The 45464-nt window shown below is 42.3% G+C and carries 40 protein-coding genes and 1 pseudogene; 22 read left to right on the top strand and 19 right to left on the bottom strand.

Features of this window, described 5'->3' with window-relative positions; all coding sequences use genetic code 11:
* Positions 1 to 110: 110 nt before the first annotated feature.
* Positions 111 to 863 carry a Nif3-like dinuclear metal center hexameric protein gene (locus L2748_RS16665; RefSeq protein WP_220781448.1) on the bottom strand — a complete coding sequence of 251 codons (753 nt, stop codon included), beginning with the start codon at positions 861 to 863 and terminating at the stop codon, positions 111 to 113.
* Positions 864 to 1111: 248 nt separating this feature from the next.
* On the opposite strand from L2748_RS16665, the gene L2748_RS16660 reads away from it, so the two are divergent.
* Positions 1112 to 1465, top strand: a complete 354-nt coding sequence (locus L2748_RS16660; protein WP_220781449.1) for a hypothetical protein — start codon at positions 1112 to 1114, stop codon at positions 1463 to 1465.
* 97 nt (positions 1466 to 1562) lie between these two features.
* On the opposite strand, the gene L2748_RS16655 is transcribed toward L2748_RS16660, so the two are convergent.
* Positions 1563 to 3440, bottom strand: a complete 1878-nt coding sequence (locus tag L2748_RS16655) for a choice-of-anchor I family protein (protein WP_248957718.1) — start codon at positions 3438 to 3440, stop codon at positions 1563 to 1565.
* Between the two features lie 491 nt (positions 3441 to 3931).
* Between L2748_RS16655 and L2748_RS16650 the strand changes: the two genes are divergently transcribed.
* The 3 genes from L2748_RS16650 to ilvN all read left to right on the top strand — a co-directional run bounded on the left by L2748_RS16650 (position 3932) and on the right by ilvN (position 7829).
* Complete coding sequence (locus L2748_RS16650) at positions 3932 to 5158, top strand: multidrug effflux MFS transporter (RefSeq protein WP_220781451.1); 1227 nt, start codon at positions 3932 to 3934, stop codon at positions 5156 to 5158.
* Between the two features lie 455 nt (positions 5159 to 5613).
* Positions 5614 to 7335 carry an acetolactate synthase 3 large subunit gene (locus L2748_RS16645; RefSeq protein WP_220781452.1) on the top strand — a complete coding sequence of 574 codons (1722 nt, stop codon included), beginning with the start codon at positions 5614 to 5616 and terminating at the stop codon, positions 7333 to 7335.
* The gene (gene ilvN / locus L2748_RS16640; protein ID WP_220781453.1) at positions 7335 to 7829 is read left to right on the top strand and encodes an acetolactate synthase small subunit; all 495 of its coding nucleotides are present in this window, start codon (positions 7335 to 7337) and stop codon (positions 7827 to 7829) included. Before L2748_RS16645 ends, ilvN begins: the two co-directional genes overlap by 1 nt.
* 133 nt (positions 7830 to 7962) lie before the next feature.
* Here ilvN and L2748_RS16635 read toward each other — a convergent pair whose 3' ends face one another.
* The 3 genes from L2748_RS16635 to L2748_RS16625 all read right to left on the bottom strand — a co-directional run bounded on the left by L2748_RS16635 (position 7963) and on the right by L2748_RS16625 (position 11634).
* Complete coding sequence (locus L2748_RS16635; protein WP_220781454.1) at positions 7963 to 8403, bottom strand: Hsp20 family protein; 441 nt, start codon at positions 8401 to 8403, stop codon at positions 7963 to 7965.
* Between the two features lie 398 nt (positions 8404 to 8801).
* The gene (ushA, locus tag L2748_RS16630; protein WP_220781455.1) at positions 8802 to 10574 is read right to left on the bottom strand and encodes a bifunctional UDP-sugar hydrolase/5'-nucleotidase UshA; all 1773 of its coding nucleotides are present in this window, start codon (positions 10572 to 10574) and stop codon (positions 8802 to 8804) included.
* A 379-nt stretch (positions 10575 to 10953) separates the two neighbouring features.
* Positions 10954 to 11634, bottom strand: coding sequence for an alpha/beta hydrolase (locus L2748_RS16625; protein WP_220781456.1), 681 nt, complete (start codon positions 11632 to 11634; stop codon positions 10954 to 10956).
* A gap of 239 nt (positions 11635 to 11873) precedes the next feature.
* Between L2748_RS16625 and L2748_RS16620 the strand changes: the two are divergent.
* Positions 11874 to 12363, top strand: a pseudogene (locus L2748_RS16620) (glutathione S-transferase family protein).
* Positions 12364 to 12367: 4 nt separating this feature from the next.
* Here L2748_RS16620 and L2748_RS16615 read toward each other — a convergent pair.
* The 4 genes from L2748_RS16615 to L2748_RS16600 form a co-directional block, all read right to left on the bottom strand.
* Positions 12368 to 12586 carry a DUF3389 family protein gene (locus L2748_RS16615; protein WP_220781457.1) on the bottom strand — a complete coding sequence of 73 codons (219 nt, stop codon included), beginning with the start codon at positions 12584 to 12586 and terminating at the stop codon, positions 12368 to 12370.
* An 87-nt stretch (positions 12587 to 12673) separates the two neighbouring features.
* Positions 12674 to 13156 (bottom strand): FKBP-type peptidyl-prolyl cis-trans isomerase, encoded by a 483-nt coding sequence (locus tag L2748_RS16610; protein ID WP_220781458.1) that lies wholly within the window; start codon positions 13154 to 13156, stop codon positions 12674 to 12676.
* Between the two features lie 154 nt (positions 13157 to 13310).
* Complete coding sequence (locus L2748_RS16605; RefSeq protein ID WP_220781459.1) at positions 13311 to 14174, bottom strand: WYL domain-containing protein; 864 nt, start codon at positions 14172 to 14174, stop codon at positions 13311 to 13313.
* Positions 14175 to 14314: 140 nt separating this feature from the next.
* Positions 14315 to 15502, bottom strand: a complete 1188-nt coding sequence (locus tag L2748_RS16600) for a lytic murein transglycosylase (RefSeq protein WP_220781460.1) — start codon at positions 15500 to 15502, stop codon at positions 14315 to 14317.
* Between the two features lie 375 nt (positions 15503 to 15877).
* Between L2748_RS16600 and L2748_RS16595 the strand changes: the two genes are divergently transcribed.
* Both L2748_RS16595 and L2748_RS16590 read left to right on the top strand, forming a co-directional pair.
* Entirely contained in the window at positions 15878 to 16237 is a 360-nt protein-coding gene (locus L2748_RS16595) for a DUF2750 domain-containing protein (RefSeq protein ID WP_220781461.1), read from the top strand.
* Between the two features lie 138 nt (positions 16238 to 16375).
* Positions 16376 to 17020 (top strand): hypothetical protein, encoded by a 645-nt coding sequence (locus tag L2748_RS16590; protein WP_220781462.1) that lies wholly within the window; start codon positions 16376 to 16378, stop codon positions 17018 to 17020.
* Between the two features lie 18 nt (positions 17021 to 17038).
* Here L2748_RS16590 and L2748_RS16585 read toward each other — a convergent pair whose 3' ends face one another.
* Positions 17039 to 17983 carry a chemotaxis protein CheV gene (locus L2748_RS16585; protein ID WP_220781463.1) on the bottom strand — a complete coding sequence of 315 codons (945 nt, stop codon included), beginning with the start codon at positions 17981 to 17983 and terminating at the stop codon, positions 17039 to 17041.
* A 220-nt stretch (positions 17984 to 18203) separates the two neighbouring features.
* Between L2748_RS16585 and L2748_RS16580 the strand changes: the two genes are divergently transcribed.
* The 3 genes from L2748_RS16580 (at position 18204) to L2748_RS16570 (ending at position 20320) form a co-directional block, all read left to right on the top strand.
* Positions 18204 to 18755, top strand: a complete 552-nt coding sequence (locus L2748_RS16580; RefSeq protein ID WP_220781464.1) for an LON peptidase substrate-binding domain-containing protein — start codon at positions 18204 to 18206, stop codon at positions 18753 to 18755.
* Positions 18756 to 19089: 334 nt separating this feature from the next.
* The gene (locus tag L2748_RS16575; protein ID WP_373317218.1) at positions 19090 to 19662 is read left to right on the top strand and encodes a sigma-70 family RNA polymerase sigma factor; all 573 of its coding nucleotides are present in this window, start codon (positions 19090 to 19092) and stop codon (positions 19660 to 19662) included.
* On the top strand, positions 19655 to 20320 hold the full coding sequence (locus L2748_RS16570) for a ChrR family anti-sigma-E factor (RefSeq protein WP_220781466.1): 666 nt from the start codon (positions 19655 to 19657) through the stop codon (positions 20318 to 20320). The genes L2748_RS16575 and L2748_RS16570 overlap by 8 nt, the downstream gene beginning before the upstream one ends.
* Positions 20321 to 20434: 114 nt before the next feature.
* Here the strand turns inward: L2748_RS16570 and L2748_RS16565 are convergent, their stop codons facing one another.
* Entirely contained in the window at positions 20435 to 22042 is a 1608-nt protein-coding gene (locus L2748_RS16565; protein WP_220781467.1) for a mechanosensitive ion channel family protein, read from the bottom strand.
* Positions 22043 to 22570: 528 nt separating this feature from the next.
* Between L2748_RS16565 and L2748_RS16560 the strand changes: the two genes are divergently transcribed.
* Positions 22571 to 22744, top strand: coding sequence for a hypothetical protein (locus L2748_RS16560; RefSeq protein WP_220781468.1), 174 nt, complete (start codon positions 22571 to 22573; stop codon positions 22742 to 22744).
* A gap of 291 nt (positions 22745 to 23035) precedes the next feature.
* On the opposite strand, the gene L2748_RS16555 is transcribed toward L2748_RS16560, so the two are convergent.
* The gene (locus tag L2748_RS16555) at positions 23036 to 23953 is read right to left on the bottom strand and encodes a pyridoxal-phosphate dependent enzyme (RefSeq protein WP_220781469.1); all 918 of its coding nucleotides are present in this window, start codon (positions 23951 to 23953) and stop codon (positions 23036 to 23038) included.
* 302 nt (positions 23954 to 24255) lie between these two features.
* Here L2748_RS16555 and L2748_RS16550 point away from each other — a divergent pair, with 302 nt between their 5' ends.
* Complete coding sequence (locus L2748_RS16550) at positions 24256 to 24663, top strand: YccF domain-containing protein (protein WP_220781470.1); 408 nt, start codon at positions 24256 to 24258, stop codon at positions 24661 to 24663.
* Between the two features lie 82 nt (positions 24664 to 24745).
* Here L2748_RS16550 and L2748_RS16545 read toward each other — a convergent pair whose 3' ends face one another.
* From L2748_RS16545 to L2748_RS16535, 3 genes are all read right to left on the bottom strand, one after another.
* Entirely contained in the window at positions 24746 to 25684 is a 939-nt protein-coding gene (locus L2748_RS16545; protein WP_220781471.1) for an alpha/beta fold hydrolase, read from the bottom strand.
* Positions 25685 to 25715: 31 nt separating this feature from the next.
* Positions 25716 to 26720 carry a DUF2817 domain-containing protein gene (locus L2748_RS16540; protein ID WP_220781472.1) on the bottom strand — a complete coding sequence of 335 codons (1005 nt, stop codon included), beginning with the start codon at positions 26718 to 26720 and terminating at the stop codon, positions 25716 to 25718.
* A 109-nt stretch (positions 26721 to 26829) separates the two neighbouring features.
* On the bottom strand, positions 26830 to 27621 hold the full coding sequence (locus L2748_RS16535; RefSeq protein WP_220781473.1) for a substrate-binding periplasmic protein: 792 nt from the start codon (positions 27619 to 27621) through the stop codon (positions 26830 to 26832).
* 415 nt (positions 27622 to 28036) lie between these two features.
* On the opposite strand from L2748_RS16535, the gene L2748_RS16530 reads away from it, so the two are divergent.
* Complete coding sequence (locus tag L2748_RS16530) at positions 28037 to 28258, top strand: PGPGW domain-containing protein (protein ID WP_220781474.1); 222 nt, start codon at positions 28037 to 28039, stop codon at positions 28256 to 28258.
* Positions 28259 to 28522: 264 nt separating this feature from the next.
* Positions 28523 to 29515, top strand: a complete 993-nt coding sequence (locus tag L2748_RS16525) for a cytochrome-c peroxidase (RefSeq protein ID WP_220781475.1) — start codon at positions 28523 to 28525, stop codon at positions 29513 to 29515.
* Between the two features lie 158 nt (positions 29516 to 29673).
* On the opposite strand, the gene L2748_RS16520 is transcribed toward L2748_RS16525, so the two are convergent.
* Together L2748_RS16520 and L2748_RS16515 are read right to left on the bottom strand one after the other, a co-directional pair.
* On the bottom strand, positions 29674 to 30033 hold the full coding sequence (locus L2748_RS16520; protein WP_220781476.1) for a DUF6508 domain-containing protein: 360 nt from the start codon (positions 30031 to 30033) through the stop codon (positions 29674 to 29676).
* Between the two features lie 616 nt (positions 30034 to 30649).
* Complete coding sequence (locus L2748_RS16515) at positions 30650 to 31558, bottom strand: LysR family transcriptional regulator (protein WP_220781477.1); 909 nt, start codon at positions 31556 to 31558, stop codon at positions 30650 to 30652.
* A 177-nt stretch (positions 31559 to 31735) separates the two neighbouring features.
* On the opposite strand from L2748_RS16515, the gene L2748_RS16510 reads away from it, so the two are divergent.
* The 4 genes from L2748_RS16510 (at position 31736) to L2748_RS16495 (ending at position 35230) form a co-directional block, all read left to right on the top strand.
* The gene (locus L2748_RS16510) at positions 31736 to 32896 is read left to right on the top strand and encodes a homogentisate 1,2-dioxygenase (RefSeq protein ID WP_220781478.1); all 1161 of its coding nucleotides are present in this window, start codon (positions 31736 to 31738) and stop codon (positions 32894 to 32896) included.
* A gap of 82 nt (positions 32897 to 32978) precedes the next feature.
* Positions 32979 to 34019: a 4-hydroxyphenylpyruvate dioxygenase gene (gene hppD, locus L2748_RS16505; protein ID WP_220781479.1), complete on the top strand. Its 1041-nt coding sequence runs from the start codon at positions 32979 to 32981 to the stop codon at positions 34017 to 34019.
* Between the two features lie 162 nt (positions 34020 to 34181).
* The gene (locus tag L2748_RS16500) at positions 34182 to 34802 is read left to right on the top strand and encodes a LysE family translocator (RefSeq protein ID WP_220781480.1); all 621 of its coding nucleotides are present in this window, start codon (positions 34182 to 34184) and stop codon (positions 34800 to 34802) included.
* Between the two features lie 41 nt (positions 34803 to 34843).
* Positions 34844 to 35230, top strand: a complete 387-nt coding sequence (locus L2748_RS16495) for a hypothetical protein (RefSeq protein ID WP_220781481.1) — start codon at positions 34844 to 34846, stop codon at positions 35228 to 35230.
* 26 nt (positions 35231 to 35256) lie between these two features.
* Here the strand turns inward: L2748_RS16495 and L2748_RS16490 are convergent, their stop codons facing one another.
* A complete protein-coding gene (locus L2748_RS16490) occupies positions 35257 to 36579 on the bottom strand; it encodes a GNAT family N-acetyltransferase (RefSeq protein ID WP_246616167.1) in 1323 nt (440 codons plus the stop codon).
* 186 nt (positions 36580 to 36765) lie between these two features.
* Here L2748_RS16490 and ggt point away from each other — a divergent pair, with 186 nt between their 5' ends.
* From ggt to L2748_RS16475, 3 genes are all read left to right on the top strand, one after another.
* Positions 36766 to 38511 carry a gamma-glutamyltransferase gene (ggt, locus tag L2748_RS16485; protein ID WP_220781482.1) on the top strand — a complete coding sequence of 582 codons (1746 nt, stop codon included), beginning with the start codon at positions 36766 to 36768 and terminating at the stop codon, positions 38509 to 38511.
* A gap of 195 nt (positions 38512 to 38706) precedes the next feature.
* Positions 38707 to 39666: a pyrimidine-specific ribonucleoside hydrolase RihA gene (gene rihA, locus L2748_RS16480; protein WP_220781483.1), complete on the top strand. Its 960-nt coding sequence runs from the start codon at positions 38707 to 38709 to the stop codon at positions 39664 to 39666.
* A gap of 380 nt (positions 39667 to 40046) precedes the next feature.
* Positions 40047 to 41051, top strand: a complete 1005-nt coding sequence (locus tag L2748_RS16475) for a catalase family peroxidase (RefSeq protein ID WP_220781484.1) — start codon at positions 40047 to 40049, stop codon at positions 41049 to 41051.
* Between the two features lie 70 nt (positions 41052 to 41121).
* Here L2748_RS16475 and L2748_RS16470 read toward each other — a convergent pair whose 3' ends face one another.
* Positions 41122 to 42696 (bottom strand): methyl-accepting chemotaxis protein, encoded by a 1575-nt coding sequence (locus L2748_RS16470; protein WP_220781485.1) that lies wholly within the window; start codon positions 42694 to 42696, stop codon positions 41122 to 41124.
* A gap of 490 nt (positions 42697 to 43186) precedes the next feature.
* On the opposite strand from L2748_RS16470, the gene L2748_RS16465 reads away from it, so the two are divergent.
* A complete protein-coding gene (locus tag L2748_RS16465; RefSeq protein ID WP_220781486.1) occupies positions 43187 to 45364 on the top strand; it encodes a M3 family metallopeptidase in 2178 nt (725 codons plus the stop codon).
* Positions 45365 to 45464 lie beyond the last annotated feature (100 nt).

Raw genomic sequence — 45464 nt, 5'->3', positions numbered from 1 at the left:
AATGAAAACCCCAAACGAGGTGCATGAAAAAGCCAGTTGGGAGTACCAACTGGCTTAATAAAAACCGTCAACCTATTTTAGGACTAGACACGATTTAGCTTAATAAGCTGTTATACCGGGTTCACTATATCAACAAAGTGATGCTCAATTCCGAACTCCTGAGCTAAATGAGCGCCTAGTGCTTGAATGCCATAAAGCTCCGTCGCGTGATGACCAGCGGCGTAATATTGAATCCCCTGCTCTACGGCTAAATGATAAGTGCGCTCAGACACTTCACCGCTAATAAAGGCGTCAATCCCCATGCTCGCTGCAATATCAATATAATCTTGCGCCCCACCAGTGCACCAAGCAACTGTCGACACCATAGCGTTGTCATCACCTAAATGCTGACAACGGCGGTTGAGCTTTTGCGAAATATGCTCATTAAACGCTTTTGCCGTTAATGGCTGAGCTAATTTCCCTTGCCAAATCAAGCCTTGCGCCACACCTTCAATCACTTCAGGCTCAACGATCTCAAGCACTTTAGCAAGCTGGGCATTGTTGCCAACTACAGGGTGCGCATCTAACGGTAAATGGTAACCCAGCAAATTAATGTCATTCATCAATAATGCTTTAATACGTTTTTGCTTCATTCCCACAATAATCTGCGGTTCGCTTTTCCAAAAAAAACCATGATGCACCAAAATCGCATCTGCATTTAATGCAATCGCTTTATCTATCAATGCCTGACAAGCTGTCACTCCGGTCACAATGGTTTTAATCTCTGACTTACCTTCAACCTGCAAGCCGTTGGGCGCATAATCCTTAAAATTGGATATTTGTAAAAAGTCCGCCAGATATTGGCTCAGTTCAGTTCGCGTCATAAATCCGCCAAAAATAGCAAAAAATCCATTTTAACCTATTGTTAGTATAAATAGACAGTTAAGCATCAAGTCACTCGCGGCTTGTACAGATTAACCAATTGAACATTTTTAGTGCGATATTTAACAAAAAATGCCTAAAACATCATAGAAATACAGTCAAATACGGCTAAAATTGGACTTTACAGTACATTAAACGATAAAATCAGTACAAACCTTCAAGTACACACAAAAATAAACAGGTTATTATTATGTCAAAACTGACCAAAGAAGAAGTTATCAGCACACTTGAGGCTGCGCTAACTCAGCGTGATGGCCAAGCTGTTAAAATTGAACAGAAAGGTAGCTGGTACAAAATCGATGGCGGTAAGTCTTTACGCTTTAGTGATTTAGAAGCGATGTTAGCGGAAGTTGGTGGTGAAACAGCGCCTGTTGAAGCTAAAACTGAGAAAAAAGCGGTTGCGGCTAAACCTACAGCAAAAAAGGCGCCAGCTAAGAAAGCTGCTCCGGTTGCTAAAAGTAGTGGTAATCAAGCAGGTAAAACGCCAAAAGAACTTTGGCGTGAAAAGCTTGCCGGTAAAGGGCAATTACCTCGCGGCTTTTAATCTTTATTGATTTAAACCAATCGTATTGAGTGTCCTTAAAGCTCACTCAATAAAAAACTCCGCTACAGCCGTAACGGAGTTTTTTATTTTTAACGGATTAATTTAAAAAACTTAAACCATAGATACTGGTAGTGCCACTCACTTCGTTACCAATGATTAATAAGGGTTCAGCGGTTGGGCTGTCCTTAGCAGCTATAAATTTCATCCCCTCAGGGCCTAAATCACCCGCTAGAGAAGCATCTCCACTCACTTCACCATTATCAGTGTTGATTTCAAAATCTGCTGCATAATTACGATTAACAATATAATCGACAAAACTGACATCAAAAGGGTTACTGATGTCGTAAATCATAAAGCCGCCATTACGCTCTAGGCCAATAAATGCATAACGCTTTCCGGCAATTTCACCGAGTGCGAGAGCTTCAGGCTCGCTCGCTTTGTCATCACTACGACTATCGCCTTTGTTTTCATCATTATTGTTATTAAAATTATCACCTAAAACTGCGGCAGTAATCCTTGAAAAGTCCGAACCAGAATCATAAACCTGATTGCCCTGTTGATCCCAAATCGAAAAAGAGCGGGCGCCATAGCTAATAATCTGGTCGTAATCACCATCCTTATCTAAATCGCCCAAGCTAGTAGTGACTTTTAGGCGACCTAACTGAGTTTTATCTTGTGCGGCTGCTAACTGCGGGTGAGATGCATCTAACAGCAAGTCGTCAGCTCGCGCCTCTTCAGAAAATCCAGTGTAATCTCTGGCATCGCCTTCATTAGCGGTAACAATAAAATTCGCGCCATTCCATTCGAAGCTTTGGATTGTGTCTGGTTGGTACATTCCATAAACATCTTGATAAGCCATTAAATTAACAAGGCCATCTTTATCACTGGCATCTATTTTGTTTTGTGTAAGACCATAATCTTTCAAGCCTAAAGGCAAAATAGACTCAATACTTTTATCGACAAGGTTTATCACCGCAAGTGCATTATTTTCTTGTAAAGACACATAGGCCATGGTGTTATCTTCACTCACCGCAATATATTCTGGCTCCAAATCTTCAGCTACACTCGCTTGAGGGCCATTAATTTTTACCATAGAGCTGAGTTCCGCCGCTCGAGGTCCACCAAGGTTAAAATCCTTAAAGCTCAGTTCTATCGCTTTATCACTTGGTATGCCATCAGTTATCTCTATTAACGAAATACTCCCCTCAGGATCGACATTGTAATCGCCATTAGGCTCACCTTCGTTTGCCACTAACAGCATGCTACCATCTCGATTAAACGTCACATTGTCGGGTAAAAAGCCGACCTCGACTTTGGCGAATAAAACCCCCTCACCGCTTTCATCTAAACGATAAAAGCCAATATAGCCACGACCTTGCTTTGCATTACCTTGACCATCAGCACGCTCTATCGCGACGGCAAGCATATCGTCAAATACGCTTAGGCTATTGACGCCGCCAAGTCCTTCAAGACCTAAATCGACTTGCACATCAATTTCGCTAACTTTGCTTACATTATTTAACGCTAATGCCCCAGCATCAGACACCGCACTATCGACACTTAACTCACTGCCATCTAATACGTCCACTTTTCCACTCTTAGCATTCACTACATATATACGCTTAGATTGACGATGAAAATCGACAATCTCTGCAGCACTTAATCCATAAATACCGCTCTGATAGCGGCCAATTAAGCTCGCTGTTAACTGTCCAGTGGTTTCATTACATAAGTATTTTGTTTGTAGCGCATCAACCTCATCTTCATCGAGTAGATTATTGCCGTTTACATCAAGTCCAGTTTTAATAACTTGACCACCTAGTGGGCAACTCGCAGCACCTATTGCAAGCTGCTCCACATTAATAAGCGCGTTCACGCCATCTGTACCCGCAGCTCCATTGTCACCATCGTCTGAGCATGCTGTCAGTAAACTAGCACTGACCAATATCGAGATAAGCTTAATTTGGTTATTCATTCTGAGTCCCTTTATGCAACACAACAAAGATAACTTGAGTGTTGATTGCATTTTATTATTCAACGTTGCTTTTAAAGGCACCCAAGCTATGACGGCCACAAGACATAAAGATGACAGAAGTGAGACAGTTAGATGACTGGTTTATAACTAGATTTAAGAGCAAATGCTTTTAGTTACAATTTGAACAGATATAGAAGAGTAATAAGCCTGTTTTAACATTGATTAATATGTTTAAAGCGTTAATATATTTGCATCTGACACCATAATCCTTCAACAAGATAATGGCGTTTCTTTCATTCACTAAATAGGGCTCCCTGTTTAGTCCGTAATGCAAGCCACCAGATCAAGTACTAACATCGTTAAGCGCCTATTTGAATCTATCCGCCATCGCATTTTGATGTGATAGCCTTAAGATCAAATGTTGTGCTTTAACACATAAATGACGTCATCCTTGCTACTCAAAGTCGTAGTCTTTAATCATTGAGGTACCGTTGAATAACTCAACCAATAACCAACATTCTCAACAATTTCCTTTTGGTGCCAGCTTAGCGCTACTTATTCCTATGTTGTCAGCCATAGTAGCGATTACGCCCCTAGCCATTGATATGTATTTACCCGCAATGGCAACGCTGGCCACGAGTTTTAATACCGACATCACTCTAGTGCAGCAATCATTAAGTTTATATCTCGGAGGCTATTCTCTAGGGATGCTGTGTTTTGGGCCACTTGCCGATAGATTTGGCCGAAAAAGGCTGGTGATTATTGGTCTAGTAGGCTTCATGCTAGCAAGCTTAGGGTTAGCGTTTGTCACCACAATTGAAAGCTTTTTGGCTTTGCGCTTTATTCAAGCCTTTATTGGTGCAGCTGCCACTGTTGTAGTGCCTGGCTATATAAAAGAACTTTATGGTAAAAATACCGCTAAAGGTATGTCCTATGTCAGCCTGATTATGATGTTAGCGCCGCTTATTGCTCCAAGCATTGGCAGCTTGATTTTAGAACTCGGTGATTGGCATTTAATCTTTTTTATTCTCGCTTTTTATGCGCTCATTTTGTTGATTTTAGTCAGTTTCAAACTCAATATGCCTAGTGACAAAGATAGTACTAGTCGCAGCCAGCAAACCTTTTTCGGTGCGTATGCAACGGTGTTTACCAAAAAAGGTGTAAAGTTTAATATCGCCAGTGGCGTGCTGACCTCATTTGCATTTTTCTGCTATTTAACCGCATCACCGTTTGTTTATATGGAAGTGTTTGGTTTAGACAAATCAGTATTTGCAATTTTATTTAGCATTAATGTGGGTGCATTAATGCTAGCCAATGTCGTCAATAGCCGCATAGTGGGTCGATATGGTTCAAAACGTATGTTAAAAGTGGCTACCTTTTTTGGCGCCATAGCAGGTATTGCTTTACTAACGGTTAACTTATTAGGTCTTAGCTACCTGTTTACTGTGATTATGCTATTGCCGTTAATGGCTTGTTTGGGGGTCATGTCGGTAAATGCTGATGCCATTGTATTGATGAAGTTTCAAAAAGAAACCGGTACCGCAACAGCTGTTATTGGCACGCTTCGTTTTGGGTTTGGCGCGTTAGCAGGACCATTACTTGCTCTATTTTATACGGGCACAGCGGTGCCCTTTTCTGCATTGATGCTGTCAGCGGTTATTCTTGTTGGTCTATGTCAGTTCTTAAGCCGCCATGAGCCGAGTATTACTGCAGATTAACCGGCATGAAATAGGACTTGTCAAAAACGCTTGTTAAAGATGCCGCTTTAAAGCCTAAATAGGCCTTAAAGCGGCGATAATCCACCTAGAAAGACGACTTACATCCTGCATAAGCAAATCACTAACTCAATAGCTTGCTTCCTCTAGGCATATACGTCAGTTTCATTACCGGGTTTTATCTCTCATTCGCTATTATTCTGTTAGCGATAATGAAAATTCTTCAAGCAGAACAACTTTTCAATTAAAGCACTTGTAATAAGCCAAGGTTTTTATATGATGAAAATACATTCAGTTTGAATGCTTGCCGAGCAATTTCATTGCATTGATTAATCTTTACCTAAGATTGTCACGGCACTTGGAGAGCAAAGATTACCGTCTTAGCTTAATTATTAGAGCGATTACCGTCGCTGTATCGAGATACTGCATACCGTCGCGGTAACTTAAGAGGAAGTGCTATGGAGAAGTTATCAGGCGCCAGCATGGTCGTCCGTTCTCTTATTGATGAAGGTGTTAAACATATATTCGGCTATCCAGGCGGTTCCGTTCTGGACATCTACGATGCCTTACATGAAAAATCCACCATTGAACATATTCTAGTGCGCCATGAACAAGCCGCTGTGCATATGGCTGATGGTTATGCCCGTGCCACTGGCGAAGTCGGCGTCGTGCTGGTGACTTCAGGTCCTGGTGCAACCAATACCATTACCGGCATTGCTACCGCTTATATGGATTCTATTCCATTAGTGGTCATTTCAGGCCAGGTTCCAAGCAACCTTATTGGTAATGATGCATTCCAAGAATGTGACATGATAGGTATTTCTCGCCCAGTAGTTAAGCATAGCTTTTTGGTCACAGATCCAAAAGATATCCCCGCTATCCTCAAAAAAGCATTTTATATCGCATCGAGTGGCCGCCCAGGTCCCGTCGTTATCGATATTCCTAAAGATTGCATGAATCCTGCTATTTTACATGATTATCAATATCCTGAAGATATCAGCATGCGCTCGTACAACCCGACGACTTCTGGCCACAAAGGTCAAATCCGCCGCGGTTTACAAGCCCTGCTCAATGCAAAAAAACCGGTACTGTATGTTGGTGGCGGCGCGGTGATTTCCGGTTGTGATGCGCAAATATTGGCGCTTTCAGAAAAGCTAGGGATCCCTGTTGTTAGCACACTCATGGGCTTAGGTGCCTTTCCTGGCACCCATAAAAATAGCGTGGGAATGCTAGGCATGCATGGCTGCTATGAAGCCAATATGGCGATGCATAATAGTGATTTGATTTTTGGTATCGGCGTTCGATTTGATGATCGCACCACCAACAATGTCGAAAAGTACTGCCCTAACGCTAAAATCTTACATATTGATATCGACCCGTCATCGATTTCAAAAACAATTCGGGTAGATATCCCTATTGTTGGTTCTGCAGAGAAGATATTAGACGATATGCTGATGCAGATTGAAGCTAACGACTATGGTATTACCGACGCTGCTGCAAACGATCAGTGGTGGAGTGATATTGCCAAGTGGCGCGCAGTTGATAGTTTAAAATACTCAACTAACGATAAGAAGATTAAGCCACAACAAGTGATTGAGGCCTTACATAAGCTTACCAACGGTGATGCTTATGTCGCCTCTGATGTAGGCCAACATCAAATGTTTGCCGCCCTGTATTATCCCTTTAATAAGCCTCGTCGCTGGATCAACTCAGGTGGACTAGGCACCATGGGGTTTGGTTTGCCCGCTGCATTAGGTGTGAAATTAGCCATGCCCGAAGAAACCGTCATTTGTGTAACTGGCGACGGTTCAATTCAAATGAATATTCAAGAGCTATCAACGGCGCTGCAATATGATATCCCGGTGATTATCGTTAATCTTAACAACCACTTCCTAGGTATGGTTAAACAGTGGCAAGACATGATTTATGCCGGACGTCACTCGCAATCCTATATGGATTCTGTGCCTGATTTTGCAAAAATATCTGAAGCGTATGGCCATGTTGGCATGACAATCAGCAACCCAGCTGAATTAGAAGCCGGTTTAGCAAAAGCACTCAGCATGAAAGACAAGCTAGTGTTTATGGATATTCATGTTGATGAAACCGAACACGTGCACCCAATGCAGATCCGCGGTGGAGCAATGAATGAAATGTGGCTGAGCAAAACGGAGAAAAGCTAATGCGTCGTATTATATGTGTATTACTTGAAAACCAGCCCGGCGCCCTTTCTCGAGTAGTCGGCCTCTTTTCACAGCGTGGTTATAATATTGAGACGTTAACCGTAGCGCCAACCGAGGATATGACGTTATCGCGTTTAACTGTCACCGTGAATGCTGACGAATATGTTTTAGAGCAAATTGAGAAGCAATTACATAAGTTAATTGATGTACTTAAAGTCTCTAACATCACTGAATCTGCCCATGTAGAAAGAGAGCTAGCGTTAATTAAAGTCAAAGCACATGGTGAAAACCGTGAAGAAGTGAAACGATTAGCCGATATTTTCCGTGGTCAAATCGTCGATGTCACTCAAAGTCTCTATACGGTGCAGCTTATCGGCACCACTGAAAAGCTCGATGCTTGTATTGCAGCGCTTGCGGATGTAACCAAAGTTGTGGAGATCTCACGCTCGGGTGTCGTAGGCTTAGCTCGCGGCGAAAAAGCCATGAAAGCCTAACCACTGAAAAGCACTTAACGCCCAATAAGTTAAGTGCCTACGTTATTTAGGATGGGGCAAAGATAGCAAAAGGGAGCCAATTGGCTCCCTTTTTAATTTTGAGTATTAGCTTGCTAAATTAGCGATAAATACATTATTCAGCGTCAAGTAGTCTTGAGGTCGCAATTTCAATCTTTCTTGGTTTCATCGCTTCTGGGATCTCACGTTTAAGATCAATATTCAATAAACCGTTTTCAAGATTGGCGCCAATAACTGTGACGTAGTCTGCAAGCTGGAAGGTACGCTCAAATCCGCGCTCAGCAATACCCTGGTAAAGATATTTACGCGCTTCTTTCTCTTCCGCCTTGGTGCCCTTCACTAATAGCTTGTCACCTTCGCTGGTGATATCGAGTTCATCCATGGTAAAACCGGCAACAGCCATAGTAATACGATAACGATGTTCGTTTATCAATTCGATATTGTAAGGTGGGTAACCTGAGTTACCTTTATTAGATGCCGCATGCTCTGCAAGTTGTGCCAAACGGTCAAATCCAATTGCGCTGCGGTATAGTGGGGTTAAGTCGTAATTTCTCATGGGTATATCCTTGTCTTAAGCAATATATAAAAGTAAGTTGGCCGACGTTTTTCGCACCGATAGTGAAGCGCTATTAACACTTCTTATCTAAATACTGCCCCGAAGGCGCAGAGTTTAGATATCTCGTTAGGTCCTCATTGAGCGACCTTATTAACTATATATGGATGGGCTTTAAGGTTTTCAAGGGAAAAATTAAATTATTTGTATATTCCGATAGAATTCTCCTGACTTATACATTCGAGAATAGGCTTGGTAAAAATAAAAAATCCAGCACAGACAAAGTCAGTACTGGATTTTATAGATCATGGTTTTAGTGGTTAAATTGCTTGATTAATACCAAACGATTTAAGCGTACTCACTATGATTACAGAGCTAAATTACAGAGCTAAATTATTGAACTATTTAGCACAACTGTTAACTTCTGAACCACCACGGAAGAACTTAGGGTGACCGCCATTTGCAGGTGCGTATTCAGCCACTTTAATGCTTGGGTTTTTCTCAAAGTATTCACGTAATACTGATGCATCGCTACGCTGTGTATCGATGTAGTTTGCGTGAGCTGTTACCACAGGGTAATCATCGCCGCCTTTAGCGCTGAAGTTAATCAATGAGAAAGTGTAGTTATCATCTAACTTAAATTCACGACCACCAAGTGATGTAATCTCAACAATGTCTGCTGAAGTTGCATCTGGATTAATTTCTACCGCGTCACAGCTAACGTTCATTTCTAGTGGGTATAGCTGCGCCATACCACCACCAGTTTTAAGAGCGACATTTGCTAGGTAGTCTTGTACTTCTGTACCTGACATAGTGACAAAAGCAACGTCATTAGCAAATGGCTGTACTGTTAGTACATCACGGTAAGAAATAGTGCCTTCAGCGATTGAATCACGGATACCACCAGAGTTCATCACACCAAAATCTACTGTCGCTGCAAAGTTAGCAGAAACCCAATCAGCGTAAGCACGAGTTAATAGCTGGCCTAAGTTTGTTTGCTCCGTACGAACAACATTACGGTCACCTTCAAGCTTACCGTCTGTGCTTGAGATATCAACATCTAACAGCTCTTGACCAAGATCTTGATAGTGCTGCAGCGCATCGATTACTAGTTGGTCTTGTTCAATCTCTTCAGTGATGAAAACAAGCTCTTCTTGCTCATTCTCTTCTTTTAGGTTAATTGGAATTAGCTTATAGCTAGCTAGAGTCAATTCACCATTAATGTATTCAAAGTCTGCACGACCAACATATTTGCCCCACTCATGGGCTTGCATGATGTATGTACCGTTCTTTTGGTCTGGCTTACATTCATCACCTGGTTTGAAGTCAGCATAACCATCGCCTTCCATACAAACTGGATTTTGTGAATGACCACCGATAATCGCTTGCAGTTTACCCTTCGCTACTGACTCAGCAAGTTTAACATCGCCAGGTGCTTCAGTACCGTGCTCACCATTTGCATAGTGACCCATATGAGTCAATGCAAATACCATATCAACAGTTTCGTTAGTTTCAATTTCTGTTAATACTTTTTCGATCTCAACTTGCGGATCAGTAAAGTGCAAGCTTGCTACGTTGTCAGGGCTCACAACCTTTGGTGTATCAACAGTCGTAAAGCCAATGATAGCCACTTTTAAACCATTGATTTCAAAAATGCGGTAAGGTTCAAAATAACGCTCGTCAGTAGGCTGACCTTCACTGTCTTTCTTGTAAATGTTAGCCGCTAACATAGGGAATTTTGCGATGTTAGCCTGCATGTCTAATACAGATAAAGGATTATCAAATTCGTGGTTACCGACAGCCATAGCGTCATAGCCAAGTAAACCCATACCGATAAAGTCAGGTACCGCATCTTGCATGTCAGATTCTGGAACACCTGTGTTGATGTCACCGCCCGAAAGCAAAATCGACTCACCACCTTCACGCTCAACTTCGTCGCGAATATTGTCGATAGCTGTTTTACGCGCAGCCATACCGTATTCGCCATCTTTGTTCTGCCAAAAACGACCATGGTTATCGTTAGTATGAATAACAGTGAAAATAGTACAGGCATCGCCCGCATCAGCACACGCAGCAGAAATGTATGAGTTATCCTTGTCATTGTCGCTACCACATGCTGTTAATGCACTAACAACTGCCGTAGCAACTAACCCTTTAAGTAAAGTCTTTTTCATTACAATCAACCCCTTGATTATTTTTTATAATTCGTTTTATTAATTGTTTAGCAAAAAGCATCATTTCCTTTTGCTGGTCGCCATCTTAGCAAAGCTTAGGCAAAATATGTGTCACATTTATTACACATCGTGTTCTAAACGACTCTTTTATAAACGATTTAACAGATTAACTGTTCATGATTAAGAACATGCTTACAAATGTGCAATAAACATCGTAACCATAAAAATTGAACCGTAGATAAAGACTATTAAAAACCATACAAAATCAGAATATTAAATGTAAATTTAGACTTACTTACGACAAGGCGGGATTGTTTTGATATGAAAACAGGGCGAACTTGGTTTTTCGCCCTTGGAAGAGGAATAATTAGCAATAAATTCACTTTACGTGTGAAAGGACGGCCTGTAACCAGTTGGAGATATCACGAATTTGCTCAGGTACCACGCTATGGCCCATGTTATAAGTTGTCCAACTTGTAGCGAAGCCAGACTTTTTAAGTAGCTCATGTGCAAGAGAGCCTGCGCTTAATGGCACAACCTCATCATCAACACCATGGTGCTGTAAAATAGCGGTTGTTTTATTGGTATCGGCAAGCGCTTCAGGCAAAGCATCGCCACTGGGTAAATAACAAGACAAAGCCATAATACCTGCCAGCTTTTTATCTAATCTCAATGCCGTAAATAAGCTCATTACGCCACCTTGGCTAAAACCTGCCAAAACGATATTTTCACTTGGTATTCCACTCGCAATTTGCTCTGCTATCAGCGTTAGGATCTGTTGCTCACTTTGTAAAACGCCGCTCAAGTCAGCCCTATCATGCAGATCCATACTTTTAATATCGTACCAAGCTCGCATCACGTAACCGCCGTTAATCGTCACGGCTTGCTCTGGAGCATGAGGGAATACAAAGCGGATAGCATGATCTTCGCCTAAACCTAATGCTGGCACGATTGGCGCGAAACCTGCGCCTGAATCTCCTAGTCCGTGTAGCCAGATCACGCACGCTTTGGCGCTAACCTTAGGTTCAATCGTAATACGCTCAAGTGTAGTGTTAGACATTTTTTCTCTTATTATGTAAACAATTTAGATAATAGAATCATACCAGTCGATAACGCTCTAGCCCATACTCTCTAAAAAGTTAACCATAGAATCAGGTTAACTCGTTAGCCCTCCCCCTTTTGCTAACTAACGTGCAAGCCTAAGACTGTCAGCGATAAAAAATACCTGTTCATTCTTCTTTGAACATTTCTCAATTACGCTTAACCTTTGTCCTATCACTTAAAAAAGGAAGCTAGATAATGGGACTTCTTCAGAATGGAAAATGGGTAGAACAGTGGTATTCAACTAAAGAAAGTAATGGTGAATTTCAACGACAGGAATCAAGCTTTAGGCACTGGGTCACGGCAGATGGTAAACCTAAGCGAGCCGGTACTTTGGGTTATAAGGCTGAATCAAACCGTTACCATTTGTATGTCTCCCTCGCCTGTCCTTGGGCTCATAGAACACTTATCATGCGCAGTCTTAAACAATTGGAACAGGTTATTAGTGTGTCAGTGGTTGAGCCGCACATGCTCAGCAATGGTTGGGAGTTCGCAGGAAAAAATCAATAAAAAACGCATCATCGATTACCCTAATCTACAACGATACGTTAAGGCGATTTATCAAACGCCTAGTATTGCGGCTAGCGTTAATTTTGAGCATATTAAACTGCATTACTATTTTAGCCACGACACAATCAGTCCGACTCGTATTGTGCCTGAAGGCCCTAGTCTCGACTTTAACAGCTAGTTAATTAGCCTATACCTAGCTCACCTTTTACCTCTTGTAGCTGTTCGTTTGAATCCAGCTTAATGTTCCAACGAACAGCGCCAGCATCAGCGACTAGCATTAAGGCATCATCATGAAACTTGATGTCATCAACCATTGCGTATAACAGGCAACCATTATCAAGCCGCGCCTGTATTTCAAAGGGTGAAACAATTAACTTACCTGCAGAAAACGCAATAACCATGATTTACCGACTCTGTGTAATACTAATACGTCAATAAAAAGCCCGACATCAGTCGGGCTTAATCAACAACTTGTAAGCGAATTAAGCTTAGTGGTGGTGACCACCTTTACCATGGGCGTGACCATGAGCGATCTCTTCGCTCGTTGCGTCGCGTACATCCATCACTTCTAAGTCAAAAGTCAGTTCACGGCCAGCGAGCGGATGGTTAACATCCACAGTTGCCATAAATTTACCCACTTTTAAGATAGTCACTTGGCGTTGACCTTGATCAGTGCTGATCAGTGCGCGCATGCCCGGCTTCCAAACACTCGCGCCTTGAAGATGTTTAACAGAAACACGCTGCTCAGCATCTTCATTACGTTCACCATAGGTTTCAGTTGCAGGTAAAGTCACTGAAAATTTAGCACCGACTTCTTTGCCAGCCAATGCATCTTCAACGCCAGGCATCATATTGTCATGACCATGAAGATAAGCAATTGGATCTAACCCTTCGTTAGTTTCTAATACTTCGCCCTGCTCATCACGTAATGTGTAGTTAAACTGCACAACTGAATCATCTTTAATATTCATGGTATTCCTTAACTCTAATTTAATGGCTGCAGCTTACCAAAACTCACTGCAAGGCTCTACTTTATATTGTATTTGCTGACGGTTTCGCCCACAAGAGCGATGCTAACTAAGGTTAAACCAGCCTATTTAGGCTTCATGCTTAAGCTTCATGCTGCTAATACTTGGCGCCAGGCACAATCGATAGATGTTCAATTTGCTCAAGTACTGCGTGATTCGCTAAAGCTAATTGGCACACTCCTGAGTTAATCTGATGCTTAGCAGAGCAATCAACGCTCCACTGGCGCAGCAGGTAACCAGCTAATGCCGCTCGGCAGGTTAATTTAAGCTGTTTATCTTGCATCTGATAATCAAGTTCTATTGCCTCTGGATGCGATAACGACGGATGAGCAATCAAGGTTAATTCAACTTCTTGATGCCAATAACTATCCTTATCACTGGCTTCTAGCTCGCCCACCTCCGTCATACTTTCGCTGATTGTTTTAATTCGCGTCGCAACAAAATCAGTGAATATTGAATGACTGCGGTCAAATGCACGAACGTGCCAACGTTGACCATTATTCACCAAAGCATGGGGTACAATTTGTCGACGCTTTTCACCGGAAGACACTGACACATAAGTAATATCAAGTGCTTTATTATCTTGTATCGCGCGCATCAAGGCCGCAATAACAACAGTGTCGGGATGAATCAACTGTAATGCATCAATACACACTTCACTTGGCTGTACAGGATGTGATAATCCATCTCCAAAGCCTTTAGCTAGACCATGTAATATCGATTCGGGTTGATGAGAGAACAAAGGCACAAAAGACGCTAAACGATGATAACTTTTAGTTTGATGGACCAAACGCATGTTGTCCGGTGCCAGTGTTTTATATAACTGAAAGTCTCGCGTCGCAGCGGCAAGTCCAGTGGCAAATTTAGTAATCATATCTTGACGAGAAACCTTGCCAAAGTATTGCAAACTAAAATCGATAAACGCTAGACGCTGTCGCTGTGCATGTGATAAATCGTCCATGTAACTCCTATCAAAATAACCAACAAACGTTAGCTAATTTAAGCGAGCAATAAAAAAGATGCAATCTTTATGATTGCATCTTTTTATCTGTAAACGCGGTGGCTTACCCTATGCCTAATTTGACATCAATGAAGTAAAAGCTAATTGACTTTCAAGGCTTTAAAAGTCGCTTCATCTGGGTAGCCATCGGCCACTAAGCCCTGCGACTTTTGATAAGCTTGTAAGCCTTTCACTGATTTTGAGCCTAAAATACCGTCCGGCTTACCGACATCATAGCCTTGAGCATTAAGCTGTTGTTGTAGCTCTTTGACTCGGGCGCGGCTCAGGTTTGGCATCTTAGGAGGCGCCACATTTAACGCCACGCCACCGTTAATTCTATCGGCAAGGTGACCGACGGCAATCGCATAGAATGTTGAACGATTCCAACGCATGATCACATCGAAATTATCGTAAGCAAGAAATGCTGGACCGGTATGCCCAGACGGCAAATAAAGCGCAGCCTTCATATCAGGCGTACTCAACGGCTGACCATTTGTTTGGGTTATCCCCAACTCAGCCCAACGCGTTAATGGTTGCGCCTGCGCCTTACCTAGGTGCGCATAGGAAAAGTCTGCAGGTAAACTCACTTCTCGCCCCCAGCGTTCATTGCGCTTCCAACCTAAATTTTGTAAAAAGTGCGCCGCTGAAGTTAATGCATCTGTGGTGCTATTCCATAAATCCGCTTTACCATCACCATCGCCGTCTACCGCATACTTAGCATAAGCAGAAGGCATAAACTGGGTATGCCCCATCGCGCCAGCCCACGAACCAACCATGTCACTTTCGGCAAAGTTATAACGCTCTTTAAGCTTTAACGCTTGCATCAACTCTTGGGTAAAGTAAGTGCTACGTCTTGGGTCACACGCTAATGTTGCCAGCGAATCAAGCACTGACATTTTTCCTTTGTAAGAGCCAAAATTTGTTTCAAGCCCCCAAAATGCCAATAAGTACTGCGGCGGAACACCATATTCCTTGGCAAGTTTATGTAAGAGTTGCTTATGCTCTTGATATAATTTTCGGCCTTGGGCCACACGCCATTCTGTTACCCGCTTGGTAAAATAGTTTTCAAAAGACTGACTGAACTCAGGCTGCTTGTTATCAAGCTCAATAACTCTGGGTACATATTTAACTTGTGCCAATGTGGTATCAATGGTGTTTTGCGATAAGCCTTCGGCTTTTGCGGTTTGTTGCAGATCGGCGACACAAGTTGCCCAATTTGGCTGCTCTGTAGCCATTGCAGCAGAACTGCTTAAAAGAAGCGCCGTAGCCAGGGGGATTGATTTAAACAATAGAAGACTCCCAAAAATGATGACTGTAACGTATAAAGTGACTTGAAAGAATTAACCCTACCTTAAACTTACTTAATTTAAAGGTGACCGCCTCTTCAATTAAACATAGGTTCAAGTAAAACTTGATGCTTTCAATATCAATAACCATACTATGATAACTGCATAATATAGCCTAAATTCACTTAAATATTGCGCCTAGATAACCTTTTCGTTGCAACCGCCTAAATTACACTCAAAAGACAGACCATTATCGAATATGCGCCTTTTTGACTTGAGATAAAAACACTAAATGACTTGCTAAAATGCCAAGCCAACTGCAGACTACTAGTCATTGAGTACAGGCTCATTTATATCTAACCAAACAAGAGATTAATCATGACTGAAATGACTCCTGCATTAGAAAACTTCATCAATAACGTAAAGCAATCCCAAGTTGTTTGGGGCCTTCAAGATGAAAGCGGTGAAGGCTGGGTTGTTTGTGACTCTTCTGAATATGAAGCCACTGACGTGATGCCTTTATGGTCTGAAGAAGCTCAAGCAAAAAGCCACTGCACAGAAGAATGGGAAGGCTATTCAGCTGTAGCGATTACCTTAGAAGAATTTCTTGAGTATTGGGTAAGCGACCTAAATGACGACGGCGTGCTTATTGGTGTTGACTGGGTTGCAGAACAAGAATGCCAAGAAGTCGATCCTATCGTGCTTGCCACATCACTAGTCGGCGTTGAAAAAGAATAATCAATAGTAACCTTCATTGGTTACATTACGATTGACTCCAGAGCGTACAATTTAACCCATTGTACGCTCTGTTTTTATATAGCCTTATTGTCTATCCATATTCACACAGTAGTAGCCTTTACTTTAAGGAGTAATGTTTTGCTCGATATAGCGCCATTAATTGATATCCCATTTGACCGCAGACATTGCTGCTGGTTTTGTGGTGAGCCAAGTAATCAAGAGTGGAGTTATATAAAAGAAGCTCATACCCCGCACCCATCCCTCACGGTGCCATGTTGTAAAGAATGCCTTCGTCTCGCTAAGCAACATAAGCTAACTTCTATTTGGGACTGCAATATGGCGGTAAAGGATGAGTTGATGCGCATCTACGAAAAGCATTTAGTCATAGGTATCAACTGGACTAAGCAAGAATTAGAAGAATCTGAGTTTGAAGATAAAGTCTTTGGCGGCTTTAAAAAAAGTGCTTGGATGATGTATGAAATCGCTAGAGACAGAGTCAATTATAGTGGCTGGACACTCAGTTTAAACGGCATCGTCTTAGATGATTATGGTTACAATGCCTCGTTTAGCTTTGATGGGGTTAATTACCGCTCGGTTAGCCAAGCGATTCAATTTTACGCAAAGCAATTCACCCTTGATAAACGCTTTTTGGAAGATGTCATAGCAATCGTTGGTAAGAATAGATTCGGTTATGCAGTGCGCATTGCCCAAATTAATATTGCCGCTGTACCTGAGTTGAAAAAGCAAGTGCTTAGCGATCTGCGCGAAGAGCACGCTAGCTAAACTAGCATGCTCATTACCTTAATTTGATAAGGCTTCTCTCAGCCTATCTTGAACGACCTCAACCAGAAGATCCGGTTGAAATTTAGAAATAAAACGATTACAACCAACCTTCTCAACCATAGCGTTATTAAAGCTGCCACTTAACGAAGTATTTAACGTAATAAATAGATCCGCCATACGTTTATCACTTCTAATTTCGTGTGTCAGTTTATAACCGTCCATTTCCGGCATTTCCGCATCTGTAATCAGCATTAATATGTGATCGGTTATCAATTTTCCTTCATCACACCAGCTTTTAAGCAGATTCAGCGCCATCAAACCGTCGGTTGCTTCAATCACTTCCAAACCTAGCTGTTCAAGTGTTTCACGAACTTGCCTTCTCGCGGTCGCCGAGTCATCAGCGATTAGGACTTTTCTGCCATACATAGCAGGCAATAGCTGTTCATCTAACACCCCTTCCGATAAGCAAATATCATAATGAATGATCTCAGCCAGTACCTTTTCAACATCAATAATTGAAACCAGTTCCTGCTTGTCTTGATACTCAATCCGTGTAATTGCTGTCAGGTAATTATCGCGTCCAACCGTTTTAGGTGGCGGTAATATATCTCCCCAAGTCAGATTGACAATATGCTCCACTTTATCAACCAAAAAACCCTGAACCGAACGGTTATACTCGGTAACAATCAAATTACTTTCAGGGTGAATAACTGACGGTCTAAAACCAATTGCTCTGCGCAAATCAATAACCGGGATTGATAAGCCACGAAGGTTAGCGACGCCAATAATGCTGCCATGGCTTCCTGGCATGGTGCTTAATGGAGGAACTTTAACCACTTCTTTAACTTTAAAAACGTTAATGGCAAATAGTTGAGTGGCACTAATTCGAAACAGTAATAACTCAAGTCGATTTTCACCAACCAGTTTTGTGCGTTGGTCGACACTTGCTAGCATTTGAGTCATCAGGGATCCTTGTTTTTCTCATTCTGGCCTTAGGTTATATTTTTTTAACACATAAATCATGTACCTACCCCACAAATTAGTGCCAAGAACAAGATTAATTTAAAATCAATTGCTGAATTTAGCCTCCAGCTCGCACGAGCAAAACATTCATCATAGATAAACTGATCGAGATGCTTGCGGTTAACGTATCAAGTGATAGTCATTTCTCATAAGAAGTATTATGAAATTACCGCTTTTTCCATTACAGATATGCATCTTGCCCGATGGCTTTACTAAGTTAAGGATTTTCGAGCCGAGATACCAAAGACTCGTAAAAGAGTCATTGAAAAACGATCTTGGCTTTGGTGCTTGTATGCTCGCAGAAGACAGCAAAACACTTCTCCCCGTAGGTACACGCTGCAAAATCATAGACTTTGAAACATTGGAGGACGGCTTACTTGGCGTAACAGTAGTCGGTATCGAAAAGTTTGAATTAGGTACTTATACTATTGAAGATGACGGCCTAAAAAGAGGCAATGTTACTCCAGTCCCTAGCTGGGAAGCTCAGCCCATTACCGAACAACAAGTAAAATACACGTCTATTTTAAAAGACTTGCTTGCAGAGTATCCAGAACACCTAAGCCAATATAAACTTTCGGACTTCACTAACTTGAGCTGGGTTTGTCAACGTTGGATAGAGATCTTGCCACTGACCCCCACTGAAAAACAGCATTGTATTGCTGCCAAAGATCATCAGTTAGCATTAACCATGCTAAATAACGTCTTAAAATAATTTTCAAATAAAATCATCATATTAGAAATATTTTTAAATACCCAATTAAACAATAAGCAAATAAAAATAATGACTTACGCCGTTTGAAAATACATGTTCCTGACATACTGTGCCAAATAGTATAAAAATCAATGGCTCGTCAGGAACCACTTAAAAAAGTTTGTCACTTATCAAAATAACCTGATCCATTTTTTGCTGCTCGGCGTATATAACGATGAATTTGGTGAAAATCACTGCTCACCCCCTTAAAAGAGTGGCAAAAATGGAAAATATTCAATCGCATCGTCGCCGAAGCAGTTATGATAAAGCTTACGTTAGGCAAAATAAGCAATCTATGGATGACAAGAAACAAGACGCACAGTTAGTCGAACTAACCGCGCACCTAGTCAATGTTGCTAATAACCGTGACAAAGCTGCTTACGCGCAATTGTTTAGTTATTTTGCGCCAAAAATATTAAACTTTGCTAACCAAAAGCTGGCAAATCAAGGCTGTGCGATGGATCTTGTGCAGGAAACCATGACCACGGTTTGGACCAAAGCTCATCTGTTTGATGCTGATAAAGGCGCTGTGACAACTTGGGTTTTTACCATCATGCGAAATCGTTGCTTTGACATGTTGCGCAAAGTGCAACACAACAAAGAAGACACCTATGGCGATGATATTTGGCCAGTATTTGAAACACCCGAATCAAACGAGCATGAAGACCACATTCTCACCGCTAAACTTTTAAAGCACGTGGACGCTCTGCCCCCATTACAAAGACAAGTTGTAAAAGGCATTTACTTACAAGAGCTAAGCCAGCAAGAGCTTTCGAGCAAGTTAAGCGTCCCCTTGGGTACAGTCAAATCACGACTTAGATTGGGTCTTGTTAAACTGAGAAGCATTTTGGAGAAACATTATGATTAAATTCCATCCAAAAGACGAAATGCTAGCGCAGCACGTTAACGGACAACTACACCTAGCTCTAGCGACTGCGGTGTCTGCACACTGTGAACTTTGCGCAATATGTCGCGAAAAGGTTGCCAAAATAACCGAACAACAGGCTCAGTCGAGTTTTAATACAGATTTGCATGTAGCTGATAATGACTACGCAAGTATCGACTTTAGTGCCATGTTAAACCAAATTACTAGCTTGGATGCGGTGCAAACCGAAGCCACAGTCAATAGCCGAGCCCTAGTGCAAATTAAAGGCAAGCAATATACATTGCCGCGTGCATTTGCCAAGCAGGCTAATCAGTCATGGAGCGGATTTGGTAAAATAAGTCGCATGCGTCTAGACGCTGATGAAGGTCATGCTAGAGCCAGTTTGTTGCATATAGACGCTAACGGCGAGATCCCTGAGCATACCCATACAGGACGAGAAATAACCTTATTACTTGAAGGTCACTTTGAAGATGAATTTAGCCGTTATGTACCTGGTGACTTTATCGAGCTCGATGCAGACCATCAGCATTCACCAAAAACCTTAGACGGTTGTTTATGTTATACGGTTGTGGATGCGGCACTGCATTTCACCAAAGGGATAAGTAAAATACTCAACCCTATCGGTGAACTGATTTATTAATTTAGCCCGTACACCGATGTTGATACACAACAAACCTGAACCATAGATAAAAATAAAAGGTCGCGATTGCGACCTCTTATTTTGGTATAACCATAGATTTACGTAATCGATAATCTAGGGCTGGGCAGCAGCCACAGGGACGACAGGGACAATACGTGAACCATGTTTGCTAACCACATTCATAATCCCGAAGTGTAGCTCTTCTGATACACGCTGAAACTCAGCAAAGTCCGTAGTACCGATATAAGCAAATACATTTAGCTGTAGCCCATATAAGCCAAAGCCCTTAAATGTAACCCTTAACGGACTTTCCTCTACTTTTTCATGTTGCTCTAGCAAAGCACGAATATCATCAATAATCAGATGAATTTGTTCAGCGCTGGTTTGATAATCCAAGCGAATATCGGTTTTTAAACGGATTTTTTCACGCTCTGAAATGTTTTCAATATCCATTTCAGATAAACGGGCATTGGGCACATTGATTACGCTGCGATCTATGGTTCTTATTCGCGTACACCTTAGACCAATCTCTTCAACTGTGCCGGTTATCGTACCAAAACGGCCGACATTACCCACTTTTATAGGCGCTGAAGAATATAGGGTAATTGTGCCGATAAAGTTTTCAATAGACTGCTTTGAGGCCAGCGCCACTGCAATACCACCAATACCAAGGCCAGCCAAAATTGTCGAGGCGTCAAAACCTAGGTGCTCTAACCAAATAAGCACGGCAAGCGCGACCAAAATCACCCGAGTAAAGTTAGCCAACGGTCGTAACAACGAAGCGCTTTGGCTGTTGCCTTGGCTTATCCAACGTAAACGTAAGCTATTTTGAATCACATCAGTCAGAGACCAAATAAACCATACCACTGCAATTAGCAGTAAGAAGCCAGTATTGACTACCGCAATCACATTAGCAGATAGTGTTGTATGAGCCATCCAAGCGCGAACCAGCAGTAATGCCACTAAAAGCCTTGACGGACCAACAACTAAATGAGCAACGTCCGCTTTATACTGGTAGTCCGTTCGTAATATTAGTTTTTTCACGATCCACGTAATGGGGATCACCACCAGCAAAGCCAATAAGAAGTAGCAAACAAGCAAAGCCCATTCCCACAAGTTCAACTTAAACAGGTGCCCTGGTGGAACGTGCTTAACAAACCACTCAACCACAGGTCCATAACCAAGCTCGCTATACAAGAGCGGTACTTTAGCAACTGTGGCATTAGACACCTTCCAAATTGAACCTAACTGCTTATTAGGTACCTTTTGCAGCAATAACGTTATTTCACTTCCCTTCACTTCTACCCGACCAAAAGCGTCACGATAAGTGGGCAGTTGATCGCCACTGGTACCATCAGGAGTGTCGTTTATCTCTTGTAAATTAACCCAAATATTGCGTTCGATAATTGCAATAAGCTGTTTAGCATATTCGGGGCCGCGCTCAGCATCCATATCATCGGGTAAATAGCGTAAATCAAGATATTTAGCCGCTTTGTCGAAGTCCTGCTCAAATGACGCCTCAAATAATCCAGCTAACGCCCCTCTCGGGGTATCCCTAAAAAGGCTATCTTGATAGTTGTAACTTGGTTCTTTAACTTGCGCGATTGGCGCCTCAGTGGCAGAGGCGGTTTTTTCTGCTGCGGTTAAGAGCCCCGTACCATGCGCAGTCTGCGACAATAAGGTCAAAGTGAATAAGCAGAGTAACGAGAAGGTTTTTAACATATGCACTCCATTAACAGGACTTTAGCTTGTCTGCTAAACTTGCACTCCTGCAAGTCTGTTCATTCTAGCAAGGTTTAACTCTATGTTAACATTTGATTGGAATAAAATTTTCACGATAGTTGCAAATAACCTCTTGACAATATTTATCGGGCGCATATAATCCGCTCAGTTTTTAGATAGACCCTTTTAGATAGAACTCACCGCCTTTTTGTAAAATCCACGATTCGTCGTTTGATCCCCACATAAGCGTTATCTCACAGGTTAAATCATCTTTATTGGCAGTCACACCACTGTCATAAGCTTATGCTCTACTATTGAGCAGTTTGTAATAGGTATTTGTATTGTTTTTGCGATCTAGCAAACATATTTATATACATTATTACATTCAAGCCACTTGTATAAGTAGCCAAAGATGAGTAGTCTCAAATAGAACTTAAAATTCATCTTTCGCAAAAATGCTAAGGATATCTTATTGTTATAAAGCACTGCCTTATATTGGGCAGCTTAAAATAGAAGGAGTGTGACCATATGTCATACCTAGTAAATGGACACGAAATTACCGTCAACTTTCCAGTAGATTCAATTTCAGTCAACAAAACATCAATCGCCTTTACCGACAGCCAAGGTAAAAATAAGCAAACTTTTTCAAAACGAATTGAAGCGCTTAATTTTATGAAGTGGCTACTTTCTAGCAATAAATAAGCTAGTAAAAATAGACTTAACAAGTCTGCTAGCAAAAGTAAGCTAGCACAATGGCAACACAATACTGACTCTTCGATACACCTCCTCTCACTCGTATCGAATGTTTGTCTTCATAGGCAAACGAATAGGACTGAAACATCTACTCAGCTATTTAGTCACATTCATTTGGTTAAGGCCGTACCGAAACTCGGTATCACGCCTTACCAAATGGAATCACCCTCTTGCAACAAATTACCCAAACTAGACAACAACCTCTGTTTGTCGCCTATTCTCTTGCACGCTTTTAATCGACTAACACTCAGAGTATTTGCGCTGATATCTAGGCAACATAGTCGCGTTACCTAATAACCCACCCTGATGGATATACAATAATGGCTGAGTAAATTCTTGCTCAAATAAGCTTTCAACACACATCCAACCTAATGGGTCATAGAGTAGTTCAAACTCAATGCCTGTTGCCAAAAGTTTGCAATACATGTCGTAAAAGGGGCGGTAAAGCTTACCAAAATGATACTTCCTGCCTAACTCGATTATGGTTGGATGCATCGACTCGTCGGCAACCAGCTGATTAAACTGTTGCGTTAAATACTGCGCATCACCAACACACGCACATGTGAAAACCTTAATGTGCGGTGCATTTAATACCAAGTATTCATTTAAAAACACAGCCGTTGTACCTGTACCAGAGGGTAGAAATACCGCTAACTGTTCAAGCTTTTGCATTTCAGCCCAGGCAATCACCTCTTTCGCTAGAGTTTGTACACCATGTTTTGCATATTCACAGCGTCCACCTTCTGGTACAAATAAGCTGTCGTCGCGATTCGGTAGCACTTTTTGTTCAATATACTCAATTACACTTAAATTTTGTCTATCATCAACTTTAGATAAGTCAATAACATTAGCACCATTCGCAATCGACTCTGCATAGTTACCAACGCTTGAATTCATTACTTGCTCTGCAATATGATCGACATAAAAATCGAGCTGCACACCTTTTAGCTTTGCTAACGCTGACATTGAATACAGTGAGTTAGCCACTGGCGAGCCATGCCCAATGAGGACCGACTTACCCGGAAACTCATTTTCAAGAAAATAAGCAAATTTACGCGCTTTATTACCTGAAAACGTTTCACTTAATAAATCATCACGTTTCACGAAAACTGTACGACCATTAAATTCAATACTATCAACCGGCGACTCTACAAACATGGGGGGCTCACTCAGTATGGGACCATTAAGTCGGTTAACTCACTCACTTGCCTTTATTGTAAACCCATCGACAAAATAGCGACATCCTAAAGGTGTGAGCGAATCGGCATTTACAGGTTGTATTGCTATTTTTAACCACCATAGTTAACAAAAGCACTAATACATAGTCAATTACACTAATCAGTTTTGTCTCCACTCGAAAAATCTGCGTAATAGCGACTGTTAGCGAGTTGGCATGAAAATCGCTTTATCAATATTTAGAGACTGTCGAAAGGACAGAAATAAAACATAAGGAGCCTTAAATGGCAGTGCTACGTTTAGTATTTAATATTGCTTGGTTTATTCTAGGTGGTTTTGTCATGGGACTGGCTTGGTGGCTAGCTGGCCTACTTTGCTTTATTAGCATTATAGGCATTCCTTTTGGTCGTGCTTGTTTTGTTATTGGCGAAATGGCGTTCTGGCCCTTTGGTCAAGATTCAATGAATCGACGCGCATTAACCGGTAACGAGGACCTTGGCACAGGCGCATTTGGCATGGTGGGTAATATCATTTGGTTCTTGCTGTTTGGTATTTGGTTAGCCATAGGTCACATTGTCCATGCATTTGCTTGCGCAATTACCATTATCGGCATTCCGTTTGCGCTGCAGCATTTAAAGTTGGCGATTCTGAGTCTAACCCCCATTGGGCAAACTGTTGTCGCGAAAGCTTAAAACGCAAAAGATTGCTGTAACGTTACCCTTGCTAGGCTGGCATTTTTAACGCCTAGCAATTCACAGGTTATCGTAAAACCGTCTATTGCATCGACAGTTTGCATGCCCTAATAATTGCATCACACAGTTGATTAGGGCTATCTAAGCTCAAATCATGCCCCGCATCGTCAAATACTAACAACTCCGCGTTATAAGCTTGCGCCAGCTGCATACTGCAACTCGGGCTAACTAAATTATCATTTTTGCCGCAGATCAAGGTGAGTGGAACCTCATCCAGTAAAGGTTTAGCAGGTAACGCTTTTGATGACGGCTCTATTATTGAGGCCGCTTTGGTGTCTCCATTACCAGCTAGATCTCCGTCTTTGACTAACACCTTATATCGGCTACAAGCCAACAACTGGCGAACAATAGACAAAAAACCTGTACGGCAGTCTCTACGATATCGACTCCATAGTGCCATTAAGGCCAAGTCGTTACCAAAGCGCCGGGTAGTTAACTTAATCACGCAGATTTCAATTAAACTTAGCTTGCCAGTGTTTGCCCGATGTTTGAACAACATTGCTACAGCATCCAGCATAGCCTTAATAACAGGTAAAACTTGAAATCGTTGATACCAGGACGATAGGTTTGCTGCGCTGCTATTGATGACAACAGCGCCTTTTATTCTGAGATTCAAACCGTTTTTGACTGCAAGACCATGACTATTTAATTCAAGTTTGGCTTGGCTAACGCAGGCGTTGTTGAGCAGCTCTAGGGTTATCATTCCGCCCATGGACAAACCAACCAAATAAATATCGTCCTCATCTAAAGCCAATAATCGTTGGTTTATATTGGCAGCATAATGTCGAATATCAGTCGGACTCAACTCAGAGGATAATGCACCATTACCTAAGGTGTCGAGCGCAAGCACTTTGTGATCCGTCTCACTAACCAGTGCAATTTTTTTTTGCAACAAACTCAAAAACTCGCCCCAGTGGCGACTATCTCGCATTAATCCCCTTAGTAATACCAGCGTAGCCATTTGCTCACTCCTAGGTTTGTTCGCGATTACGCTATTGTTCATACCATAACTGACGCGCTAAGCGGTCAAACTGCGTCATCTGCTGAGGATTTAGTCGCTCAATACTGCGGCTAGCGGCAAGATCCATAAGAAAATGCATAAATACGGTATGCTTACGCAGTGTTCGGTGATAACGATGAGGCTTTTGTGGGTTAAATAAGCCAGCAAAATTAAATAGCTGCCTAGGGTTTTTCTTAACCCATGCCCATGAGCCCATCTCTAAGGTTAGCGGTATAAAAGGCACATCCCCCTTTGCAGTGTCTGTAACTAAATAGTCCCATATATCCCCATGTGTCCGATAAATAAGGCTCTGCGGTGAAAAGCGGTAGTGATTATGATGGGGAAAACTGGACTCGAACAATTGCTTTAGATGGTAGACTCGACCCAGATCGGCCATTGGCGTTTGCTGATGAGCAAACGGAAACCAAACATGATCCGATAAACCAAAGCCCGAATGCGCATCTAATGCGATGACACTTGAGCTATTATTAATTGCATCGCGCATATAACTAACAAGTGCAGCGGTTTCGCGCTCCATGCCCGCTTTACCGCGGTACCATGGTAACTTGGCACTTATTGTTTGCCCGCCTACCAAAAACGTTACGCCGTCAACCGCCTTAATTGGCGCGTTACGCATAAGATCAACGCCATTGCCATTGCAACGGGTGCCCTTTGCTAAGCCAACAGGATTCAAAATAGGAATAAAACAGACTCTCACCCGATTAAGTAAGGCTTGCAACTGGCTATCCCAAGCTAACCTTGTCAACAAACTGCTCAACAAAGCAAGTTGTACCTGTGTGCCTATCCTTTCAACACCATGTACACCACCAATAAACACAATACAGGGAATGTTTGCCTGCTCACTACCTAGCTCAGCACAAATAACAGGATAGAGTTTGCCGTCCGACTCGACTTCAGTCAGTGTTTTAGCCCGCAATTGCGGGTGAGAAGCAATTAAATGTATTAAAGTATCAAGCTCAAATGGAGATGGGCTCATTAGACGACCTGACTAAAGAAAAGGTGCTAAAAGCCTAGCAATTATAAATATCAAATAGGTGACATATTTGTGGCAAATTAGCGATCATTAGATGCAGACTCAATGGTACTCACTTAGCCATAGAGTCTATAACTATCTGCTGAGCGTCAATTTTAGCTAAACCTTGATTGAATCGCTCACGCCACTTACGACCTTGCTCATTATTTTTAAAAGCAACAAACAACTCTTTGTATGTCAGCAGTTTTTTGTTTAACTGTAATTTACCTTTAAGGTGCTGCATATTCGGTTGAGCTAAGGTGTAAGCAAGCACATGTTCATCAATAATCGCGGCATCAATTCGACCCGATCCGACTTTATTGACATTGTGCAGATCAGAAGCAACCACTTCTGCAGGCTGCGATCCCTGCGCTAACATGGCATCAAACTCCGCCGTATTAATATAATCTTGCACCACACCAATCGTATATTGGTTAAGATCACTCTGCTGAGTCCAACTGATGGGGTGTGCTTTTTGCTCAACGAGACCAAGACCACTGCGTCCCATTGCTTCTGAGAAAATAAACTTTTCTGTTGGGTGGGAATATTCAGGTAGGTAACCCATATATTTGCCATCTTTTCTGGACGCCATACGCACAGCTCGACTCCAAGGGTAAAAATCAACAACCAATGTATGGCCAACAGCGTCAAGCGCCGCACGAGCAACTGCAATATAGACACCCTGCTCTTTTAATTGGCTACCAGAATAAGGCGGCCAATGTAATGAGGTGAGATAAAGCGTTTCAGCTGTAACCACAGGAGAAAAGCCTAATAAATACCAAACACCCACTAAGCTAACCCGTTTTATAAGCTTACGGGGCTTGCTGTTTTTTTCACTATATAAAGCAATAAGCTGAGCTAACATGAGTTAAATCCCAACCTATGTAAATATCGCTTGGTTACCAACATAAAATCAACATGCCGTTTATGTGCCTACCCAATATTTTAGTCAAGCACACAGATAACGCCAAAGTCGTCGCTGTATGAGCTTGGTGAAATCAGCAAGACATCCACCAAGTAATACGCCAATACAAGCTTGCGTTAGTCCTTGTTACAATTATGTCACACCATACAATGCGGTTTGCTTTACACTGGGTTAGCTATCGATTTTTACAAAAACTGACTAACGAACTATTGGCTAACCAAAAGAGGTTGATACCTAACCTCTGGTAACAGACGCAAACAGCAAAGGCTTCGCAATGAGAGCGCGTATGTGAAAGACCAGTATTAAGCCGCTATGACTTAGCAGAGAGTATTAATGATCAGAATAAGGAAATAATATGAAAAAGATATTGATTACAATCATAGGTGGCAGTTTGACTTTAATGGGCGCCCTACTTATCGTCCTTCCTGGTCCGGCTTGGTTACTGCTGCCTATTGGTCTTGCGATATTAAGCTTAGAGTACACATGGGCCAAAAAGTGGTTAAAGAAAAGTCAGGCGCATTTAAGTCAAACAGCTCGCTGGTTAGATCGAAAACTACTTTTAAGACGACTCAAGTAAAAAATAGCGCTACCATTAGGCTGTCAAATTCGCCATAACCTCGATCTCATTAAGCTGTTTAGTCGTAGTAAATTTAGCTCCAGCTCACAATTTAGGCTACCCTACCCAGTATTAGGTACAAATACTGCGACTCAGCTCCCATTTAATTAATCCAAATCCACGATAGTCCTAATCGAAACAAAGCGTTATCTTATTTTGCTCAAGCTTACTATTATGCAGCTATTGATTTAACCCTATATATTGTAATGTTTAATTGAGGCTATTATGAATAAGCTAAGTGCCATCTCTATTGCTCTTCTTTCGATTTTATCGGCTGGTGCAAATGCAGCTAATGAACCTATCGAGGTTATCCCTGCCGCGGTTATCACTAATCCTGAAAAAGTTGAGCTTGGTAAGATGTTGTTCTTTGAACCAAGATTATCTAAATCTGGTTTTATTTCATGTAACTCATGCCACAATATTTCTACAGGCGGCGTCGATGCCTTACCAACTTCAATTGGTCATAACTGGCAGCAAGGGCCGATTAACTCGCCTACCGTACTGAATGCAGAATACGGTTTAGCACAATTTTGGGATGGCCGAGCCAAAGATCTAAAAGAGCAAGCAGCGGGCCCTATTGCTAACCCGAAAGAGATGGGCTTTACTCATGATTTAGCTGTCGATACCGTTCGCTCTATGCCTGCTTATCAAGCACGTTTTGCTGACGTGTATAACTCAAAAGAAATCAATATCGACATGATCACTGACGCTATTGCAGAATTTGAGAAAACCTTAGTTACACCTAACTCACCATTTGATCAATATCTATTAGGTGATAAAGACGCTATTAGCGAACAAGCTAAGTCGGGCTATCAACTATTTAAAGATAAAGGGTGTGTTAGCTGTCACAACGGCCCTGCAGTGGGTGGCACTATGTACATGAAGATGGGCCTAGTTAAGCCATTCCACACAAATAACCCTGCAGAAGGCAGAAAGGGCGTGACCGGCAAAGAAGCTGATAAGTTTGTATTTAAAGTGCCGACGCTGCGTAACATTGAACTCACCTACCCGTACTTCCACGATGGTAGTGTTTGGGAGTTAGAAGAAGCGGTTAACACCATGGCTGATATTCAGTTAGGACAGAAATTATCAGATAAAGAAGTTAAAGAGATGGTTGCTTTCTTAAACTCATTAACCGGTGATCAGCCGCAAATTGTTTTGCCAATCTTACCGCCATCGAATAAGAACACACCACGACCAGTTCCTTTTGCTGACTAGGTTTATGCGGTTAGTGTAAGTAATAAGATCAAAAGAGCCGCACTCAGCGGCTCTTTTTGTATTTGGGAAAATACGTCACATAACAAGGTGAGTTAACATTCAGACAAAGATAATTAAGCAATAGCCGAAGTGCTTATCAGTCGTCTACGCTAGCTAAATCACATCGCTTTTTGATAATACAAGGTTTGAAACCGCTCAATAATAGCCAGTAACACACCTTGGCGACGCATATTACTCAACACGCCAGGGCTAAAACGATCGATGCGTGCCATTGCAGTTAATAATAACTGGCACTCATAAAACGAAGCATCACCGATATACTCAGGGCGGTCGACCATATGGCTGTTTTGATACCACTCATCCCAATTAAAGTCAGCTAGCAGTACGCCAGCAGCATCTAAATCAGCAAAAAGCTCATGCAAACGTGTATCGGACACAAAGCGACTAGTTAGCTTTAAGTCATTAATATATTGCGTATATAACCTTGCAGTAAAGTTTTGTAAGTCCATATTATTCATCTTAAACCTCCAACTAGCATGGCATTGATCAACCTTGCTCCTGCGAGCCTTGCTTGTTCTACTATTCGTTATAGGTAAAGCATAAGCTGTACCAAGTTTTGATGAAGTCATTCTAAGGCACGCCAACTGAACGAAAACTTAACGCCTTTAGTATGCTGTAAGCTGTTAACAATATGGGATTTAAAATCAAAAACTCATGGTGTGCTTTTTGATACCTAGCTTAAGGCGCGACCTTAGAGCTTGCAAAGCGAGCGTTAAGTTTTCGAACTTTTTATACTCGCTTTGCAATATGCGACTGTAAGCAATGCAATTTGGTCAAGACAGCAAGTTTTGAAAATGGACTTAACATCAAGCTTTCTGCTATTCAGTTTTGAAAACAAAAGAAAGCTGCTCGAGGTGAGCCTTTACCACCTGGCTGGCAAAAAAAGTTACGACGTGGAGATAGGTTAACTGATGAGCTTTTCTCTAGAGGAAAAATTAACTCTCCAATTGATGCTAATGGCAACATCGTAATCGATATTGACCACACGCCAATTAAAATCAATAGCATAACCAGAGAGATTATCGATATATTAGTTAAGGGTAATTAGCTTACAACACTCTATATAGCGCGGGCTTAGCTGCTTACTGATGACTTCAATTCTGCGTTAAACTCTTCCATAATAAGATCTGTAAACAAGCGCCCAGCACGGCCAAGCGGCCTTTCCATAGTAGACACAAGCTGTGGGGTAAAGCTATAACGGTTGCCCCCCATAAAATCTACTTCAACTAATTCACCACTTTCTAACTCTGATTCGATTAAAAAATCAGGCATCCAACCAAAACCCAACCCCATGAGCAGGGCATTTTTTTTCATCACGAAGCCCGATAGATAAAAGACTTTATCGCCACCAAACTGCATTTCATCGCGGTAATGCTTGTTTATGGATGAGTCTTCAATCGTTAATTCTACATAACGCTGTAACTCAAATAGGCTCAATTGTTTCTCTGTCGCTAAAGGATGATCTGCGGCAACCACTAATACACTGGTAATTTCGGGTAGTGCTTGGGGGCGATAACTGGGACCGGTGCGGTAATCTTTTACCAACATTAAATCTGCGCTGTCCCGTTCAAACCTTTCTTGAACCCCGCCCAAAAACTCCATGTTAAGTTGGACTTTGGTGGGTATTTGTAACTCTGTAAGACGCTTCAATGCACGCATAATGGGCTTCATTGGCAAAGCATCATCAATCACCAGCTCTAACTTTGGCTCCCAGCCTTCGCTAAACTTACTGGCTAAATGTTCTATATTGGCAAGGTATTGCAACAACCTTTGGCCTTCCGCCAAAATAACTTTACCCTCAGGGGTTAACTCTGCTCGATACTGATCGCGACAAAAAAGGTTTACGCCTAGGTGTTGCTCCAGCTTTTTTACCTGGTAGCTCACAGCAGATTGTGCCTTGTGTAAACGCTCTGCAGCCTTAGCAAAACTGCCCTCTTCGACTAATACTTGCAACACTTTAAACGCATCGACATCAATTCGCATTTGGCTTTCCTTACGTAAACCTCACATTACCATCTAAAATTTAGATAGAGACAAGCGTATTATTATTCTTTTTTTTGTTTATCTAAGCAACTAAATTGGAGGTAGATCACATTAAAACTAAAAACAGCATTGGTCTAAATGCTAAATAAGTAGTTAGTACACCAAAGGAAAACCAATATGCCATTTTATGTGAAGCAAGGAAGTATTCCGACTAAGCGTCATATCACATTCAAAAAAGACAATGGTGAGCTTTATCGTGAAGAGTTGTTTTCAACTCACGGTTTTTCCAATATTTACTCGAACAAGTACCATCATAATATGCCGACCAAAGCATTAGAGGTCAGTCGCTATAACTTGTCCCACGGTGAAGATTGGCAGGACTCTTTGGTTCAAAATTATAAGCTCGATACCAAGCAAGCCGATTGCAACGGCAACTTCTTCAATAGCCGCAATAAAATCTTCTTTAATAATGATGTGGCTATGTATACCGCTAAGGTAACGGAAGACACCGCAGAGTTTTATCGTAATGCCTATGCAGATGAAATCGTGTTTATTCATGAAGGCGAAGGCACACTCTATAGCGAATATGGCGCGTTAGCTGTTAAAAAGTGGGACTACCTTATCGTCCCTCGTGGTACCACTTATCAGCTTAAGTTTGATGATTACAGCAACGTACGCCTGTTTGTCATTGAATCAGCAAGTATGGTCGAGGTACCTAAGCACTTTAGAAACGAATACGGTCAAATGCTAGAGTCTGCCCCCTATTGCGAACGTGATATCCGCACGCCAATACTGCAAGACGCGATTGTCGAGCAAGGCGAGTTTCCTCTTGTAAGTAAGTTTGGTGATAAATATCAGCTCACCACATTAGAGTGGCATCCATTTGATCTCGTTGGCTGGGACGGCTGTGTTTACCCTTGGGCATTTAACATTCAAGAATATGCACCAAAAGTCGGCAAAATCCACCTGCCACCGTCGGATCATATCGTCTTTAGCGCCCACAACTTTGTCGTGTGTAACTTTGTGCCGCGCCCATATGACTTCCATCCACAATCGATACCTGCGCCCTACTACCATAACAACATCGACAGTGACGAAGTGCTTTATTACGTCGATGGTGACTTTATGAGTCGTACTGGTATTGAAGCTGGCTATATGACGCTTCACCAAAAAGGCGTTCCCCACGGGCCGCAACCAGGTCGAACTGAAGCCTCAATTGGTAAAACAGAAACTTATGAATATGCAGTGATGGTCGATACATTCGCCCCACTAAAGCTAACCGAACATGTAAAGCAATGCATGAGCAACGACTACAACCGTTCTTGGATTGAAAACTAGTGCCACGCGCAGTTTAGTTTAAGAAAATAGGCCATCAATAGAATGGCTGGTCTGTAGTAACAAATTGACAGAGGACATTAGAATGGCAAGCGAACAAAACCCACTAGGCCTACTTGGTATCGAATTTACTGAGTTTGCAACGCCTGAACAAGATTACATGCATCAGGTCTTTATTGATTTCGGTTTTTCATTGCTGAAGAAGTCAAAATCAAAAGAGATTTTGTACTACAAGCAAAATGATATTAATTTTCTATTAAATACTGAGCGTAAAGGTTTCTCTTCTGAGTTTGCAAAAAGCCATGGCCCTGCAATTTGCTCAATGGGTTGGCGTGTAGAAGATGCACAGTTTGCTTATGAAGGTGCGATTGCGCGCGGTGCAAAGCCAGCAGACGATGCTGCTAAAGATATGCCATACCCAGCGATTTACGGTATTGGCGACAGCCTTATTTACTTTATCGACACTTTTGGCGACAACGACAACATTTATGCTAAAGATTTCGAAGACTTAGATGAACAAATCATCACTCAAGAAAAAGGCTTTATGGAAGTCGACCACCTAACCAATAATGTCTACAAGGGCACCATGGAGTTTTGGTCAAACTTTTATAAAGATATCTTTGGCTTTACTGAAGTGCGTTACTTTGACATTAAAGGCTCACAAACAGCCCTTATCTCTTATGCACTGCGCTCGCCAGATGGCAGTTTCTGTATTCCAATCAACGAAGGTAAAGGTAACGATAAAAACCAAATTGATGAATATTTACGTGAATACGACGGCCCTGGAGTACAGCATTTAGCGTTCAGAAGCCGCGATATTGTTGGCTCGCTTGATGCGATGGAAGGCTCATCTATTCAGACATTGGATATTATCCCTGAATATTACGACACCATCTTTGAAAAACTGCCGCAAGTGACTGAAGATCGTGAGCGCATTAAACATCACCAAATTTTGGTTGATGGTGATGAAGACGGCTACTTACTGCAAATTTTCACTAAAAACCTATTTGGTCCAATATTCATTGAGATCATTCAACGCAAGAATAATTTAGGTTTTGGTGAGGGTAACTTTACCGCATTATTTGAATCAATTGAGCGCGATCAACAGCGCCGTGGTGTACTTTAATCTACCGCTAAAGTAAAACACCGATTGAATTGATGTCATGTTTACTAAAAACCAGCCTATAGGCTGGTTTTTATGTTCTGGGGCTCTACCCTAAAGCCAAGTAATTCTCTACACTGTGCGTCTTTTCAATTATTAGCTTCATAGACCTCGATTTAATTAACTATGCCAGATTTAGCCCTATTAGCGGTGTTTTTACCGACGTTCTTTTTTGTTTCCATCACGCCAGGTATGTGTATGACACTTGCAATGACATTAGGCATGAGTATCGGTTTTCGCCGCACAATGTGGATGATGCTAGGTGAACTCGTTGGCGTGGCCTTAGTAGCCGTTGCCGCTGTCATGGGTGTCGCAAGCATCATGCTCAACTACCCTGACCTATTCTCCATTCTAAAGTGGGTTGGCGGACTCTACCTTGTCTATATTGGCGTTAACATGTGGCGTTCAAGAGGCAAAATGGCGATTGTAGAGGGTCAACAAACGACGAGTGTCGGTAACCTTGAGCTAATCACCCAAGGCTTTGTGACTGCGATTGCTAACCCTAAAGGCTGGGCATTTATGGTGTCTTTACTGCCACCATTTATTAATGTTGAGCGCGAAGTGGCGCCGCAACTGATGGCGCTAGTCAGCATCATTTTATTTACTGAACTAATTAGCATGATGGCATACGCTGCTGGTGGAAAAAGCTTACGTATATTTTTAAGCCGCGGTGATAACGTCAAATGGATGAATCGCATTGCAGGCAGCTTGATGATTGCAGTCGGTTTTTGGTTGGCATTAGGCTAACAGCTAACAAATTTTAATCGTTACCCAAGAAGGTGCATCAAATGAAGTCGATAAAAATACTACTGCTTTTGCTAGGCAGTTTAGCCCTGTCAGCATGTACATCAACGCCACTAGTCAATTTGAATAATGAGCCTATTGCCACTGATAGTGCTCAATCCATAGAGCAAGCGATTATTCAAGGCTGTAAAGCCAAAGGATGGGTGCCGATTAAAGCTGAAGGTAACAGCATTGATGCTTACATCACTGTGCGGTCTCACAAAGCCCATGTGCGTATTACTTTTGACGATAACTTTTACAATATCAACTATGTCGACAGCACCAATCTAGATTATAACGATGGCAATATTCACCGAAACTATAATAAATGGGTTTACAAGTTATCGGCGTCAATTCAACGCCAACTTGGGACAAAGGCGCAAGCCTATTAATACCATTGAATAAAAAAGCAGAGCCATTAGGCTCTGTTTTTGTAGGGTAACTTCAATGTTAACTGCTGCATGTAAATCTGCATATTCTCTGCTTCCTGCAGAGTAAAGCTTTCAATTGCTTGTCTAAACTCACTATGAGCAATTTCATGATTAGAAAATGTTTCTATCGGCTCAAAGCCCCGCGGAACTTTATGCTCGCCTTGGGCGCCAGCATCAAATACCTGTAAGTTATTGGCAATGCAGTATTCGATACCTTGGTAGTAACAGGCTTCAAAATGTAAACCATCAACCTCAGTCAATGCCCCCCAATACCGGCCATATAAATGTGTCGCTGATTTAAAATAAAGCGCAGCAGCTATAGCTTCGCCAGCGCTATTTTTAACTCGTAATAGCACCACTGACTCGGCCATTGCTGCGCCGAGTCGTTGAAAAAAATCTAAGGTTAAATAACCGCTATGGCCCGAGCGTTTAGCATAAGTCTGTCGATAACATGCGTAAAAGTGCTGCCATAATTGCCGAGTAATTTGCGAGCCTTCGATAAAATCAAAACTCAACCCCGCCTGACCCACTTTTGCTCTTTCTTTTTTTATGTCTTTACGCTTTCTCGATGTTAACGCCGCTAAAAACTGCTCAAAGTCAATGAAACCTTGATTAAACCAATGAAACTGAGTGGTCACCCGTTGTAAGCAGCGTTGCTTGGACAAGCAATCAAACTGCTGCTTTGGTAAAAACAAACAATGCCAACCAGAGAAGCCATATTCGCTTAAGCAAGTATTAAGCGTGTTGCTAATCACCTGCCAAACCTCACTCTGTTGTTGATGATTTAGGCCTTTATCGAGCCCTAGGCGCATGCCCGTAACGGGGGTGAATGGAATAGCGGAAACCAGTTTCGGATAATAAGGCAGCTGATGGCGTTGATAAGCATCAGCCCATGCCCAATCAAAAATGTATTCGCCATAAGAGTGCGCCTTAATGTAAAGCGGCATCACAGCGATGATATGACCAGCCTCCCCGCATTGGTTATTCTTTTCGTTCTTGCTAGCGCTGTTTAGATTGCTTGAGCTTTCTAAATCACTTTGTATAGTTAAATTGCTTGATTGAGTTAAGCCGCCCTCTTTATCCGCGCTCTTGCTGACAACAAGGTGCAGCGGAGTCCAGCCCGCCTGCACAGACACGCAACCACTCAACTCTAAAGCCGCTAAATAAGCATGTTTATTAAAGGGATTATCATCATGCATTAACTTATCCCAAACCTTAGCTGGCACCTTTTCAATGCTATCTATAAGTTCAATCACAAATGAATTTGGTGGCTGATGCTGCTTAACAGATGTTGAGGCGCGATTAACCAACGGCTTCTCCCTGAATTGTCATACCAATCAATATTAAAGTTTGCCTACCCTGTAAGCGACTTGCAATTATCGTTAATAAACGTCACATTGCCTTGAGCAAGTAACCCGTCACAATACCATAACGATTTAACTGCAAACTAAAAATAAAACAAATTAAGCTGATAACAATACAGTAAAGGATTAAAAATGAGTGCTTTTAAGACCTTAGCCTTCTCTCTCTCCATGGTTATTCCATTAGCCGCGATAACAGTTAGCGCTCCGCTACCTGTGGTAGCCAAAGAGGCATCGATATATAGCCACGCAGCTACTGCTCAACCTATTTGGGCTAAACATGGCATGGTTTCGAGCCAAGAAGCATTAGCAACTCAAGCTGGCGTCGAGATTTTAAAGCAAGGCGGTAATGCAGTTGATGCCGCTGTCGCCGTCGGATTTGCTCTAGCCGTCACTTTGCCAAGAGCTGGCAATATTGGTGGCGGCGGATTTATGCTGGTTCACTTAGCCGAGCCTAATAAAACCATCGCTATCGATTATCGTGAAATGGCGCCACAAAAAGCCCATAAAGACATCTTTCTCGATGCGAGTGGTGATCCGGTAAAAAAACTCAGCCGTGAACATGGGCTTGCAGTCGGTGTACCCGGCACTGTTATGGGCATGGAGCTGGCACTCGAAAAATACGGCACCATGACCATGGAGCAAGTCACCCGTGCAGCCATTGATATGGCAAACAAAGGTATTAGTGTAACCCCAGATCTGCAATCTTCGCTGTCAGGCCTAAAGCGCAGAATTTCTCAATGGCCAAGTTCAGCAGAGATATTTTACAAAGCTGACGGTAGCGATTATCAGATAGGGGAATTATTAAAACAGACAGAGCTTGGCCACTCGCTATCACTTATCGCCAAACACGGCAGCAAAGGGTTTTATCAAGGCGAAACTGCAGCGAAGTTGGTTAACGCTATTCAAGACGCTGGTGGGATCATGACCCTAGATGATCTTAGTAACTATAAAGTGATTGAACGTGAGCCAGTGGTTGGCAGTTACCGAGGGTATCAGGTAATTTCAATGCCGCCACCGTCTTCTGGTGGCATTCATATTATTGAAATGCTCAATATGCTTGAAGGTTATCCAATTAGCGATTTGGGACTGAACACAGCTGCAACCTTACACTTAATGACAGAGGCGATGAAACGCGCTTATGCTGATCGCAGTGAATACCTTGGCGACCCCGACTTTTTCGACGTCCCAGTAAACGCCCTCCTCAGCAAAGATTATGCTAAGCAGCTAGCCAAACAAATATCGCTAGATAAAGCCACGCCTAGCAGCGATATCAAACCAGGCAAACTCGCGCCTTATGAGAGTGATCAAACCACTCACTACTCAGTCGTTGATAAATGGGGCAATGCTGTATCCAACACTTATACGCTTAATTTTAGTTATGGCTCAGGGCTCGTTGCTAAAGGCACGGGGATTTTGCTCAATAATGAGATGGATGATTTCTCAGCCAAAGCTGGCACACCAAATGGTTTTGGCTTAATCGGCGGACAAGCGAATGCAGTCGAAGCCAATAAACGCCCATTAAGCTCAATGAGCCCCACCATAGTGATGAAAGAAGGTAAGCCTTATATTGTAACCGGCAGCCCCGGCGGCTCACGCATTATTACCACGACGATGCAGATCATTATGAATGTTATTGATCATGACTTGAACATTGCAGAGGCGACCAACGCCCCTCGTATACACCACCAATGGCTACCCGATGTGCTGCGGGTTGAGCGCAGCCTTAACCGTGATACACAAACCTTGTTAAAAGCCAAAGGGCATGACGTCAAAGTCAATAATGCTATTGGCTCGACACAGTCAATCATGGTCACTGAGCAAGGGATCTTTGGTGCGAGCGATCCACGCCGGGCAGGCAGTGAAACCAGTGGTTATTAAGTAGCCCTCTCAATATTTGCAAACAAGGTCTTATGCTAGTGATAAGGCCTTTTTATTGAATAAAGCAAATGTAAACAATGTATTGAATGGTATGAAAGTGTCACTTAGTCACAGTTTTTGAGTTTGTAACCCTCTAGGATGCTATAAAAAATCGACTTAGTATTTTAATCGTTACTCATTTTTCGGAGTCTAATAATGAGCCCTACTCAACAAATCCAAAAAGTTACCCCTATTATTCTTGACTGCGATCCAGGTCATGACGATGCCATCTCATTGATTTTAGCGATGAGTAGCAACAAACTAAACCCATTGGCTGTAACCACCAGCGCAGGTAACCAAACCCCAGATAAAACCCTCAACAATGCGCTACGCATCCTTACACTACTTGAACGTCACGATGTCCCAGTTGCGGCAGGCGCACCTAAACCTTTAGCACGCGAGCTAATCATCGCCGATAATGTTCACGGTGAAAGCGGCCTAGATGGCCCTAAACTCCCCGATCCAGCATTTGAACCACTCGCTATTTCAGCTATTGAGCTCATGGCGCAAAAGGTACGTGAAAGTGCAGAGCCTGTAACGCTAGTGCCATCAGGGCCGCTGACTAATATTGCCTTATTTTTATCGACCTACCCAGAGCTACACAGCAAAATTGAACGCATCGTATTAATGGGCGGCGCAGCAGAAGCAGGTAACTGGACTCCAGCGGCTGAATTTAATATTTTTGTCGACCCAGAAGCGGCTGACATGGTGTTCAAGTCCGGGGTGCCAATTATCATGTGCGGCCTTGATATTACCCATCAAGCACAGATAATGGATGAAGACATTGAACGTATTCGGGTTATTCCAAACCCAGTCGCCAAGTGCGTCGCCGAGCTGCTCGATTTCTTTATGATCTACCACAGAGATCCAAAATGGGGCTTTGAAGGCGCACCACTGCACGACCCATGTACCATTGCATGGCTACTGAAGCCTGAGCTATTTACATCATACGATTGCTGGGTTGGGGTAGAAACTAAAGGTGAATATACCCAAGGCATGACGGTTGTTGACCGTTATCAACTCACCAGTAACCCACATAACACCCAAGTGCTATGTAAACTCGATAGACAAGGCTTTGTTGATTTGATTGTTGAGTGTTTAGAAGCTTATAACTAATCGGCAAACCTCTACTGTAAAACACTTAACGCTAAGCCACAGCTTTAAGCTGTGGCTTAGCGGCGTTGCCCATCAATATTACCATCCCAGCTAAAGCCGTTACCTTGTTAATTATCGCCACCGAAAATCGTTACTAATAACTGCTGCTAATAACAGAATAAGTAAGGCTTTGCTCCGCCTCTTTCAAGCAAATAGCTTGTAAGCTAATTTATCTACCTAAGATCAAACTTACCTGCACAGTTCAAAGGCCCTATGTTCGTTTCTAAATAATTAAGTGCCTCTTTCGCGAAAGAAATGTTTGCCTTTTCCGTTCTCTATCTCCACATATCACATTTAGATTTCATATTATGAAAATAACAAGCATAACTCTTAGAGCAATAATGTTTAAAAAGAGACTTTACCAAAGCATCAGCCCCTTATTACAAGCAAGTATATATGTCAGCTTAGCCCTATTGCCAACATCAATATTTGCCGCTGAAAAGTCTATTTCGGAATTAGTCGACGCGGTAAATGGCACTCCTGATGCAGCAAGTCGCGAAGCCGGTAAAAAAATAAAGCTGCGCAATCACGCCAAAGGTTTCTGCACATCCGGAACGTTTACACCGGCAGCAAATATTGAAAATCAATTCAACATTCCATTTTTTGAACAACAAGAAATAAGCGTAACTGCTCGCTTCTCACTTGGGGGAACTAATCCACATGCATCGGATAAAGGGGCGGGTCGCTTTATGTCGCTTAAAATTGATGGGGATAAGGAAAGCCTTAATTTTGTCACCACGAATGCACAGCTATTTTTTGCCAGCAACCTAGAAGACTTTTTTACTTTTCAAACTAAAGTAAAACAAGGCGCGGAAGGGAAACAGTGGCTTATAGACAATAAGCCTGATGCAAAGGCTTTTTTTGAATATGTAAGTCAAATGCCCAAAAGCAGCAGTTTTGCCAATAGTCGCTACTTTGGGGTAAACAGTTTCTTATTTGATAAACCAGATAACAGTCAGATCGCTGGGCGCTGGATTTTTGAGCCAGCTGCCGGTCAAACCGCATTGACGCAAGCAGAGCTTGCAACCCGCTCTGATGACTTCCTACAACAGGAATTACTCAATCGAATTGAAACAGCGCCAGCAGTTTGGAACTTATACGTGAAATTGGCCGACAGTGACGATGTGGTAGTTGATCCCACCATTCTATGGCCTGAATCACGTCAACGTATATTAGTTGGACAAATCATTATTGATGGCAAGCGGGACAATGAGAGCAACGTTCAGCAGTGCGATAAGAGTATTTTCAATCCAGTTTTATTGCCCGAAGGCATTGAACCATCAGCTGATCCCATTTTAAATGCGCGCACACCAGCTTATATCAAATCCTTTATTAGACGCTTGTAAGCTATACGGGTTAGCTTATGTAAAACAGCAGTTAACCTAATGGGTTAGCTGCTGCTTGTTAACAGCGATACTACATCTTCCTTTGAACACTCTGTTCCCAAAACTGCTGTGATAAGTGATGTGTTTTAGCCGATAAGCGCAGCACTTGTTCTCCACGCTCTGCCGCATTACGGGTTTGTTCTAAACTTTCTAATGACAATTCACTAATAACTTGTATTGAATGGCTAATTTCATTTGCTACAGTGGTTTGCTGTGTCATCGCACAGGCGTTTTCATCACTCATCACATTCATTTTTACAATTGATGCTCTAAGCGCTTCAAATGACTCATCTACTTGTCTGGCTAAATCAACTGAAAGCAAGGCTTTTTGCTGTCCTGCTTCCATCGCTTTGGCTGCCATAGTCGTGCTATCACGAAACTTACTGACAATCGCCTCAATATGCGACGTTGACTCACTAGTCCGACTTGAAAGCTGGCGCACTTCGTCAGCAACAACGGCAAAGCCACGGCCAGACTCTCCCGCTCGAGCCGCTTCAATCGCTGCATTTAATGCCAAAAGGTTCGTTTGTTCAGCAATGCCTCGAATCACTTCCAATACCTTATTAATATCTTGGCTATCTTGCTCTATAGAGGCCACTACAGTGGCAAAGTTACCCACTTCATCTTTTAGTTGATTAATCGAATCGATCACTTGTTCAAGTAATTCATGACCTTGCTCTGCAGAGGTATTGCTTACCGACATCTCCTGTGCGGCGCTATGAATATTTTGACTAACTTCACTGAAACTGGCGCTCATCTCTTCCATCGCCGTTGCAGCCTGGCTTGTTTGCTGACTTTGGCAGTCTGCACGTTGGCGAGTATTAGCAATGGTGTCATTCAAGCTAGCACTTAAAGACTCTATCGAGCCGGCTGAGTCAGCCATTCGTCCCACAACGCCGCCTGTTTCTGTCAACAAAAACTGTAATGCAAATCCAATTCGGCCAATTTCATCTTGTCGACCAGTAAACACGCCTGTAGCAAGGGGATCGTCTACCACTTTGCTCGCCTGAATGGCTAAAGACTTAAAAGGCTTCAAAATCTGCTTTAAACCCAGCGCGGCGAATATACCTACCGCAATAATCGCGAAAATTGGTGAGTATTGCGCAATTAAACCCGCCATCAGCACAGATAACAGTAACCAAATATAAATTCGTCCCGTAAAACTTAAAACGGGTTTACGTAGCGCCTTAGGCACCTTACCAGCATTAACACTTTGGTAAATGTCTTCGGCACGCGTAATTTGCTCTTTGGTCGCTTTACGGCGTACAGACTGATACTCATGAATTTTACCGTTCTCATAAACCGGAGCGATATAGGCATTAACCCAGTAATGATCGCCACTTTTAGTGCGGTTTTTAACAATACCAACCCAAGGTTTACCTTGCTTTACTCGTTCCCAGAGTGACTCAAAGGCAGCAGCAGGCATGTCCGGATGACGAACCATATTATGCGGCTGCTTATGTAGCTCATCAAAACTGTAACCACTTACATTTGTAAAACCTTCATTGGCATATTTTATCTCCCCCTTAAGATTAGTGGTCGATAATAAAATACAATTCTCTGTTAAGGTCTTTTCATTTTGAGTGACGGGTTTGTTATTGCGCATTACAAAGAGTGTTCCGCTAGAAAAATCAGCGGTTATTGTGGCAAATTTCAAAAACTGGAGCGTTGACTATTATCACGAAAAATCATGTCGTTAACATCAAATTAAAGGCTTAGTTCACAGGCTAGAGTAAAACAGTAAAAATAACTCAAGTAGCGTGAAGTAATTAAAACAAAGTTACCCCCCTATATTCAAAAGGCACAGCTTAAATCAGACTTAATGGACAATCATTCAAAGAGCATAAAGATAACAACCGCGTGCATTACAAACAGCTAATATTGACTCGCTTAAAGGCTGGTTTTAATTAAGTCGAAAATAAGTTTTACCCTGTTAACCATGCCTGCATGTTCAAAAAATAGCTAATCAAACGCTTTGTTACAATCTTTCGGCTTTAGTATTGGATTTAACACCTTTAACCATGGTACTTAAAGAGGTTAACGTCTGCGTAATCTAAAAGGCGATTTTTAAAACAAGTAACGTCGGGGATATAAATATGAAGGGATTAACCCTCAAACCAATCGTGTCTGCAGTTGCACTAGCAATGGCACTCACAGCATGTAGCGCCACAACTAGCACAACCACTAGCCAAGAGGCTCCAAATGTTGTTGCTGCACAAATCATTGAAAATAATGCAAGTAACCCATTCTTTAAACCTTACGATACATATTTAGGCATTCCGGATTTTGCCAAGATTAAACCTGAGCACTATTTACCAGCATTTAAAGCCGGTATTGCACAGCACAAAGCGGAAATCCAAGCAATTATCGATAACCCTGCTGCACCTACTTTTGCTAACACCATTGAAGCGATGGAGTTCTCGGGTGAGCTAACAACTAAAGTCGCCAGTGTATTTTATAACTTAACCGGCGCTGATACTAACGAACAACTGCAGGCGATTTCTAAAGAAGTTTCGCCAATGCTGTCATCAGCAAGCGATGATGTACTGCTTAATGACGCGTTATTTCAAAAAGTTAAAGCGGTTTATAACCAACGCGACAGCTTAAACCTTAATGTGGCTCAAGCTAAACTGCTTGAAGACACCTATAAATCTTTCACCCGCGGCGGTGCTAACTTAAGTGAAGCAGATAAAACTGAGCTACGTGCTTTAAATGAGCAGATTGGTAAACTTAGCTTAGAGTTTGGCGATAACCTATTGGCAGAAACCAATGCCTTTGAATTGGTTATTGATAGCAAAGCAGACCTGTCTGGCTTGCCTGAAGATGTTATTAACACTGCAGCGCAAACAGCCACTAAACGCGGTCACGATGGCAAGTGGGTATTCACTACATCACGCCCTTCAATCACGCCATTTTTAACTTATGCTGACAACCGTGATCTGCGGGAAACCTTGTATAAGGGTTATATTGATCGGGGCAATAACAATAACGCCAACGATAATAAAAAGATCTTAGCTAAGATGGCAGCACTGCGCGCTGAACGCGCTCAGCTAATGGGTTATAAAACTCACGCCCATTTTGTACTTGAAGAGCGTACAGCTAAAACACCTGAAAACGTCTATGACCTGCTAAACAAAGTATGGCCAGCGGCACTCGCTCAGGCAGAAGCTGAAGTGGCAGACATGCAAGCTCTTATCGATTCAGAAGGCGGCGATTTTAAGTTGGCCGGCTGGGATTGGTGGTACTATTCAGACAAAATCCGTGTCGCTAAATACAGCTTTAATGAGCAGCAAACTCGTCCATACTTCTCACTAGAGAACACATTGGATGGCGTATTTTACACAGCTAACCGTCTATTTGGCATTACTGTAAAAGAGCGCACCGATCTACCGACATACAATGATGAAGTCCGTACTTGGGAAGTGTATGACAAAGATGGCGAACTTATGGCTATCTTTATGGGAGACTACTTCGTGCGTGACAGTAAGCGCGGTGGTGCATGGATGAACTCATACCGTCAGCAGTACAATATGGACGGTGTTGAGTCTAAGCCAATTATTGTAAACGTACTTAACTACCCTCGCCCAGTTGGTGATGAACCAGCGCTACTAACATTTGACGAAGCAAGTACCCTATTCCACGAGTTTGGTCACGCACTTCATGGCATGATGTCGGATGTTGAGTACCGCTCACAAGCGGGTACCTCTGTACCACGTGACTATGTTGAGTTCCCGTCTCAGGTGATGGAAAACTGGATGACTCAGCCTGAAGTGCTAGCCCAGTTTGCTAAGCATTACAAAACTGGCGAAGTAATCCCACAAGAACTGGTTAAAAAGATCCAAGCAGCAAGTAAATTTAACCAAGGTTTTGCGACAGTTGAATATATGGCAGCAACTAAACTCGATCTAGATTGGCACACAGTGACAGACTTTATGCCAAAAGATGCGGCAAAGTTTGAAGCTGAATCGTTAAATAAGATGGGATTGATTGAAGAGATTGCACCGCGTTACCGCAGTACATACTTCTCTCACATCTTCTCTGGTGGATACTCTGCAGGTTACTACAGCTACATCTGGTCTGATATTCTAGGCGCTGATGCATTTGAAGCCTTTAAAGAAAACGGTATTTTCGATAAAGCGACTGCCGATGCCTTTAGAGATAACATCCTGTCTCAAGGTGGTAGTGAAGATCCTATGCAACTTTACAAACAGTTCCGTGGCAAAGAAGCTGGCATTGAGCCACTATTGCGCAGCCGCGGTTTACTTGCTAAGTAAACTAAAAGTTTGTCTAGTCCTAAAATAGGTTGACGGTTTTTATTAAGCCAGTTGGTACTCCCAACTGGCTTTTTCATGCACCTCGTTTGGGGTTTTCATT

The sequence above is a fragment of the Shewanella sairae genome, assembly GCF_023283535.1.
Classification (GTDB): Bacteria; Pseudomonadota; Gammaproteobacteria; order Enterobacterales; family Shewanellaceae; genus Shewanella; species Shewanella sairae.
Note: the sequence above shows the minus strand (reverse complement) of the source record. Positions and strands in the feature narration are given on the sequence as shown.

What these genes read in the sequence shown, in the direction of transcription:
- L2748_RS16665 (WP_220781448.1), bottom strand. Translation starts at nt 863, where the DNA reads ATGACGCGAACTGAACTGAGCCAATATCTGGCGGACTTTTTACAAATA.
- L2748_RS16660 (WP_220781449.1), top strand. Translation starts at nt 1,112, where the DNA reads ATGTCAAAACTGACCAAAGAAGAAGTTATCAGCACACTTGAGGCTGCG.
- L2748_RS16655 (WP_248957718.1), bottom strand. Translation starts at nt 3,440, where the DNA reads ATGAATAACCAAATTAAGCTTATCTCGATATTGGTCAGTGCTAGTTTA.
- L2748_RS16645 (WP_220781452.1), top strand. Translation starts at nt 5,614, where the DNA reads ATGGAGAAGTTATCAGGCGCCAGCATGGTCGTCCGTTCTCTTATTGAT.
- ilvN (WP_220781453.1), top strand. Translation starts at nt 7,335, where the DNA reads ATGCGTCGTATTATATGTGTATTACTTGAAAACCAGCCCGGCGCCCTT.
- L2748_RS16635 (WP_220781454.1), bottom strand. Translation starts at nt 8,403, where the DNA reads ATGAGAAATTACGACTTAACCCCACTATACCGCAGCGCAATTGGATTT.
- ushA (WP_220781455.1), bottom strand. Translation starts at nt 10,574, where the DNA reads ATGAAAAAGACTTTACTTAAAGGGTTAGTTGCTACGGCAGTTGTTAGT.
- L2748_RS16625 (WP_220781456.1), bottom strand. Translation starts at nt 11,634, where the DNA reads ATGTCTAACACTACACTTGAGCGTATTACGATTGAACCTAAGGTTAGC.
- L2748_RS16615 (WP_220781457.1), bottom strand. Translation starts at nt 12,586, where the DNA reads ATGGTTATTGCGTTTTCTGCAGGTAAGTTAATTGTTTCACCCTTTGAA.
- L2748_RS16610 (WP_220781458.1), bottom strand. Translation starts at nt 13,156, where the DNA reads ATGAATATTAAAGATGATTCAGTTGTGCAGTTTAACTACACATTACGT.
- L2748_RS16605 (WP_220781459.1), bottom strand. Translation starts at nt 14,174, where the DNA reads ATGGACGATTTATCACATGCACAGCGACAGCGTCTAGCGTTTATCGAT.
- L2748_RS16595 (WP_220781461.1), top strand. Translation starts at nt 15,878, where the DNA reads ATGACTGAAATGACTCCTGCATTAGAAAACTTCATCAATAACGTAAAG.
- L2748_RS16585 (WP_220781463.1), bottom strand. Translation starts at nt 17,983, where the DNA reads ATGACTCAAATGCTAGCAAGTGTCGACCAACGCACAAAACTGGTTGGT.
- L2748_RS16580 (WP_220781464.1), top strand. Translation starts at nt 18,204, where the DNA reads ATGAAATTACCGCTTTTTCCATTACAGATATGCATCTTGCCCGATGGC.
- L2748_RS16575 (WP_373317218.1), top strand. Translation starts at nt 19,090, where the DNA reads ATGGATGACAAGAAACAAGACGCACAGTTAGTCGAACTAACCGCGCAC.
- L2748_RS16570 (WP_220781466.1), top strand. Translation starts at nt 19,655, where the DNA reads ATGATTAAATTCCATCCAAAAGACGAAATGCTAGCGCAGCACGTTAAC.
- L2748_RS16565 (WP_220781467.1), bottom strand. Translation starts at nt 22,042, where the DNA reads ATGTTAAAAACCTTCTCGTTACTCTGCTTATTCACTTTGACCTTATTG.
- L2748_RS16560 (WP_220781468.1), top strand. Translation starts at nt 22,571, where the DNA reads ATGTCATACCTAGTAAATGGACACGAAATTACCGTCAACTTTCCAGTA.
- L2748_RS16555 (WP_220781469.1), bottom strand. Translation starts at nt 23,953, where the DNA reads ATGTTTGTAGAGTCGCCGGTTGATAGTATTGAATTTAATGGTCGTACA.
- L2748_RS16550 (WP_220781470.1), top strand. Translation starts at nt 24,256, where the DNA reads ATGGCAGTGCTACGTTTAGTATTTAATATTGCTTGGTTTATTCTAGGT.
- L2748_RS16545 (WP_220781471.1), bottom strand. Translation starts at nt 25,684, where the DNA reads ATGGCTACGCTGGTATTACTAAGGGGATTAATGCGAGATAGTCGCCAC.
- L2748_RS16540 (WP_220781472.1), bottom strand. Translation starts at nt 26,720, where the DNA reads ATGAGCCCATCTCCATTTGAGCTTGATACTTTAATACATTTAATTGCT.
- L2748_RS16535 (WP_220781473.1), bottom strand. Translation starts at nt 27,621, where the DNA reads ATGTTAGCTCAGCTTATTGCTTTATATAGTGAAAAAAACAGCAAGCCC.
- L2748_RS16530 (WP_220781474.1), top strand. Translation starts at nt 28,037, where the DNA reads ATGAAAAAGATATTGATTACAATCATAGGTGGCAGTTTGACTTTAATG.
- L2748_RS16525 (WP_220781475.1), top strand. Translation starts at nt 28,523, where the DNA reads ATGAATAAGCTAAGTGCCATCTCTATTGCTCTTCTTTCGATTTTATCG.
- L2748_RS16520 (WP_220781476.1), bottom strand. Translation starts at nt 30,033, where the DNA reads ATGAATAATATGGACTTACAAAACTTTACTGCAAGGTTATATACGCAA.
- L2748_RS16515 (WP_220781477.1), bottom strand. Translation starts at nt 31,558, where the DNA reads ATGCGAATTGATGTCGATGCGTTTAAAGTGTTGCAAGTATTAGTCGAA.
- L2748_RS16510 (WP_220781478.1), top strand. Translation starts at nt 31,736, where the DNA reads ATGCCATTTTATGTGAAGCAAGGAAGTATTCCGACTAAGCGTCATATC.
- hppD (WP_220781479.1), top strand. Translation starts at nt 32,979, where the DNA reads ATGGCAAGCGAACAAAACCCACTAGGCCTACTTGGTATCGAATTTACT.
- L2748_RS16500 (WP_220781480.1), top strand. Translation starts at nt 34,182, where the DNA reads ATGCCAGATTTAGCCCTATTAGCGGTGTTTTTACCGACGTTCTTTTTT.
- L2748_RS16495 (WP_220781481.1), top strand. Translation starts at nt 34,844, where the DNA reads ATGAAGTCGATAAAAATACTACTGCTTTTGCTAGGCAGTTTAGCCCTG.
- ggt (WP_220781482.1), top strand. Translation starts at nt 36,766, where the DNA reads ATGAGTGCTTTTAAGACCTTAGCCTTCTCTCTCTCCATGGTTATTCCA.
- rihA (WP_220781483.1), top strand. Translation starts at nt 38,707, where the DNA reads ATGAGCCCTACTCAACAAATCCAAAAAGTTACCCCTATTATTCTTGAC.
- L2748_RS16475 (WP_220781484.1), top strand. Translation starts at nt 40,047, where the DNA reads ATGTTTAAAAAGAGACTTTACCAAAGCATCAGCCCCTTATTACAAGCA.
- L2748_RS16470 (WP_220781485.1), bottom strand. Translation starts at nt 42,696, where the DNA reads ATGCGCAATAACAAACCCGTCACTCAAAATGAAAAGACCTTAACAGAG.
- L2748_RS16465 (WP_220781486.1), top strand. Translation starts at nt 43,187, where the DNA reads ATGAAGGGATTAACCCTCAAACCAATCGTGTCTGCAGTTGCACTAGCA.